Source organism: Flavobacterium sp. LK-23 (assembly GCF_058135255.1).
The window spans coordinates 1-57,671 of the sequence record NZ_JBYUVT010000023.1; the positions used below are offsets into that span (position 1 = coordinate 1).

A 57,671-nucleotide genomic window follows, 5' to 3' on the forward strand; every position below is an offset into this window, starting at 1 on the left:
CCCGAACAGAGAAGTTAAGCCCGCCTGCGCAGATGGTACTGCAGTTTTGTGGGAGAGTATGTCGTCGCCTTTCTTTTAAGAATCCTTCCCGATTTATCGGGAGGGATTTTTTGTTTTTTGGAAAATATGCAAACTGTGCGGGACTCCCATGCTTATCGGGAGCCGCTGCTTTTTCTTTAAGAATCCCTCCCGATCCCTCGGCAGGGATTTTCTGCTTTTTAAAGGGTTTGGTTTTTTGAAATGTTTAGATGAAAAAAAAATAAAATTAAAGTGGCAATGTAAACGAGTTGTATTTAAAAGTGTGATTTATGCGGTAAATAAAAGAGAATTATGGCTCTTTTGTTAAAATAATAAGGAAGAAGAAGATTTATGCTTGTAATAGAGTTATTGTCTGCTTTTGATATTAAATCTGCATTTTGGTGTACCTTTTTCTATTTTTCTTTATTATACAAATCATAAAGAGCTAATCTTTTTTGATCTTATTTAGTGACGAAGATTTTGTTAGCAAAGACTTTCTTTTTATTTTAAAATAAATTTTTTAGACAAAGTTGCGATATATTTTAGATAGAAATGTGATTTAAAATGATTGTAAATCAAATGGTTGTAATAGTTGAAAAAATTAAAAGTTTCTTAAAATCATTTGAATGTATTTTTTGAAGTAGTAAATTAGTAATGCTATAATTAAATAAATGAATTATGAAAATGAGGCTATTTATGGCCATAGCATTGTTAATCGTAACAATCTCGGCCAGCGCACAGAAGAAAATTGAAGTAACCGAATTGCCAAAACCAGCTCAGGAATTTTTAAAGAAGCATTTTAGTCATGCTTTAATAGAAAATGTGCAGAAGGATCCTGAACATGGAGAAAAAGGTTATGAAGTAAAGCTCAAAGATGGAACAGAAGTGGAATTTTGGAAAGACGGTTCGAACCGTGAAGTTGACGGTGGAGATAATCCAATTCCTACTGATTTTATTCCAGATAATATTAAAGCTTATGTAGCCAAGAATCATCCGAATGAAAAAATAACGCACATCGACTATGGGCACAAAGACCTTGATGTCGATTTGACAAACAAAATCGATCTAGAATTTACCAAAGATGGTAAAATTTTAAAAGACAAAAAGAATGATGTAAAAAAGTAATAGTTTTAAAAGAGAGATACTATTTGAAAGTTTTTTGTCAAATGTTTGTGTGAAAGAAAATATATAGTAGACATTATATTTGAAGATATTAGCTTAGGAAATGCGTAATTTATCGTAGCGTATTTTATAAGTATCCTGTCACTCTGTGGCTTATTTATTAAAATGAATAAGTTTGCTATTGCTTTTCATACCGTTTTTTTATTTAATGTCAATTTTTACGATAGGACATCTTGAACGAAAATAGTTTATATTTACATCTTTATTTTTTATTTCATGGAAGAAAATAAACATGTAACGATCTACGATATTGCCGAGAGACTTAATCTGGCAACATCTACTATTTCACGAGCTTTAAAAGATCATCACACCATAAGTGATAAGACAATTAAAAAGGTGAAAAAAACCGCTGAAGAAATGGGATTTGTTCCCAATACTTTAGCAGCAGGTTTGCGTGGAAATAAAACTAGAACCATTGGTGTTTTAATTCCCACCGTTACACAGCCCTTTTTGTCATCATTAATCAGCGGTATAGAAATTACAGCTCAAAAATCAGATTATACTGTAATCATTATGCAGTCGCATGATTCGTATGAAGAAGAAGTTAATATGGCTAAATCTTTGTACTCCAATCGTGTGAGTGGAGTAATTTGTTCGCTTGCAATGGAAACTAGAGATACAGCACATTTTCATCAGTTTTCTAACAATAATATTCCATTGGTTTTTGTTGATAGGGTTCCGAAAGATTATAATACTTTTAGAGTTGTAATTGATAATTATACAGCAGGTTACAAAGCTACCAAACATCTTATTGAGCAAGGATGTATTCGTATTGCGCATTTAACGGCTGGCTCAGAATTAGGAAATTTGTACAACGAAAGAAAAAGAGGGTACATAGAAGCCTTAAAAGATCATAATATTGAAGTAGAAGAAGAATTGATTATTAATCTAAATTCTGTTACTTATGAAGACGGAGTAAAAGCCAGTAATGCTTTATTCGATTTAAATCCAATTCCAGACGGTTTATTTGCACCTGGGGATATTTTGGCAGTAAGTGCTGTTCAAACTGCTAAAAAACGTGGAATTAAAGTCCCAGAAGAATTTAAAGTAATTGGTTTTAACAACGACCCGATTTCGCAGATTATAGATCCGAATTTATCCACTATTACGCATCCTGCCGAAAAGATGGGAAAAGCAGCAGCTGATATTATTATAAAGAATTTGAAATCATCTAAAAATGATGATGATGCCAAAGAAATTACATTCTTAAATACGGAAGTATTGGCAAGAGAATCGACGCAAAAATAAAATCAAGAGCATTTTATACATAATAAAGGTTTATCGATTAGTTTGATAAGCCATAATTTTTATGAAAACAATTACACTTCCAGACGAGATGAATTTAGAAAAATCACAACAAGTTCATGTTGTTGGTTATAGCAGTTCTAAAGACGTTTCGAAACAGCAGATTATTTTAAATAAAAATATCATCAGTTTTTTGATTGAAGGCACAAAAGAAGTCATTTTTAATAATGAAGCATTGTCTATAACGCCTTCGAAATTTATTGTAATGAGATCTGGAAATTGTTTAATGACAGAAAAAAGAATTTCTGAAACGTCTCTTTATAAAAGTGTTCTTTTGTTTTTTTCTAATGAAATGCTTCATAATTTCATTAGAAAAATGGAATCTGAAAGATCTGAAGCAATTGAACCAAAATCAGTTTATGCGTTTGATTATGATGATTTTCTGAAACGTTTTGTAGAAAGTTTAGCCGATATTTCTAATCTTTCAAAAGCAGTTCAGTCAAAATTATTAGAAGTGAAGTTTGAAGAAATTATGCTTTATTTGACTGATAAATACGGAACAGATTTTCTTTATTCCTTAATCACAAATAGCGATGATGCCGCACAAAAATTCATTCGGACTATCGAAAATAGTCATTTAAGCAAACTAACTTTAAAAGAATTGGCATTTTTATGCAATATGAGTGTTTCTACTTTTAAAAGAGAATTCGAAAAATACTATTCAGAATCACCTATAAAATGGTTTCAAAATAAAAGATTAGAACATGCCCATTATTTGCTAAGTCAAGAAAAAAGCCCTTCTGAAGTTTTTTTTGAAGCCGGCTACGAAAACCTTTCAAGCTTCAGTCAGGCATATAAAATCAAATATGGTGTAACACCCAAACATCATAAAACGATTTGAGCTTTTAGCAACAGTTTTTGAGCCTTTGCCTAAAATTATTAAACGGTTCCAAATCTAACTTTGCTTAAAATTTTAAAACAGATAAAATGAAAAAGCTAAGTTTAATTTTGGCGATGTCAGCAATTTTCTCGACATCTATTTTTGCACAAAAAACGTTTACATTAACTAGTAAGGATTTAGGAGGAGAAACTACTAAAATTCAGGAATTCAACGGATTTGGATGTTCAGGCGAAAACCAGTCTCCACAGTTATCATGGAAAAATGCTCCAGAAGGAACCAAAAGTTTTGCTATAACCATGTATGATCCTGATGCGCCTACAGGAAGTGGATTCTGGCATTGGGTTGTAGTGGATATTCCAGCAAATGTAAATGAATTGGTAACCAATGCAGGAACTAAAAATCTTGTTCCAAAAGGAGCGATCCAAAGTGTTACCGATTATGGGATTAAAGGATTTGGAGGGCCTTGTCCGCCGGTTGGTCACGGATATCATCAATATATCATCACCGTTTATGCATTAAAATCCGATAAATTGGGAACAGATGAAAACACAAATCCAGCAGTAGTAGGGTTTAACCTTTGGAGCCAGACTTTGGCAAAAGCCAGTATTATTGCTTACTACAAAAGATAATACTAAAAAAGAATAAGAAGTAGTAATGAAGAGTTTTAATTCTTGAATTTTATCACACTATAGGCAGGATAGTTTTTATAATTATCCTGCTTTTATTTGTTATGGAAATATATTTTTTTGAAAAAAAGCAACTTAAAATTTTTTTCTTAAACAACAATCTTATATTTTTACGCAACCGATTGCATTGCTTGTTTTATTTAAGATAATGTATTTTTTAGATTAAATTTTTATCAAATACTTTTAATTGCTTGTGAAATATTGATGTTGTTAAAATGAAATTATAAAGAATAAATTAAAACCATGGCTTTACTACGATTTCTTTTCCTGTTTCTCTTGATTTCCTTTTCGGCTTTGGCACAAAAGGATTATAAATTGTGGCTTCAGTATAATGCCGTTAGCAATTCTGTAATGGCTTCAGAATACAAAAGCAATCTTAGACGCATTGTTGTTTTAGGAAATTCCGAAACTATTAAAATTGCTGAGAAAGAAATTAAAACAGGATTTTCAGATATGTTGGGAAATATTCCCGAAATCAAATCAGATATAAAAGGAGAAAATAATCTAATCGTTGGTTCGCAATCAAGCATAAGTGCCGAAATCAAAAAGGAGTTGAAATCTGATTTTGAAAAAATAAATGATGAAGGTTTTATTATCAAAACGATTTCCATTAAAAACAAAAAGCAAATCATTATTACAGGAAAAAATGACATTGCCGTTTTATACGGAGTTTTTAATTTCTTGAGAATATTACAGACGAATAAATCGGTTAAAAATTTAAATATTGTCGATTCTCCTAAAATAAATATCAGAATACTGAATCATTGGGATAATCTTGACAGAACTGTAGAAAGAGGTTACGCCGGATTTTCACTTTGGAACTGGCAGAAATTGCCAGATTTTATAGATCAACGATACATTGATTACGCTAGAGCGAATGCCTCAATAGGGATTAACGGAACGGTTTTGACCAACGTAAACGCAAACGCTTTAATTCTAACTCCGCAGTATTTAGAAAAAGTTGAAGCTTTAGCCAATGTTTTTAGACCTTACGGAATAAAAGTTTATTTAACTGCAAGATTTTCGGCCCCAATCGAAATTGGAAACCTAAAAACTGCCGATCCAAAAGATCATGAAGTTATTAATTGGTGGAAAAATAAGTCGGCTGAAATCTATAAACGAATTCCAGATTTTGGCGGATTTTTAGTAAAAGCCAATTCGGAAGGTCAGCCAGGTCCACAAAATTATGGCAGAGATCACGTTGATGGAGCGAATATGTTGGCTGATGCTGTTGCGCCTTTTGGCGGAATAATTATGTGGAGAGCGTTTGTATATTCAGAACATGACGCGAATGATCGTGCTAAACAAGCTTATGCTGAATTTCAGCCTTATGATGGAAAATTCAAAGAAAATGTAATTGTTCAGGTCAAGAACGGACCAATCGATTTTCAGCCAAGAGAACCGTTTCATCCTTTGTTTGGGGCGATGCCGAAAACGCCTTTAATGATGGAGTTTCAAATCACACAAGAATATTTAGGTTTCAGCACACATTTGGTTTTTCTGCCAAAATTATTTCAGGAAGTTTTAGAATCTGATACGTATCAAAAGGGAAAAAGTTCAACTGTTGCCAAAGTTGTAGACGGAACTTTATATCAAAATAAACTAACTGGAATTGCTGGCGTTGCCAATATTGGGAACGATTTAAACTGGACAGGTCATCCTTTTGCACAGGCGAATTGGTATGGTTTCGGACGCTTGGCATGGAATCCGTATTTAGATTCAGAAACCATTTCTGATGAATGGTTAAGATGTACATTTTCCAACGATGAAAATTTTATTAAACCTGTAAAAAATATCATGATGGAATCGCGTGAAGCCGTTGTCAATTATATGACACCGCTGGGTTTGCATCATATTATGGATACTGGACATCATTACGGGCCAGGACCTTGGGTTTCGAATTTGTCAAGACCAGAATGGAATCCGACATATTATCATAAGGCAGATAAAAATGGAGTGGGTTTTGATCGATCAAAATCAGGAACAAATGCCGTCTCACAATATGTGCCAGAAGTCGGAAATCTTTTTGATAATCTAGAAACCTGTCCCGAAAAAGATCTTTTATGGTTTCATCATGTTTCGTGGGATTATAAACTGAAAAACGGTCTGACGCTTTGGAATGGTCTGGCGTTAAAATATCAGGAAGGTGTAAATCAGGTTGCTGCAATGCAGAATGTCTGGAAGAAAACTGAAAAATATATTGATAGCGAACGTTTTAATGAAGTTGAAATGTTGTTGGAAATTCAGTATAAAGAAGCAAAATGGTGGCGTGATGCGTGTTTGCTGTACTTTCAGCAGTTTTCGGGAAAAGAACTTCCTGATGGAGTTGAAAGGCCAACACAGACTTTAGAGTATTTTAAATCATTAAAATTTCCTTTTGCGCCGGGGAATGGTTAAATAAAAGGAATAATTGTAACGCGGATAAAACGGATTCGCTATCTCGAAGACACGGAAAAAAACGGATTTTTTCCAATTGAAAAAGAAAAAAATCCGTGTAAATCAGCGTTTTTTTGTGATAGCGAATCCGAGTCATCCGCGTACCAAATACCAAAAATATATTTTTAAAATTATGAGCAAAAAAACAGCAATAGTAACCGGAGGAAATTCGGGTTTAGGATTTGCAACAGCAAAGAAATTATGTGACAACGGAATTACAACCTACATTATTGGAAGAACAAAAGATAAAACAGAAGATGCCTGTAGAGAAATTGGAAAAAATGCTATTCCAGTAATTTTCGATTTAAACGATTTGAAAGGTATTCCTGCGATGATTGAAAGTATTACAAAAGAAAATGCAATTGATATTTTAGTAAATAACGCTGGAATCAATATGAAAAAAGAAATTCCAGAGGTATCCGATGAAGATTTTCTTTCGATTATCCATACCAATCTTTTAAGCGTTTTTGCTGTGAGTAGAGAGGTTGTGAAAAATATGAAAGTAAACGGAGGCGGAAGCATTATCAATATCAGTTCGATGGCATCGCAGTATGGAATTCCAAAAGTAATTGCATATTCGGCTAGTAAAGGTGCAATTGAGTCAATGACTCGTGCAATGGCAACAGAATTGGCACCTTCAGGAATTCGTGTAAATTGTATTGCTCCGGGATTTATTAAGACCAAAATGTCGTCAACAGCACTTGATAATGATCCAGAAAGAAAAAATAAAGTGTTAGGAAGAACGCCAATGGGGTATTTAGGAGAACCATCAGACATTGCAGATGCGGTTTATTATTTCGCTTTAAGCGAATCAAAATATACTACCGGTACAGTATTGCCAGTTGATGGAGGGAATAGTATTGGGTTTTAATTGTGAAGATGCCACAAAGTCTCTAAGATACAAAGTTTTTCTCTTCAAAGTATTTTAAAATAAAACTTTGCGACTTAGCGCCTTCGTGGCATAAAAAAAAGAAGTATGATAAAAATGCAGCAAACTATGCGTTGGTTCGGACCTCAGGACAACGTAAAACTAATCGACATTAAACAAGCTGGCGCAACTGGAATTGTAACCGCATTGCATCAAATTCCTGTTGGAGAAATTTGGTCTGTTCAAGATATTCACGAAAGACAGCAGATGATTAGAAATGCTGGTTTGGAATGGGCTGTGGTTGAAAGTCTTCCTGTTCATGAAGAAATCAAACGAGCTTCTGGAAATTATTTGCAATACATTGAAAATTACAAAATCAGTTTACAAAATCTGGCTGAATGTGGAATTAAAATCATTACCTACAATTTTATGCCGATTCTGGACTGGGTAAGAACCAATCATAATTTTATAAACCAAGACGGAAGCAAAGCTTTACTGTACAATCAGGATGCATTTACCTATTTTGATGTTTTTCTTTTAAAAAGACCAAATTCAGAAAACGATTATTCGGAGATTGAAAAAGAAAAAGCGTTGCATTTTGGAAATCAGCTATCTGAAGATGAAAAAGCATTGTTGTTTAAAAATGTCTTATTAGGATTGCCGGGAAGTAAAATTCATTTTACGGCAGAGCAGATTTTGTCCCTTTTAGAAAATTATGCCGAAATCGATAATCAAAAATTAAGGGAAAACCTCATTTATTTTTTATCAGAAATAACTCCAATTGCAGAGAAAAACGAACAGAAGTTAGCGATTCATCCCGACGATCCGCCATTTTCGGTTTTAGGTCTTCCAAGAATTGTTTCAACAGAAGCCGATTTAAAAGCTATTTTTAATGCAGTTCCTTCAACTGCCAATGGCTTATGTTATTGCACAGGATCATTAAGCGCTGATACAAAAAATAATCTAGAGAAAATTATAGACGATTTTGGAGATAGAATTCACTTTTTACATCTTCGAAATACCATCCGCGAAAGCGAAACTATTTTTAGGGAATCGGAACATTTAAACGGCGATGTTAAAATGGAACTGATCGTTGAGAAATTACTTTTATTAATGAACAAAACCAAAATGAGTCTGCCAATGCGCCCAGATCATGGTTTTCTTCACAAAGTTGATGAAGAAACAGAAACTTATCCTGGTTATTCCTTGACGGGGAGACTAAAAGGTTTGGCTGAGTTGAGAGGTCTGGAAATGGGAATTGGTTATAAATTGGGTTTGTAGTCAAAGTTTCTAAGTTTTTACGTTGATAGTTTCTCGCAAAGACGCAAAGTTTTTTAAGTTCTAAAAGAAGTAAAAAATCTTAGCGACTCAGCGACTTTGCGAGATTAAATAAAAAAGTTTGTGACTTTATGTTTTTTAAAATTAAAACTTCATATCTAGTTTTACTACTTTTCCTAATCGGATTAAGTACAAAATCGTATGCCATAAATCCAGAGAAATATGTTGTCAATCAGGCTTCTGCTGGAAACTTTCCTTTAGTAAGTAAAGGAAAAACAGCTTCGATTTTAGTTGATGATAAAGATTATGTGGGAGTTTTAAAAGTAGCAGCACATTTAGAAAATGATATTTTTCAAGTTTCAGATTTACATCCGAAAAGAATTAAAAAGATTGCTGAAGCAGAAGATTTTGTTGTCATTATTGGGACATTAGGAAAAAGTAAAATCATTAATCAATTAGCTAAACAAGGAAAAATTACTACCATAGAACTTCAGGGGAAATGGGAAAAATTTACAACCCAAATTGTTGAAAATCCGTTTAAAGGAATTAAAAAAGCGTTGGTAATTGCAGGTTCAGATAAACGGGGAACGATTTACGGAATCTACGATTTATCGAATCAAATTGGCATTTCGCCTTGGTATTATTGGGCAGATGTTCCCGTGAAAAAACAATCGGAACTGCATGTTTTACCTGGAACACATTCTCAAGGAGAACCAAAAGTAAAATACAGAGGAATTTTTATAAACGATGAAGCTCCTGCTTTGTCAGGTTGGGCATTTGAGAAATTTGGCGGATTCAATTCGAAATTCTACGATAAGGTTTTTGAATTAATTCTGCGAATGAAAGGCAACTATTTATGGCCAGCGATGTGGGGAAGAATGTTTTATGTTGAAGATCCTCAGAATGCTGTTTTGGCCGATGAATATGGAATTGTAATGGGAACTTCGCATCATGAGCCGTTAACAAGAGCGCATGCTGAATGGGGAAAATCTAACGGGAAATGGGATTTTAATACCAATTCAGAAGCCCTAATTAAATTTTGGAAAGACGGAATCAAGCGAATGGGAAATAAAGAAACTATTGTTACGGTGGGAATGCGTGGCGACGGTGACGAACCTATGACCGAAGGAACCGCAATTGAATTATTAGAGAATATCGTAAAAACACAAAGAAATATCATTGCAGAAGTAACCAAAAAACCTGCCGAAGCAACACCTCAAATGTGGGCGCTTTACAAAGAAGTTCAGGATTATTACGACAAAGGAATGACCGTTCCCGACGACGTAACCCTTTTATTGTGCGATGATAATTGGGGAAATATTCGAAAACTTCCTGAACTCGACGCAAAACCAAGAAAGGGCGGTTATGGCATTTATTATCATTATGATTATGTGGGCGGGCCACGAAATTACAAATGGATTAACACCAATCAAATCGAGCGAACTTGGGAACAGATGGATTTGGCGTACCAATATAGGGTCGATAAAATCTGGATTGTAAATGTTGGAGACATTAAACCAATGGAGTTTCCGATTGAGTTTTTCTTAGATATGGCGTGGAATCCTGAAAAGTTTAATGCAGGAAATTTACAAGATTATTATGTGAATTGGGCAAAAGAGAATTTTGACAATCAATTTGCAGAAGAAATTGCGACCATTTTGAAATTATACACCAAATATAATTCAAGAAGAAAACCCGAATTATTAGATGCCAAAACGTTTAGTGTTATCAATTATAATGAAGCAGACCGAATTGTGGCGGAGTATCAGAAATTGGCTGAAAAAGCCATTTCGATAAACGAAAAATTAAAACCAGAATATAAGGATGCTTTTTATCAGCTCGTTTTATTTCCTGTTTTGGCAAGTGCAAATTTAAATGAAATGTATGTTGCAACAGCTAAAAATCATTTGTATGCAGATCAAGGCAAAGCCATTGCAAATGAATATGCTGAAAAAGTAAAGGAGTTATTTGAAAAAGATGCCGAGCTTACCAATTATTATCACACTCAATTGGCAAATGGCAAATGGAATCATATGATGTCACAAACACATATAGGTTATGATAATTGGCAGCAGCCAGATAAAAATGTGATTCCGAAAACAAGAACAATCGAAATTCCCCATAATGCTAAAGCGAGAATTTCTACTAAGGATAATTCATCGAAAGTTGAGACATCAATAAATAAAAATCTAGATAATGTTTTAGGTTTTGTTGAAAATGACGGTTACATTTCAATAGAAAGTAAAAAATATTCTAAAGCAATCAATTCTGATTCAGTAAAATGGACTATAATTCCAAATCTTGGTAAAACGGATTCTGGAATAACAATAAAGCCTTCAAATATTCATCCAATTGGAATTTCAGAACAATCACCAAGATTAGAATATAATGTTCATTTTTTCAATAAAGGAAAAATAAAAGTAAAAGCGTATTTTTCACCGACAATCAATTTTAAAATAGGCGACGGATTAAAATACGGAATTGGCTTTGATGATGAAAAACCTCAAATCATGAACCTCAACGCAGATTCTTCAGAGAAAGCTTGGGCAGAATCGGTGGCCAATAATATTAAGATAATAACCTCAACGCATGAAATCGAAAAATCAGGAAATCATGTTTTGAAATTTTATGCCATTGATCCAGCTTTGGTGCTTCAGAAAATTGTAATAGAAACGGAAGCAGGAAAAGTTTTGGAGTCGTATTTGGGACCGCCAGAAAGTTTTAGGAAAGAATGATACGCAAAGTTTGTCATTCCGAGGAATGAGGAATCACACTAGATATTCCGTGAAGAATGTAGCCAATCTTTGTCGATTCCCAAGTTTGATTGCTCGTTCTTCTGAATGACAAAACTAAACGAATAAAAAACAATTAACTATTTAAACCAAAAGATATGAAATTTATTAAACCTTGTTTAGTTGCCGTCACGACTTTGCTGGCTGTTAGCTGTACATCGCAAAAAGAAACTGCTTCGTTAAAAGATGCTTACAAAGATGATTTCTATATTGGAACAGCTTTAAGCGCTGACCAAATTGAACAAAAAGACAAAAAAGTAGATTCTTTGATTAAAAAAGAATTTAATGCGATTACAGCAGAAAATATCATGAAATCCATGTACACGCATCCACAGAAAGACAAATATGATTTTACCTTGTCAGATAAATTTGTGGCGTATGGACAAAAGAATAAAATGTTTATTCATGGACATACCTTGATTTGGCATAGCCAATTGGCACCTTGGATGGAAAAAATTGCCGACAGTACCGAAATGAAGGCCTTTATGAAAGATCATATCACGACAATAGCTTCCAAATATAAGGGAAGAATCAATTCATGGGATGTGGTAAATGAAGCATTAAACGAAGATGGAACTTTACGAAAATCCGTTTTTTTGAATACGCTTGGCGAAAAATACTTAGTTGACGCTTTCAAACTCGCAGAAAAAGCAGACCCAAAAGCGGAGTTATATTATAACGATTATAATATCGAAGAACCCGAAAAAAGAGCTGGAGCAATTGCATTAATCAAAAAAATAAAAGCTGAAGGCGGAAAAGTGGATGGAGTAGGTATTCAAGGACACTGGAGATTGCAAAGTCCATCCATTGAAGAAATTGAGAAAAGTATTTTGGAATATTCGGCTTTAGGAATCAAAGTGGCTTTTACAGAATTGGATATTACCGTTTTACCAAATCCGTGGGATTTGAAAGGCGCTGATGTAAATCAGAAATTCGAAGGAAATCCTAAAATGAATCCATATCCAGAAAAATTACCCGATTCAGTTCAAACACAATTAGCAGAGCGTTACGCATCGATTTTTAAACTATTTTTAAAACATAAAGATAAAATCAGCAGAGTTACGTTTTGGGGTGTTCATGACGGGCAATCGTGGCTAAACGATTGGCCGATTAAAGGAAGAACCAATTATCCGTTACCGTTTGACAACAACTTACAACATAAACCAGCTTACGATAGTATTTTAAAGCTGAAAGAAACTAAAGAATAAATACTAAAAAGCGTAAGTTTTGAGAAAATAACCAACAATCGGTTGTGGTTTGAAAAATATCTTAAATAAAGTAAACTAAATTTGCATAATATGTTTTTTTAACTAATTTTACACAACCGATTGTTTAAATTGTAATTCGTTTTCCTGCAAGGTTTCCAAAACCTTGTTAGGCTGATTTAAGAGTTGTAAAAAAACAATTGAAACCCACAAGGTTTGACAAACTTTGCAGGAATAAAACTAACTAATCAAAAATGACCACAAACCCACGAATGACTAACATTTCACAAAAACTATCCATCAAAGAAAAAATTGGATACAGCTTAGGAGATCTTGCTGCTAACCTCGTTTTTCAAACTTTGATGACCTATTTGGCGTATTTCTATACCGACATTTACGGATTATCACCAACAGATTCTTCGATCATTATGCTGATTGTTGGATTAATTGCCGCCTTTATTTTTAATCCGATTATTGGAGTTTTGGCAGACAGAACCAGTACCAAATGGGGAAAATTTAGACCTTGGATTTTAATAACGGCAATTCCACTTGGAGTAGTGGCGCTATTAGCCTTTTCAACTCCCGATTTCTCTTATAAAGGAAAAGTAATTTATGCCGTTGTAACTTATACTTTATTATTGCTTTTTTATGCTGGAAACAATCTGCCTTATTCTGCTTTGAGCGGTGTAATTACGGGCGATATGAAAGAAAGAAACAGTATGTCGTCGTACCGTTTTGTGGCGGTGATGTTTGCTCAGTTTTTTGTTCAGGTTTTCATGCTTGGCATTATCAAAAGTGCTGGAAACGGTGATAAAGCAATTGGAATTGAAAAAGTCATGACCGCATTAGCGATTATTGGAACGATTATGCTTTTAATTACGTTTTTAACGACCAAGGAAAGAATTATTCCGAAACCAGAACAAAAATCAAGCGTAAAAGAAGATTTAAGCGATTTAATCAAAAACAGGCCTTGGGTTATTATGCTTTCGCTGACGACTTTGGTTTTTGTGACTTTGGCAATGAAAGGCGGTTCGTATGTGTATTATTTTGAGAATTATGTTGATAAAGAACAATTAGCCATTTTTATTCAGCCTATACTAGATACTTTATCGAATATCGGATTGAATCATTTTGGGAATGATCCCGTTTCAGCAGGTTTTGGTTTATTCAATGCAGGCGGAATTATTTTTATGATTGTTGGTATTACCTTGTCCAAAAATCTCGCAGACAAATATGGAAAACGAAATGTTTTCGGCGTATTTTTATTCATTTCGACTTTGTTCATTATAGCATTCTATTTTTATCCTCCAACATCAATTAGTCTGATGTTTTTCTCCCAGATTTTACACGGATTTTTCTATGGAATAACGATCCCAATTCTTTGGGCAATGATTGCCGATGTGGCCGATTATTCAGAATGGTTAAATAACCGCCGTGCAACTGCGATTATATTCTCTGCAATGATGGTTGGACTAAAAACAGGACTGAGCGTTGGAGGTGCTTTAACCACTTTATTTTTAGGTTATTTCCATTACGTTCCCAATGCGCCAGAACAGTCTCAAACAGCCATAAATGGAATAAAATTACTAGTGAGTATTTTCCCTGCAATCCCTTTTTTAATTGGAGCTGGATTGTTGTTTTTCTATAAAATCAATAAAGAAATGGAAGTGCAGATTGAAACAGAATTAAAAGAAAGAAGAGCTTAATTATTTAAACAAAATAGAAGTATGCCTGAAGATAGCATTGAACACATTAATTTTGAAGAAATTAATGACCTGGCGATTTCAAAGCCTTTAGTATCCCATATGTACACAGCCGATCCTTCGGCACATGTATTCAACGGAAAAATTTACATTTACCCATCTCATGATATTGATGCTGGAATTCCGTTTAACGATAACGGCGATCATTTCGGGATGGAAGATTATCATGTTTTTTCTATGGAAGACATTTCATCAGAAGTAGTTGATAATGGTGTTGCATTGCATGTAGATGATGTGGCTTGGGCCGAAAAGCAAATGTGGGCACCAGACGCAGCACATAAAAACGGAAAGTATTATTTGTATTTCCCTGCTAAACGTGCCAACGGAATTTTCCAGATTGGTGTTGCCATATCAGATTCGCCAGTTGGGCCTTTTGTTCCCGAAAAAGATGCCATAAAAGGAAGTTACAGTATTGATCCAGCCGTTTTTGAAGATGAAGATGGTAGGCATTATATCTATTTTGGAGGAATTTGGGGCGGACAGCTTCAAAAATATCGAAACAATCAATACGATCAGGATAATGAAGAACCTCTGGCAAAAGAAAAAGCTTTAGGGCCAATTGTAGCTTTGTTGAGAGATGATATGCTCGAATTTGCTGAAGAACCAAAAGAAATTAAAATTTTGGATGAAAATGGAAATGAGATTCTGGCAGGCGATCATGACCGTCGTTTTTTTGAAGCTTCTTGGGTTCATAAATACAACGGAAAATATTATTTCTCGTATTCTACAGGCGATACTCATTTTATCTGTTATGCTATTGGCGATAATCCTTATGGGCCGTTTACGTATCAGGGAAGAATTTTGAATCCTGTTGTGGGTTGGACATCGCATCATTCGATTTGCGAGGTAGAAGACGAGTGGTATTTGTTTTATCATGATTCGAGTTTGTCAAAAGGTGTGACGCATTTGCGTAGCATGAAAGTAACCAAAATCGATTATTTAGAAGACGGTTCGATTATTACGATTGATCCTTATGGGATAAGAAGATTAATTGATTAAGATTTTTTGTATAAAAAAATTTCATAAAAATTACAATCGGTTGTGTGAGTCGATTATGTTTCTTTTTATTGCTTAGATTACAGAGGAAATGAAGATGCATATTAAAAGTTGCAAAGAAAAGTCATGGAGGGACGAAATATTTATAGAATTTTTAGAACATCCGATTGTAAAAGCTCCAGCGGGGCGATATATTATTTGTGGTAAATGTATCGCTCCTCTGGAGCTTCTAATCTGTTAGATTTGGAATTTTCTATAAAAATTAAGCTCTTCCAGAGCTATGCAAAGAAGGATGATAAAGATTACGGAAAAAGTTCTTCTGAAACGGTTTTGCGTGAGGGATAGCAGTGGAAAGCCCACAGCCGTGAGGGACGAACAGGCGAGGACTTGCAACGGATAGCCCGACCCGCCTTTTTCGGCGGGACACGCCCAAATTATTAGAATAAAAAAGAGCTTAAAAAAAATAACATATTTCATGTGAAAAATAATTTTTTATAAAAGTTTTTTAGCTACTTTAGCATAACAGAACGGAACAGAACGGTATGCTAAAAGAAGAAGAAAAATTTGAGTTTATAATGAATCACGAAAGTGATATTCCGAAGTATCAGCAATTGGTTGACGGAATTACGAATGCAATTGCGGAGAACATTTTGCAAAAGGGAGATTTGCTTCCGTCTGTGAATGTAATCTGCAAGACCTATCAGCTTTCGAGGGATACGGTTTTTAAGGCGTATTCTATTCTGAAAGACCAAAAAGTAATTGATTCTGTGCCGAACAAAGGCTATTATGTAGCAGGAGAAACGAGGAAAGTGCTTTTGGTTTTAGATACGTTTAAGGCTTATAAAGAGGTTTTATATCATTCGGTTGTAAATAATCTCCCAGATAATGTGATTATTGATGTGCAGTTTCATCATTATAATATTGATGTTTTTAAAACGATCATTAACAACGGAATAGGCAAGTATTACAAATATGTAGTGATGAATTTTGATCACGCGGCTATTGCTCCGGCATTATCAGCGATTTCAAAAGATAAGCTGCTTTTGATTGACTGGAACATCAGAGCTGATAAAACGAGTAATTATGTTTTTCAGGATTTTGGAAAGGCGTTTTATGAATCATTGAGAGAGGCAGGTGATTTGTTTAAAAAGTATAAAAAGATACAGTTTGTGTATCCAGATTTTACCAATCACCCGTGGGAAACAGTGGAGTTTTTTAAAAAATTCTGTGCGGATTTTGGTTTTGAATATGAAGTGCTTACAGATCCAAAGAAATTCAGCATCGAAAAAGGGATTGCTTATATCAGTGTAAGCGATAGGATTTTAGGGCACTTTTTAGAGCAATGCAAAGAGAAGGATTTTGAACCAGGGAAAGATGTTGGGTTTTTATCGTACAACGAAACCCCTATGAAGAAATTTATATACAAAGGAATTTCGGTTGTTTCAACTGATTTTAAAGAAATGGGAACCAAAGCAGCGGCATTTATTACGCATGACGAAGATACTCAGTGTTATGTGCCGACAAAATTAATAATAAGAGAATCATTGTAAGTATGTATTATATCGGATATGATATTGGAAGTTCTTCTGTCAAGGCAGCCTTGGTAGAAGCAGAAACGGGCAAAAAAGTAATCGTTTTGAATGAACCGCAAAACGAAATGGAAATCCTTTCGATTCACCCAGATTGGGCTGAGCAGGATCCTGAAATTTGGTGGCAGCACATTTGCACGGCAACGAAGAGAGCTATTAAGGAGGCTAATATCGACGCATCTAAAATTCAGGGAATTGGTATTTCGTACCAAATGCATGGATTGGTGATTGTGGATGAATCTGGAAATGCCCTTAGAAATTCAATTATTTGGTGCGACAGCCGTGCGGTTGAGATTGGTAATAAGGCTTTCGCCGAAATTGGAGAAGAAAAATGCATGTCGCATTTATTGAATTCGCCAGGAAATTTTACGGCTTCAAAACTGAAATGGGTTAAAGAAAATGAACCTGAAGTTTACAATAAAATCTCTAAGTACATGCTTCCGGGAGATTACATCGCTTTGAAACTGACAGGTGAAGTAACAACAACTAAAAACGGTTTGTCTGAAGGAATGCTTTGGGATTATAAAGAAAATAAAGTAGCCGATTGGCTTTTGGATTACTACGGAATCGAACAATCATTAACGCCAAAAATCGTTGAAAACTTTACGAATCAAGGTGTTGTTACTGAAAAAGCTTCTGCTGAATCAGGTCTTCCAGCTGGAATTCAGATTGTGTATAGAGCAGGAGATCAGCCAAATAATGCTTTGTCATTAAATGTGCTTCGTCCGGGAGAAGTTGCTGCAACAGGTGGTACATCAGGCGTTTTCTATGCTGTGACAGAAACAAATTCAGGAAAAAGTACTCGTGTAAACAACTTCGTTCATGTAAATTATGCTGAATCAAATCCGAGAGTTGGAAAATTGCTGAATATAAACGGAGCAGGAATCCAATACCGATGGATGCGAAACAATATCGGAAATGAATCCTATGAAGAAATGAATGAAAAAGCATCTCAGATAAATGTAGGTTCGCAAGGATTGGTTGTTATTCCGTTTGGAAATGGAGCTGAGAGAATGTTCAATAATAAAAATATTGGATCTCATATTTTAAACTTGAATTTTAATATTCATACCAATGCACATTTATTCAGAGCATCTTTGGAAGCAATTGCGTTTTCTTTTGTGTATGGAATGGAATGCTTGAAAGATGATAATGCAACTATTAATGTAATTAGAGCTGGAAATGATAATTTATTCCGTTCCGAAATTTTCTCTAATACAGTTGCAACATTAATTGGACATGAAATAGAAATTTACAATACAACCGGAGCAGTAGGAGCGGCGAGAGCAGTAGGCTTAACAGATGGGGACTTTGAAAAATTTGGTTCGGGAATTACAACAAACGACCACGTAATGACCTTTTTGCCTCTAAAAAATAAAGAGGAATACGAAACGGCTTATAAAAAATGGAAACAAGAATTAGAATTAATATTAACAAATAAATAAAAAAATCAAATGATAGTTTTAGGAGATAAAGAATACTACAAAGGTATTGGCCAAATTAAATTTGAAGGAAAGGAATCTGATAATCCGTTGGCATTTAAATATTACAATCCAGACCAAGTTGTAGCTGGAAAAACAATGCGCGAGCACTTTAAATTTGCTATCGCATATTGGCATACATTCTGTGGACAAGGTAGCGATCCATTCGGACCTGGAACACAGCAATTTGCTTGGGATGCTTCATCAGATCCGTATCAGGCTGCAAAAGATAAAGCTGATGCTGCTTTCGAATTTATCAGCAAAATGGGATTCGATTATTTCTGTTTCCACGATTACGATTTAATTGCTGAAGGAGCAACTTTCGCAGAATCAGAAAAACGTTTGGCTTTTATTACAGATTATTTAAAACAGAAAAAAGAAGATTCTGGAATTAAATTGCTTTGGGGAACTTCAAACTGTTTCTCGAACCCAAGATTCATGAACGGAGCCGCTACAAATCCTGACTTTAATGTTGTGGCAAGAGCTGGTGGTCAAGTAAAATTGGCTTTGGATGCAACAATCGCTTTAGGAGGAGAAAACTACGTGTTCTGGGGTGGTAGAGAAGGTTATATGTCTTTACTAAATACAGATATGGGAAGAGAATTAGACCACATGGCGCAATTCTTAGCAATGTCTAGAGACTACGCAAGATCTCAAGGTTTTAAAGGAACTTTCTTTATCGAGCCAAAACCAATGGAGCCATCTAAACACCAATACGATTTTGACTCGGCTACAGCAATCGGATTCTTGAAAAATTATGGTTTAGACAAAGATTTCAAAATCAATATCGAGGTAAATCACGCTACATTGGCACAGCACACTTTCCAACACGAATTGGAAGTTGCGGCAAAAGCGGGAATGTTAGGAAGCATTGATGCGAACAGAGGAGATTACCAAAACGGATGGGATACAGACCAGTTCCCAAACAACATTCAAGAGACAACAGAAGCGATGTTGGTTTTCTTAAAAGCTGGTGGATTACAAGGTGGTGGAGTTAACTTTGATGCTAAAATTAGAAGAAATTCTACAGACTTAGAAGATGTTTTCTTAGCTCACATTGGCGGTGCTGATACTTTTGCAAGAGCGTTATTGACTGCTGACAAAATTATTACTTCTTCTCCTTACGAAAAATTAAGAACAGAAAGGTACAGTTCTTTCGATTCTGGAAAAGGAAAAGATTTTGCTGACGGAAAATTAAACCTTAAAGATCTTTATACTATCGCTCACGAAAATGGAGAATTAAATCTTCAAAGCGGTAAACAAGAATTGTTTGAAAATATCATTAACCAATACATTTAATTGGTAAACTTCTACAGCAAACCTAACAGGTTTTAAAAACCTGTTAGGTTTCTTATAAAACTTAGTGAGACAAAAATCTAAGAAAAGTTAAATTTTTAAATGTGATAGCCATAAAGCGTTAAAAATATTTAAAAATGTTTTTTAGATCAAAACTTCGAAAATGTGCATTAAGATTATGGCTTTTTTTACATTAAGATTTAAGAAAAATAGATTGAAGGTTTAGTTACTATTTTTTGAAAATTGAAACGAATAAAAGGTCAGTTTGATAAAATAATAGTGAGTATTTTTTATTGAAGGTTTTTTGAAGAGCAAAATCAATCGAAATGCACATTTTTCACTTACTACAATATGCTGAGAACTTTGTCAAAGTTTTAAAACTTTGACAAAGTTTTTTTTACTAGAAATCAGACTACAATTAACCACAAACCAAAAAACTTATGAAATTTTTTATTGACACCGCCAATCTTCAAGACATTGAAGAGGCGCAGGCTTTAGGCGTTTTAGATGGTGTAACCACCAATCCGTCTTTAATGGCAAAAGAAGGCATTACAGGAAAAGAAAATATCCTGAAACATTATCTTAATATTTGTAATATCGTTGATGGCGATGTTTCGGCTGAGGTAATCTCGACCGAATTTCAAGGAATGATAAAAGAAGGAGAAGAATTAGCTGCTTTACATCCTCAGATTGTAGTGAAACTGCCCATGATTGGTGATGGTATAAAAGCGTGTAAATACTTTTCTTCAAAAGGAATTCGCACCAATGTTACTTTAGTATTTTCGGCGGGTCAGGCTTTACTTGCCGCTAAAGCAGGAGCAACTTATGTTTCGCCATTTTTAGGAAGATTAGATGATGTTTCTACTGATGGAATGCATTTAATTGCTGAAATTAGAGAAATCTATGATAACTATAATTATCAAACTCAAATTTTGTCGGCTTCTGTGCGACATACCATGCATATTATCAATTGTGCCAAAATTGGATCAGATGTAATGACTGGACCGCTTTCTGCGATAAAAGGTCTTCTGAAACATCCTTTAACCGATATCGGATTAAAGCAATTTGTAGAAGACGCGAAAAAGATGAATTTATAACCTTTTTCATTTCCTTTTTTATAGTTTAAAAACTCTCTTCCAGTTATTTGGAAGGGAGTTTTTTTATGAAATAAAAGCAACCGATTGTTAATCCTTTTGGTTTTGTAAGAATTATAATATTTTAACAATATGGTCTTGGTTTTCAGTTTATAACATTTATTATGTGAGCTTTTATAAGGGATGGCGAAAGATTTAATTTATGATGAATTTTTAGACAGTTACTACAACGTTTTAGTTTTTTTTGAAAAAATCTCATTTTTTAACATTTTATATTTTTTTTAAGATTTTGGATCAAATGATTTATTATCTCTAACGTTTTCGTGATATTAAATACTGTTTTTGATGATTGTTTAATATTTTGTAATTATTAATAAAGATAATTCTTTTTTTTAGCTTTATTTTTTTGAAATTAGGAATAAAAATTAACACAACCGATTGCGTGTTGTTGTTTTTTGCATATATTTGTTTTGACTATAAGCTATTTATTTGTTTGAAATGTTAAAATGAAAACGAGTAAAAAAGTCATCTAAAAAGAAAACTAACTAAACCATACTATTAACTCATTAAACCAATTATTTATGACTAACTTTTTAATTACTAAAAGCAGATCTAAATACTTTAAGAATTGGGGGTTCTTAATCCTGATGCTGGTATTTTCTGCTGCAGTAAATGCACAAATTACTGTTACAGGTACTGTATCTGATGGTGTAGGACCAATACCAGGTGTCAACATTATTGTAAAAGGAGCCAAAACAAGTACCGTATCTAATTTTGACGGGACTTACACCCTTCAAGCTATTCCCAATAATAGTATTTTGGTCTTTAGCTTTATTGGATACAAACCGTATGAAGTTGCAGTGAATAATAAAACTAAAATTGATGCTGTACTAGAAGAGAATTTAAACGACTTAAAAGAAGTTGTTGTTATTGGATACGGAACGGCAAAAAGAGCAGATTTAACAGGAGCAATTTCTTCTATATCTAGTTCTGCGGTAACACAATCTGTTTCTACAACTATCGATCAGGTACTGCAAGGCCGAGCGGCTGGGGTGCAGATACAGCAAAATAGCGGTACGCCTGGAGGAAGTTCTTCGGTACGTATTCGTGGTATAAGCTCTATTACAGGTTCTAATGAACCGATTTATGTAATTGATGGTGTTATTATAGATGGTAATTCAGGTTCTTTAAATACAAATCCGCTTTCAGGAATTAACCCTAATGATATTGCTTCTATAGATATTTTGAAAGATGCTTCTGCAACTGCTATTTATGGTTCTAGAGCGGCAAACGGGGTAATTATGGTGACTACTAAAACAGGTAGAAAAGGAGATTTGACTTTAAATTTTGACAGTTATGTAGGGTGGCAGCAAATGCCTAAAGAATTGCAGGTGCTTAATTTAAGAGAATATGGAACGCTGAAAAACACGAGATCAGATTTAGGAATCGTTCAAAGAGATCCTTATTTTATTCGTCCTGATTTATTAGGAGAAGGAACAAACTGGCAAGATGAATTATTTCAAACAGGTTTAATTCAGAGCTACAATTTATCTGCGTCAGGCGGATCTGATACTACTACTTATGCATTAGGAATGTCTTATTTTGATCAGGAAGGAACGATCATCGGTTCTTCTTTTGATCGTATGACCATTCGTGCAGTTGTGGACTCGCAAGTAAAGAAATGGATGAAAGTTGGAGTGAATTTAAATGCTTACAAAACCAATCAGGTCACTACAGTAAATGATGATTCGGTAATCTTAACCGCTTTAAAACAAACTCCAAACGTAGCCGCTAGAAATGCTGACGGAACTTTTGACGGGCCAGACACAACTGAATTCGTTCAAACCAATCCGTTAGGAATTGCAATGCTGAAAGATAATCATGGTAAAGACTACGGAATTAGAGGAAATGTGTATGCCGAAATTGGTTTTACAAAAGATTTAAAATTGAGAACCCAATATTCTATAGATTATGGTTTTGGAAACCGATATACTTTTAATCCATCTTATACTTTTGGAGCATTATCAAATGAAGTTAGAGAAGGATCAAGAACAAAATCTACGAGCGAAAACTGGATGTGGACTAATACTTTGACTTATAATAAAGCATTCGGAAAACATAATGTTAATGCACTGGTAGCTCAAGAATTTCAAGAGCAAAACTGGGAAAATCTTTATGGGTACCGTTCAGGTTATTTAACCAATGGAGCTACAGATTTAAACGCTGGAGACCCAACAACGGCTAGAAACTCAAATGCAAGTTCTACAAAATCGCTTAGTTCTTATTTTGCAAGAGCAACGTATACATTTGATGATCGATACATTCTAACAGGAACAATCAGAAGAGACGGATCTTCGCAATTTGCTGAAGGCAATAAATGGGATTGGTTTCCATCTGCTTCATTAGCGTGGAAAGTTTCAAACGAATCATTTTTAAAAGAAAATCAGACTATTAGCAATTTAAAATTACGTGCAGGATGGGGAGTTACAGGTAATTCAAGTGTACCAAATAATGCGTATACGTCTGTTTATGGCACTTCGGCAACCAATTGGGGAAGCGGGCAAATTGCAACTAATACTGCAAATCCAGACCTTAAATGGGAAAAATCAAACCAGACTAATATTGGTTTAGATATCGGACTTCTAGACAATAGAATTGAAATTACAACAGATGTTTATTATAAAAGAACAGATGATTTATTACTAAGATTATCACTTCCAGCTTATGTAGGAACAACGGGTCAAGGAGCTACAACACCGCCTTTTGCTAATATCGGATCTCTTGAAAACAAAGGTTTCGAGTTTACGATAAACACCATAAACATGCAGAGAAAAGATTTTCTTTGGAAGTCAAATTTCAATATCTCAATGAACAGATTTAAAGTATTGAAATTGAATTCAGAATCTGGAGTTTACGATCAGACTTTGCAGCAAGGTTCAGACGTAACAGTGGTTACTCGTACTGCAGTTGGGCAGCCATTAGGACAATTTTATGGCTATAAAGTAATCGGACGATTTGAAAAAGCAACAGATTTCTATTATAAAGATGCTACAGGAACAGTAAAACCAACAGCATTGCCGGAAGGAATGGTAATTGGTGAAAATGGCGTTTGGATTGGAGATTATATGTTTGAAGATGTGAATAAAGATGGAGTAATCAACGAAAAAGATGCAGGTTATATTGGAGATCCTAATCCAGATTTCACTTTCGGTTTCAATAATAGTTTCTCATTCAAAGGATTTGATGTGAGCATTTTATTTACAGGTTCTTACGGAAATGATGTTTTAAATTACCAAAGAAGATGGCTTGAAAACCCACGCGAGAATACCAATTTATTGAAGTCTGCTTTAGGATACGCGCAATTAGAACTAATCGATCCGAACGGACCAAACGATTATCGTAATGTGCAGATTGTGGGCGGAGATCCTTACATGCCTAGAATTGCAGCGTCATCAGCAGCTTCGGCTTCAAATTATCGTTTAAGCAACAGATTTGTTGAAGACGGGTCTTATGTAAGACTTAAGAATATTTCCATTGGGTATAATCTTCCTAAAGATTTGTATTCTAAATATGGAATTTCAAACATCAAAGTATATTCAAACATGCAGAATGTTTTAACCTTTACCAAATATAAAGGATACGATCCTGAAGTAGGAGCTATGTACCAAAACCAACTTCTAAATGGTATCGATAACGGACGTTATCCTTCACCTATGGTAACTACGCTTGGATTAACTGTTAATTTCTAAAAAACGCACAATGAAAACAAAGAAAATATTTTACACGGCTTTAATTATTGCATTGCCATTTGTTTGGACGAGTTGCAGCGACATTTTGGACGTTGAACCGAATGATGTAATTACAAAAGAGAACTTTTATAAAACGGAATCTGATTTTCAGGCCGCAACAGGTCCATTATACAATAAAGTATGGTTTGATTTTAATGATAAATTCTATTACGGATTAGGAGACGGACGTGCCGCAAACATGTATGCGCCTTTCTCAGATTATGTGTATCCGTTTACCGATTTAACAGAAACGGGACTAACAGGGCCTTTGGTTTCGGCTTGGGCATCTTTGTATAATGTAATACAGCAGTCTAATAATGTGATTATCGGAATTTCTGGAAGCGCAATGAGCGAGACTATTAAAAACAAATATATTGCTGAAGCTCGTTTTATGAGAGGAACAGCCTATTGGTATCTAGCTTCGTTATGGGGAGATGTAATTATTTCTACAGATCCGAGAGAATTGGTAAAAAATCCAATTGTAAACAAAAATCCTATGAAAGATGTTTACGAATTCTCAATGCGTGATTTAGAATTTGCGGCAAAATACCTTCCGGAAACTGCAGGGCAGGCAGGGCGTTTAACAAAATACAGCGCTTACGGAATGCTGTCTCGTGTTTACTTATCATTTTCAGGAGTTAGCGACAACCCAAACAGCGGAACCCGTAATCAAGAATACCTTGATTTGGCCAAAAAAGCGGCAGAAAAAGTAATGAGTTCTGGGCCTTACAGCCTAATGACCAATTATGAAGATCTGTTCATGATTGACAATAACAACAATACGGAATCTATGTTTGCATTGCAATGGGTTCCTAATGGAGATTATGGAGTAAACAATACGCAGCAGGCCTATTTTGCATTAGGTTCTGATATTACAGGAGACGATGCCGCTTGGGGATATTGGACAAGAGCTTCTTATAATGTTTTACAAGAATATGAATCAAAAGATCTTCGCCGTAGAGCAACTTTTATGGGAGATGGTGATCATTATGCAGAAATCAATAAAGCAAACGGAGGTTATACAGTAGATCACAGTGCTGATTTCTTAACCATTAAAAAAGGAGTTGTAGGTTCTACCAAAGACAATTCTAAAATTACGCGTATGAATTCTGCTTTAAATACCTACATGTTACGTCTGGCAGAGGTTTATTTAAATTACGCAGAAGCCGCTTTAGGAAACAATGCTTCAACTGCAGATGCAACAGCCATTTCGGTTGTAAACAGACTTCGTACACGTGCAGGTTTAGATCCTAAAACAACATTGACTTATGCAGATCTTGCACACGAAAGAAGAGTAGAATTATGTATGGAAGGACAATATTGGTACGATCTAGTTCGCAGAGCTTACTACAAACAGCAGGAGGTAATCAACTATGTGACTGCGCAAAATAGAGGAACAATAACTCCAATTTTGTATGACACAGCAACTAACACCGTTACAATTGATGCTTCAAAAGCGACAAGTCCGAGAGCAATTGGTGTAATCGATGCAACAATTTTCACACTTCCTTATCCAGAATCTGAATTGGTTCAGAATCCGTTATTGAGAGAAAATCCTGTTCCGTATCAGTTTACAGAAGAGAAAATAAAAGACTTATTCTAGTTTCAGAAATAAAAAACTAAAAGACATAAATATGAAATATATTTTAAATAAAAAGTATTGGGCACCTATTGCACTATTAAGCATGATGGTTTTCGGTATGCTATTTACTTCTTGCGACAACAACGATTCTGAAGGACGCGCAATGACCATTACAAAAGTGTTTTTAGAAGATGTAAATTCGACCGTACCAGATAGAGAAGTTAGTTTTGCCCGTTTAGGACAGTTATTGCGTATCGAAGGTTCTGGATTTGAAGGACTGAAAAAAGTTTATATTAACGGATATTCGACCTATTTCAATGTGGTTTTTGTTTCTAACAATTCAATGTTGGTAAGCATTTCTGCAGATACACCCATTACAGATGCAGATCCATCGGTAAGAAATACAATTCGTTTTGTAAATGATGCAAACGAAGTGACATTTCCTTTTCAAATCCGTTCAGGAAAACCGGCTATTTTAAGTATGTCGAATACAATGCCAAATCCCGGAGAGACAATTATTGTTTCAGGAACAGGTTTGACAGAAGTGAGTAAAGTAGTTTTCCCAGGGAATGTTGAAGTTACAACAGGAATCACTTCAGATGAAGAAGGAGAGTCATTTACAGTTGTAGTTCCAAGCGGAATCTCAGATTTAGGAGGTTCAATTTATGCAGAAACATCAAACGGAGGCGTTTACTCTCCAGCGTATTTTAATTTCAAAAAAGGTTTACTGCTTAATTTTGACGGACAAGGATCGCATGGATATTGGGGAAGTTCAACAAGCATGATCCAACCAGCAGATTTAGAGTCGGCAGCTTTAGGAACCGGAAATACATCTCAAGGAAAATACGCACCTCATCGTCCAGCTCGTATTGCTTCTTTTGATGCAGCAAAAAATCGTTGTTCAGAAGTTTGGACAGCAGGAAATGGAGTAGACAATTGGAGAGCGCAATTAACGCCATACATTCCAGCAAGTACGCCATTGGATAAAGTAGGATTTCAATTTGATATCTATGTGCCAGATGTTTGGAGAGATTCGGGTTTCTTAAAAATTTGTATGATCAATAATTTTAATGGTGGAGAATGGGCAGGAGCTTGTTACAATTATGTTCCTTGGATTAAAGATGGTAAATCAATTGGAGTAAATACAACAGGATGGATTACCGTTACCATTCCATTAAACAAATTCTACGCTTGGTCTAAAGAAGCATTTACTTTTGAAACTGTTCTAGCTTTTCGCGAAGCGGCAACGTATCAAAACTTTGGAATTTACTTCGAAAATTCTGATGTAAAACTATCTAATGTAACAGGAAGCGCAAGCGAAGTAGAATTTCCTTCAAAAGCAACTTCTGTAAAAGTCTACACAGACAATTGGAGAATTGTACCATTAGATACGCCAGTATACAATGATTTTAACTAACCCAACAGCCACAAAATGAAATCTAAATATATCATACCAATAATTGCTTCATCACTAATGATTTTGTCATCATGCGATGATAATTTGATGGAGTGGGGAAAAGACCCAGAGCACGGAGAAGTAACAGGAGCCGAACTTCCGTTGGCTTTAGTAGAAAAAATAAGCCGTTATGAACCTTTAAAAAACTATTCTGATTTTCCTTTAGGAAACGGAATCGGAATAAGTTTGTACATGAGCGATGCCAATTATAGAAAAATCGTAAACGAAAATTTTGATGAAGTAACGCCAGGTTACGAAATGAAGCATGGAGCAATGGTAAACTCCAAAGGAGAAATTAATTTTACCAACGTAGATGCCTTTATTGAAGCAACAAAAAGCGCAGGATTAAAAGTTTTTGGACACACCCTAATTTGGCATTCCAACCAGAATGCAAGTTATTTAAACAGTATTATTGCCCCAACAGTAATTCCAGGTTCAAGCGGAACAAACGTATTAGATTTAGCACCTATTAAAGACGGAAGTTTCACTGGTTGGGCTAGAAATAATCCAGGAAAAGGTATTACAACAGTTGCTAATGCTGGATTAACAAGTGCATCTGCGGCAATTCAGCTAGCTTCTAGCGCAAGTTCTTCGGCGGCTTATAGTCTTCAGCTGACCTCTCCGAATGTACCAATTGTTGGCGGGCATAATTACGAAATCTCATTTTATATCAAATCTGATGTAACAGGAAAAGGACGTATTTCATTCAATGCTTCATTAGCAAATCAATATCCATACAAAGATTGGTTTAGCACAGGCGGAACATGGACAGAAGCTTTTGCAACCACTTCTTCTTGGCAACAAGTTAAAATTAAATTAGCGCCAGGCGATTTTAAAGCAGGAAGCACAACTTTTCAGTTTAATTTAGATTTAGGATATCTTCCAAATGTAACGTATCTGATTGATGCTAATACGCTAGCAGTTGTCGATTTGGATGCTGCGACAGGGCCAGTTAATTTAGTTTCTAACGGAACATTTAATTCTGGAATAACAGGATGGAGCAAAGCCAATGGAGCAGCTGATGCATTAAGCGCAGCAGGAGCTTCAAATGCTTACGAAGGAAGTGGAGCTATGAAAGTAGTCAATGCTACATCTGACGCTGGAAACCAGTGGAAAACTCAGATTCAAACCACTTTTACTTCTCCATTAGTAGCAGGAAAAAACTATACCATTTCGTATATGATTCGTTCTGAAGCTGCTGGATCTGTAAGATGTTCGACAACTCCATCGGGTGTAGCAAGTTACCAAGGCGATCAGGCCACTACTACAACTTGGAAACAAATCGAGTGGAAAATCGCAGCAAAAGGCGGTGAAACAGGTTTTGGTTTCGATTTAGGAGGGGCGGCAGGAACCTATTATATCGATAATGTTTTGGTGACCGATGGTACAGCAACTGGTGGAGGCGCGACAGCTCCAGTTACAATTGAGAAAACAGATGCAGAGAAAACTAAAATTATTAGCGATGCTATGACAGATTGGATTTCTAAAATGATGACACATTATAAAACAAGCGTTTTCTCTTGGGATGTGGTAAACGAACCAATGAAAGAAGATGGAACTCTAAGAAACGGGACAGAAGGCGATACGGCTTCAGATTATTTCTCATGGATTAAATATCTTGGAAAAGATTATGCTGTAACGGCTTTCAAACTAGCACGTCAATATGGAAATGAAACAGATAAACTTTTCATCAACGATTATAACTTAGAATCGAGACTGGATAAATGTGACGGATTAATCGAGTACGTAAAATATATTGAAGAGAAAGGTGCTAAAGTTGACGGAATCGGAACACAGATGCACATTGGTTTAACTACAGAGAAAGATAAAATTGTCCAGATGTTTCAAAAACTGGCAGCTACAGGAAAATTGATTAAAATTTCTGAATTAGACATCAGATTAGGAACCGCAACACCAACAGTTGCACAGCAAGCTTCTCAGGCAGAAATGTATCAATTTGTTATTGATTCATACAAAAAATATATTCCTGCGGCTCAGCAATACGGAATTACAATTTGGGGAGTATCAGATAATTCTAAAGAACATGAATACTGGCTTCCAAATGAATCTCCGAATCTTTGGGATGCAAATTACGTTCGTAAACACGCTTACAAAGGCGCAGCAGATGGTCTTGCAGGAAAAGATGTGAGTTTAGGTTTCTCAGGAGAATTACAAAAACCTTAAGTATTTAATTAGTAATAATATCCATAGTGCAAGTCTGTAAAAGGGTCTGCACTATGGATTGTTTATTTTTCCTAACTTTTATCGCTCAAGATTTTATCGGAGCAAAAAAACAAATCAAATGGCTTTGAATCTTAAAACAAACCAAATAAACATTTTTACAAAAGGCAAATTGTTTCTCATTGCATTCTTGACGATACAGTTTGGGTTTAGTCAAAACATACCTCATCTTCAAAAGACAGGAAACAAAACACAATTAGTTGTCAACCAAAAAACATTCTTAATACGAGGCGGAGAATTAGGAAATTCCTCTGCAACCAGTACGGAAAGTATGGAGCCTATCTGGTCTAAATTGACCGATATGAACCTCAACACGGTTTTAACCCCGATTTATTGGGAATTGATAGAACCGCAAGAAGGCAAATTTGATTTTCAGTTAGTAGATGATTTGATTCTTCGTGCGCGAAAAGAAAACTTAAAACTCGTTTTTCTCTGGTTTGGATCTTGGAAAAACAGTATGTCGAGTCACGCGCCAGAATGGGTAAAACTCAACCAGAAAAAATACCCGAGAGTTAAAGACGATACAAATAAAAGTCACGAAATTTTAACGCCTTTCAGCGAAAATAATCTTCAGGCCGATTTGAATGCTTTCAAAAAACTAATGGCGCATATCAAAGATTTCGACCAAAAAGACCAAACCGTAATTATGGTTCAGGTTGAAAACGAAATCGGAATGCTGCCAACCGCTCGTGATTATCATGCTTTAGCGAATGCTGCATTTCAGAAGCCAGTTCCAGAGGAATTGATCCAATATTTAGAAAAAAACAAACAAAAATTAGTTCCTGAATTTTTAGAAATCTGGAAGAAAAACGGATTCAAAACAAAAGGAAACTGGGAAGAAGTTTTTGGAAAAGGATTACATACAGACGAAATTTTTATGGCTTGGTATTTTTCTAAATTCACCAATATTGTTGCTAAGGCAGGAAAAGACGCTTATCCAATTCCGATGTTTGTCAATGCAGCGTTAAATGCTCCAGAAAAAAAGCCAGGACAATATCCAAGTGCAGGACCGTTGCCTCATATTATGGACGTTTGGAAAGCCGCAGGAAATTCGATTGATTTTTTAGCGCCCGATTTTTATAATCCGTCATTTAAACAATGGAACGATTTGTTTACACGTCAGGGCGATCCGTTATTTATTCCAGAACACCGTTTTGATGAAACTGCACCTTTTAAGGGTTTATACGCTATAGGACATTATGAAGCAATTGGTTTTTCGCCATTTTCTATAGAATCTGTTGTCGATGCCAAAAAAGAACCTTTAGGAAAAATATACGATTTAGTGCAACAGTTAACTCCAACAATTGAAGCCAATAAAGGACAAGGGAAAATTGATGGTGTTTTGTTAGACAAAGAAAACAATACGCAAATCATAAAAATGGGCGATTACGAATTCACTTTCAAACACGATTATACCTTAAACTGGTCAGACGGAGCAAAAGCAGAAATTTGGCCAATGTCAAGTGCGATTATTATAGAAATCGCCAAAGATGAATTTTATATTTCAGGATCAGGAATTGTGGTTACTTTTAAACCATTAACGGAAAATGTAAACGCAGGAATTCTAAAAACCGATCAAGGCCGATTTGAAAATGAAAAATGGAAAACCATCAGACATTTCAACGGAGATCAAACCCATCAAGGGAGGCATTTGAGAATTTCAGTTGGCGATTACGAAATCCAAAAAATAAAATTATATACTTATGAGTAGGTTTTTTTCGCCACGAATTCACGAATTTTTTATTAAAATCTTTGTGTGTAGAGTGATTCAATTACACAAATTAATTTGTGTAATTGAAGATAATTAAAACACAAAGAAAAGAATTAGAGAAATTCGTGAATTGCTTCGCCTATTCGCTATCGCTCGGGTCGTGGCTAAAAAAAATAAAACAGATTATAATGAAAAAAATAATACTTGCATTTCTAATAACTCTTAGCATCAATGCTCAAATAAAACTTCCGAGATTAATTAGTGACGGAATGATTTTACAGCGTGATACAAAAGTCAGTATTTGGGGCTGGGCATCGCCAAATGAAAAAATCGAACTTGATTTTAAAGGAAAAAAATACGACACAACAACAGCTCAAGACGGAAAATGGTCGATTCAGCTTCCAACTCAAAAAGCAGGCGGACCTTATGAAATGACTTTAAAAGCATCCAATACAATTGTATTAAAAAACATTCTATTTGGAGATGTGTGGTTGTGTTCAGGACAATCCAACATGGAACTTCCAATGGATCGACTGAAAGACAAATACAAAGAAGAAATTGCAAAATCTGCCAATCCGAATATTCGACAATTTTTAGTTCCCGATGAATATTATTTTGCGAAAGAAAGAAATGATTTTTCATCTGGTTCTTGGGTTGAAGCAAATCCTCTAAATGTTTTGCAGTTTACAGGAGTTGGATATTTCTTCGCTTTAGAAATATACGAGAAGCATAAAATTCCAATTGGATTAATCAACAGTGCTTTGGGCGGTTCTCCTGCAGAATCGTGGATTAGCGAAGAAAGCATTAAAAAATTCCCCGAATATGAGCAGGAATATCTAAAATTCAAAGACGGAAAACTCGAAAAACAAATCGATGAAAACGATAGAAAAGTTAGTTCAAATTGGTATAAATTACTCAATGAAACCGATCTTGGATTGAAAGATAAATGGAGAAATTCGATCGAAACTTCAGATTGGAAGGAAATGAACATTCCAGGTTATTGGGCCGATGGTGAACTCGGGAAAATAAATGGTTCGGTTTGGTTTAAAAGGGAATTTGTTCTGGAAAAAGTAAAGGAAAATCAAGCAAAATTAATTTTAGGACGAATTGTTGATGCCGACTCCGTTTTTGTAAACGGACATTTCGTTGGAACAACTTCGTACCAATATCCGCCAAGAATTTATTCTTTTAATACTGATGTTTTAAAAGAAGGAAAAAATGAAATCACGGTTCGCATCATCAACAATTCTGGAAAAGGAGGTTTTGTAATCGATAAACCTTACGAGTTAATTGTAGGAGATAAAACTATTGATTTAAAAGGAACTTGGAAATACAAATTAGGTTCAAAAATGGAACCGTTACCAGGGCAAACTTTTGTGCGTTGGAAACCTGTCGGACTTTACAATGCTATGATTGCACCACTAAAAGATTATCCAATAAAAGGGGTTTTATGGTATCAGGGCGAAGCCAATACTAAAAATCCATCGGAATATGAACCTTTAATGGAAACCTTAATTTCTAATTGGCGTGCGCAATGGAAACAGGAAAAATTGCCATTTTTATTGGTACAGCTGCCTAATTTTATGGAACCCAAAACAGAACCAACAGAAAGTAATTGGGCAGCTTTAAGACAGCAGCAACTAAATACGCTGAAAGTTCCAAATACAGGTTTGGCGATCACAATAGATTTGGGCGAATGGAATGATATTCATCCTTTAGACAAATATGATGTTGGAAAAAGATTAGCGTTGCAAGCAAGAAAATTGGTTTACAGAGAAAAAAACTTAACTGTTTCTGGTCCGATTTTTCAATCGATGAAACAAAATGGCAATAAACTGATTTTAAGCTTTTCAGATATGGGTACAGGATTGCAAAGCAAAAACGGAAATGAGTTAAAAGAATTTGCCATTGCAGGAACAGATGGAAAGTTTGTTTGGGCAAAGGCAATTATTGAAGGTGACAAAATCGTAGTTTGGAATGATACCGTTTTAAATCCTGTAAAAGTGCGTTATGCTTGGGCAGATAATCCAGTTGAAGCCAATTTATACAATAAAGAAAATTTGCCTGCTTCGCCTTTTGAAGCAGAGTTGAAGTAGAATTATAGAGTTGTTTTTAAATCTCGCAAAGTCGCGAAGTCGCAAAGTTTTTTTCTTTTTAAGTAATTTTGCGACTTCGCGTCTTTGCGAGAAATTCTTTAAACCTAATAAAAACTTTACTTCAAATTCTCTACGAGCATTTTCAAAAAAGCCTTAACTGCTTTTTTCTCATATACTTCTTTCAAAGAAATCAGCATTGCAGTTCGGGTCATATTTTCTCCTTTTATTGGTATGGCGTACAAATCTTTTTCGTCTTCAATTGTAGTTTTCGTTAAGATCGTGTGCCATTTTCCCGTTTTAATTAATTCAAGCAATGTTGGAATATCATTTATTTCGATCGTAACATTCGGATGTAAATTGTTTTTTTCAAAGGCCTTGCTAATAAATTGAGTGGTGCTAAAACCACCAGCAGGCATGGCAAGAGGCAACGTACTAATTTCTTCTAGAGAAATGGTCTTTTTATTTTTTAAAGAAGTTTCAGAAGACGTAACCAAAGCCATTGGCGAAGTAAACAATTCTAGATACTTAAAATGTGCTTCAGAAGCAATTTCCTCAAAAGTTAGAATAACATCGAGCTGAAAATGATTTAGTTTTTGAATGAGTTCCTGCGAAGTTCCAAAGATAATTTCGAATTGAATTTTAGGATATTCGGAACTAAACAAAATCAAAGCTTTTGTAACGACATGTCGTAAAGCGTAGGTAACGCCAATGGCAATTTTTCCAGTTTCGAGTTTATTTAAATCTTTTAATAATTGAAGTCCGTCAGAAGCTTTATTGACCGATTGCTGCGCGTAAACCGAAAATAATTCTCCAGCTTCTGTCAATGTAATTCTTTTTCCAATTCGGTTAAAAAGCGGAACTTGAAGCTCGTCTTCCAATTGTTTAATTTGTTGCGATAAAGTACTCTGACTAATATAAAGCGCAGAAGCCGCTTCGGTAAAATTCAGCAATTCTTTTGCTTTGAGAAAATATTTAAGCTGACGAAGTTCCATTTCTAAATCGGTTTTATCGATTGATTATATCGAAAAATAAGGTTTTACAAATATAGAAATTCTTAAGAACTTTGCTTTGTTATACCATTACAAACAAAAGCAACATGAAAATTATAGCATTACAAGAAGGAAATTATATTGTCAATTCTCAAAAAGAGTTTCAGCTTTTAACAGAGCATACAATCGATTCTGGTTTAAAAATGGCGATTCAGCCTTTTGTTGTTATTACAGATCATGATGTTATTTTAATAGATTTCGGTTTAGGATTTGTCAATAATGGCGTTCCATTTATTTACGAAATGCTGAGAAAAAATGATATCGAACCTCAACAGATTACTAAAATTCTGGTTTCACATCTGCATAAAGATCATATCGAAGGAATCGGTTATTTTGAAAATAACCAATTTGTTCAAAATTTCCCAGATGCGAAGATTTACATTCAAGAACGAGAAATAGATTTTGCTTTAGAACAATTGCAAAATCCGTCGTACGTTCCTGAACTATTAAATGAGCTGAAAGAATTGCCAAATGTTGAATTATTAAATGAAGACAACGGACAAATTTCAGACGAAATTTATTTTGAAGTTACAGCAGGACATACCAAATTTCAACAAGTATTTTGGATTAAAGCCGATAACGAAATTGTTTTTTATGGAGCAGATGATTTGCCTCAAAAAAGATATTTAAAATTTCCTGTTGCCTACAAAACGGATTTCGACGGAAAACGTGCCATGGAATCTCGTAAGAAATGGGAACAGCAGGCAAAAGACGAAAACTGGAAAGTGCTTTTATACCATGATATGAAGACACCTGTTTTAGATTTTGCTGAAGAAAGAAGTGAGATGAAAGATGCTGTATAGAAGAAAGAATAGAGAAACAAGAATATAGAATATAGAAGTAAGACGAAAGATATTGAGAGATTATAGATGAAAAACATAGAAACAATTCCGGCTTTAATTATTTACGGATCATTGGCTCCAGGAGAATCCAATCATTCGGTTATGGATCCGATTAAGGGAGAATGGAAAAAAGCAATTATAAAAGGAAAACTTGAAGAAGGGGGTTGGGGCTCTTCTTTAGGGTATAATGGTTTTATTCCCATTAATAATGAAGAAGCCGAAACGATAAAGGCGTATGTTTTATTTTCAGAAGATTTGACTTCGCATTGGGATTATCTCGATGAATTTGAAGGTGATGGCTATACGCGAATTCAAACCGAATATGAGCTGGAAAATGGAGAAAAAGGAAGCGGATACATTTATGCTTTGAAAAGTAAGTAAAATAGATAATTACTTATTTATTGAATTTTTTTAAGTCGTCTTCAATAAGCTTAATTTTATCAACATTATTTACGCTTGAAATCAAAGAAGTAAAGTGATCGCCTCTTTCCGGATCACTTATTCTAATTTCTGCTAATAGATAATCGTTAATCCTTTTTTTATTGAACATTGACGAAAACAATTTACTTCTATACTCCTGTGGTAAAAGTTTTTCTTCTCTATTAATCCTCATCTTAATTACTGCCGTATCACAGTAATAATAAAGAACAACATTGTGTTGATTTAAATAATTATGTATTATGTCAACAAAAATGTTTAAAGTTTTAATTGAATTATACTCAATTTCATTATTCATCAATGTGATTGAAACATCAATTATTGGAATGCCGTAATCTATTCCGTTTGCAGAAAATTTGACAAAACTTACAAGATATTGATAACCTTCTTCAGTAATAAAAGGAATTTCCTTATCTAACTCCAAGATTTGTATATATTATTTAGACTTAGGGAAATAAATGTCTTTTTTAGCAATTAATTTTGCTTTGTTTTCTTCTTTTGAAGTACGAAGATTTCTAAAAAACTCTAATGTTTCTTTAGATGGTTTTGTAATATGTAACGGTTGTGTTTTCATAATAATGCAAAGGTAATTATTATTTTGAAAACTACAAATTTTGAGTAGTGTTGTAAGTCTTTGTTTATTAGTGTTTTAATTATTTTTAAGAAAGATTTTTATTACAATATAGCTTGATTAGGTTTAGTTTGCATTTTTTTTCTTGAAAACATAAGAAACAAAACACTCTTTACTTTTTCTTCCAAAGAAGTTCGTAAAATCGAGAACGCTTTGGTAATCTGCGCTTCAACGGTTTTGATAGAAACATCCAAATGTTCGGCTATTTCAATATTGGTTAAACCTTCTTTTTTACTTAAAATAAAAACCTCTTTGCATTTTGGCGGTAAATTCTGAATCTCTTTGTTTACCGCATTCAAAACCCTTTGAAAAGATTCAGAATCTTCTTCTTGAACAATTCCGTTTAAGGCATCATAATACGATTTTTCTAGAGAAAATAAAGACTGGTTTTTTCGGTACAAATCGATAAACTCATTATAAACCAGTTTGTAAAGAAAGCTTTTGAGCGAATGATCTACTTTTAGTCTTGTACGCTGTTCCCAAACTTTAATAAAAACATTTTGCACGATATCTTCGGCACTATAAACATTCTTTACCAAGCTGTTGGCATACACACAAAGTTTATGATGATAGGTGTCGATAAGGTACGTGTATGCACTTTCATCTCCATTTTGTAGAGACTCAATTAGAATGGTATTATCGCTGTAATCATCAATCTTCATAAAAACAAATATATAAATTAATAGGTTTTGAGGTTAAAAAGTAAACTGAATTTGCTCAAATCGACCTTTTTTTAGCCTTTCTATTTGAAAATTATTACAAATAAAAAAGGAAGAAAAATGCAAATATAAATCTTTTAGTTTGTAATATCTATCAAATTAGTCGAGTTTTATTGAGAGAAAACACTTGTGAAAAATAAAAAAATCAGTAAAATGAAAAAAACTTTATCAAATTGTTAGGGTTTTGTTTTTTGGCTTCGTAATAATATTAAAAACGACTAAAATGACAGTAAAAAAGTCAGAGAGACTAATTGTTAAATTTATCACAAATCAGGCTTCTCAAGAAGAGATTGAGCAGCTTACCGAGTGGTTAAAAGAAGAAGAGAATCAAATTGTATTTAAGGATTTTGTGCAAACCAACTATGCAATTGATACTGCTTTGAACACTTTTGATTCGACCGAAGTTAGAAAACAGCTTTCGGAACGAATCAATGAGGAAAAGAATGTTTTTTATAAACGAAGATTTTCATCTTATTATAAATATGCTGCGGTTTTAATTGTGGCTTTGGGAGGTTTTTATTTCTATAAAAATTCTAGTGCAGAACAAGTTAAACAAAATGTTATAGTGCCTAGAGTTGATGAGATTGTTTTACAATTAGGTAACGGTGCATCTGAAACTATTGATATTTCTGCAGAAAAAAATGTTACGGACAAAGACGGAAATATTATTGGAAAACAAGAGAAAAACAGATTGGTTTATAATAAAGCTTTTGCTGAAGGAGAATTGGTTTACAACACATTGAAAATTCCGTACGGTAAAAAATTTGAGGTGCAGCTATCAGACGGAACTTTAGTGCATTTGAATTCTGGAACGTCATTTAAATATCCAGTTCAGTTTGTCAAAAAACAAAATAGAGAAGTGTATTTAACGGGTGAAGCTTATTTCGAAGTTAGCAAAGATAAAAGCCATCCGTTTACGGTAAACGCGCAACAAGTGAATGTTGAGGTTTTAGGAACTAAGTTCAATGTCGATTCGTATACTAATAATAGCAGTACAGATGTTGTATTGGTCGAGGGTAAAGTTTCGCTTTATAAAGATCAGAAAACAAACCAGAATCAGGTTTATTTAACACCAGGTTTTAAAGGTTCGGCTCAACAGGGACAGAACGAAATTAAAATAGAACAGGTCAATACGGATTATTATACCGATTGGGTAAAAGGAAGTCTGGTTTTTAAAAATGCTTCTTTTGATGATATTATCAAAAAACTAGAACGCCAATACAATGTGACTTTCATTAACAGAAATAAAACACTTGGAAAAGAAATTTTCAACGCCCGTTTTGATAATGAACCCATTGAAGTGGTCTTGAAATATTTTAGCGACAGTTATGCGATTGATTACAATATTGACCGAGACAAAATAACGATTAAGTAAAGACGAAGAAGTAGTAAAGAATATAGAAGAAAGAATATAGAAGAAAGAATATAGAAGAAAGAAGAAAGAGGAAGAAACAAGATTGAGAAATCTAAAATCAACAATCAGAAATCTAAAATCACCAAGCCTATGTAACAGAAATCCAAAAAGAAAAGGATCGTTATAAAAAAACCGGAAAATGCGCCAACATTTCCCGGTAGAGTATATGCGGTCAGTTAATTAACCAACCAACATTAAAAAAAACATTTAAAAGTATGAAAAAACTCTTGAACAGAATCAGGTTTGATAAGCCTTTTTTGAAATTTGATTTGAAAATGAAATTGACCACATTATTTCTGCTAACTGCCTTAACAGTAATGCACGCCGGAACCACTTATTCTCAAAAAAACAAGATTTCTTTTAATGCCAGCAATATGACTGTTGCAAAAGTGATTGAAAGACTTGAATACACTACAGATTACAGATTTGTTTATAATGTAAGATCTGTAGATTTGAACCGAGTAATAGATGTAAATGCATATGAAGCTTCAATAGAAGTTATTTTAAATAAAATCTTTACTAATACGAGTACCGATTTTAAAGTATCAGGAAACCACATTATTCTGATGCCTAGAAAAGTCTCTACAGAAAAAACGGAAGAGAAAAAACCTGTAGCAGATTTTATTGTAAAAGGTAAAGTTACAGATGAAAAAGGAATGCCTTTGGTAGGTGCGGCGATTTCTGATAACGGTTCAGGAAGAGGTGTAGAAACCGATTTTAATGGTGAATATCAGATTATTGCAGTAAGCAGTGAAACGACTTTGGCTTTTGCTTATTTAGGATATGTTAGGCAAGAAATAAAAGTTGAAGGAAGAAGTGTTATTAACGTTGTTTTGAAAGAAGATATTTTTGAACTTGAAGGACTGGTTTTGAAGACTGGTTATCAGGATATATCGGCAGAAAAGGCAACAGGATCTTTCTCAAGTTTAAAAGCAAAAGAGTTTCAAGAACAACGTTTAAGCAGTTTAGATAAAATTTTAGAAGGACGTGTTGTTGGATATCAGGATGGAAGAATTCGTGGAACAACTTCAATGAGAGGGGTAACGGCACCGTTATATGTTATTGACGGTTTTCCTGTCGAAAATACAAGATTAACTCCTTATGCATCTATAGAAGAAAATCTTCCTAGTTTGAACTTAGAAGATATTGAGACGATTACAGTTTTAAAAGATGCCGCAGCTTCTTCTATTTATGGTGCTCGCGCTGCAAATGGAGTTGTCGTAATTACCACAAAAAAAGCAAAAGAAGGAAAAACAAATATTTCGTTTTCAAGTAATTTAACTGTAACGCCTTACCGAAATTATACGGGCAATCTTACTAGCTCTGCAGATATTATTGGTTTAGAAAGAGGATGGGCAGAGGGAAATCCTAACTTGAAAACCGCTAATTCAGCTACTTATGCGCAGTCTTTATTGAATAATGCAGTTTTTCAAAGTTTAGGAATGCAGACTATTTTAAATGGGTATGCAGGAAATATTTCTCAAACAGATATGAATAATCGTTTGAATCAACTCGGTTCTCAAGGTTATAAATACTACGATGATGTAGCAAAATATGCCAAACGCGATCAGTATTTTATGCAACACAATCTTAGTTTAGGTAAAGCTAGCCAAAACAATACTTTTAATGCGTCTATAACTTACAAAGACAATCAGTTAGAAGATATGTATTCTGAAAACCAAACGGTTGGAATTAATTTGAAAAACTCAACACAAATTAACAACTGGCTTTCTTTAGATTTAGGAACGTATTTAAACTACGGAATAGGAGATACTCAATATTATAATCCTCTTAATCCAACTACAATACCAGCCAATCCAGGTTATAAATGGCAACCTTATAATCAGTTGGTTAATGCTGATGGAAGCAATTTTGTTTCGACTGCTGCTTCTCGCTACAATAATTTCACACTTAATTCTATGCAGACTTATGGTCTTTACAACATGGATATTACGCCAATGGATGAATTAGGAAGAAACTTAATTGAAAACAAAAACTTCTTAAACAGAACATTTGCTAAGTTCAATGTAAAATTCAGCCATGCGTTTACTTATAATGCGATGTTCCAATATGAATTTGCTTCAGATCGCGCAAGCCAATTATTTGATAGAGAATCATATTATGTGAGAAACAAAGTAAATGGTTTGGTGACAATTGTGAATAACAAAGCGGTTTACAACTTGCCTTATGGAGATATTATCAAAGAAACCAATCAGTTTTCTAATGCTTATAATTTCCGTCAGCAATTAAATTTCAATCAGACTTTCGCAGAAAAGCATGATTTCTCTGCGATTGCAGGTATGGAAATCCGTCATTCTAAACAAGAATATAATGATAACACTCGTTATGGTTACGATTCACAAGCTTTAACATTTACAGCAATAAATCAAGCCGATTTATTAAAAGTATATGGATCTGTTTTTGGCGGTTATATGTCACAAAACGACTTTGGATTAGAAAAAGAATTGCAAAACCGTTACGTTTCGGTTTACTCAACTGGAGGTTATACGTATGACAAAAGATATACATTATCAGGAAGTATTCGTTGGGATCGTTCTAACCTTTGGGGAACAGACAGTAAATACCAAAACAAGCCAATTTGGTCTGTAGGTGCGGGCTGGAATATCAACAATGAATCATTTTTTGATGTTGCGTGGGTTGATGCTCTTAAACTTCGCGGTTCTTATGGTATTGCCGGAAACATTGCCAAAGATTCTGCGCCTTATTTAACAGCTTATTATTATGCTAATGCGAATGTTGGAGGAACTTATGGAAGTGTGGGGCAACGTCCAAATCCTGAATTGTCTTGGGAAAAAACAACAACAACCAATATTGGTTTTGATTTCTCTTTGTTTAAAAGTAGATTAAGCGGAACGTTAGATTTATACAACAAAAAAGGTCAAGATTTGTTAGCTACTAGCCAAGGAATTCCAACAGAAGGATTCGGATATTCTTCTTACACACTTAATAATGGAGAAATGACTAACAGAGGTGTCGAAGCTACTTTAAGAGGAACGATTGTAAAAACGCCTTCTTTCTCTTGGGATGCGGCCATTTTGTATGCCTATAATAAAAATACTGTAGATTATGTAAATGTAAAAGCTCCTGTTTACTATTTACAGTTAGATTATCCACAGGCTTATCCTAGAGTTGGAACAAGTTTTAACAGCATTTATGGTTACCAATGGGCTGGTTTAAGCAATACAGGAATTCCGCAAGTTTATGATGCTTCAGGAACTGCAGTAAAATACAATCCAGGTCAGATAGATGCAATCAAAGATTATGGTTCGACAGTTCCGACACACAGCGGTTCTTTCCATACCTCAGCAAATTACAAAAACTTCTCACTTTCGGCTCTTTTCATTTATGAGTTAGGACATAAAGTAAGAAATACATTCTTACCAATGTTGAGTAACAATTACAATGGTGCACTTGGAGGTTATGTAACAGATATTACAGTGGTAAACAACAATATTGCAAATCGTTGGATGCAACCAGGTGATGAGGCTTTTACTAATGTTCCGAGAGCGGTTTATGAATATGAAGCAGATTTTAATTCAGAATCTCGTACGATTTATTCTTATGCAGATATTAATATTTTGGATGCATCAAATTTAAGATTAAGCAACATTTCTCTAGCGTATCAAATGCCAAAAGACCTAATTAAAAGAGTAAAACTAGACGGAGTACGATTCAATTTGAACGCAGAAAACGTATACACTTTTGCCAAAAGCAGAGATGCCAAATACATGTTAGGCGGTTTCATATCTCCAAGCTTTGTTATGGGTGTAAATGTTAATTTCTAATTTATAAAGACTAGACGATGAAAAATATATATAAAAAAGTAGCGTGCTTATTGGCTTTAGGATTGACTTTAGCATCTTGCGATGATTACTTGAACGATGTGCCAAAAGGAGCAAAATCGCCTGAAACATTAGCAGATTATGAAGCTTTTTTGCGTGACGAATACAATACAAGATTAGATATCTTGGGAGCTACACATTTGCTAAATGATCAATTTGTAACGGCTGCTACGCTTACAAGTAATAGGTTGTATAATGCCAATTATATGTGGGACGAAAATGCAGATCGTATTGCATTGAAAGTCTCAGATGAATCTACCTATTACACCACTTATAGCGGAATTTCGGCTTTTAATTTAATTATTGAAAATGCACTTTCGGCCACTAAAGCGACTGAGCAAGAACAGAGAACAGTTTGGGCACAAGCAAAAATAATGCGTGCTATGAACTTTTTTTATGTGACTAATTTTTATGCAGATACTTATGTAGCTTCTACAGCGGCAACAAAATTATCAGTTCCGTTAATTACAAGTGCCAATATTAATGCGCCAAGTAAACAAGTAACCATTCAGGAAATGTATGATTTTATTCTAAATGACATTAAAGAAGCATTGCCTTATTTGCCAAAGGTTGCTCAAACCGCTTTGCATCCTAATTTAGGAGCAGGTTACGCTTTTTATTCAAGAGTTTATTTACAGATGAATAATTATACAGAGGCTTTAAAATATGCTGATTTGGCATTAGCAGAAAATAATAAACTCTTTGACTGGGTAGCTTTCTATGAAGCAAATAAAGCCATTATAGATGTGCCAAATTCATACACAACAGCAGTTTCGCCAATGGGATATAATAATGTTGAAAACTATATTTTTAGACATGGTTCAAGCCGTTCATTAGGGAGAGAGCCAAGCATACCAGTAGAAAGAGCAGCGCGTTTTGAAACGGGAGATGCACGATTAAAATCTCGTTGGAAGGTAAGAACCGTTGGAGCAGATACGTATTACTATTCGATATTGTCAGGAATGTACAATTTTGGTGGACTTACAACTGTTGAGGTTTATTTAATTAAGGCGGAATGTCTGGCACGTGATAATAAAATTACTGAAGCATTGGCTATTTTAAATACGGTTCGTAAAACTCGTATTCTTCCAGCATCTTATCAGGATATTTCAACTACAGATAAAGCAACTGCTTTGAACGCTATTTACAAAACAAAAAGTAATGAATTGCTGCAAACGCTTACTCCTTATGCAGATGCACGCCGTTTAAATGCAGAAGGAATTTACAAAGTTAGTTTTACTAAAGTCGTAAATGGAATTACGTACACATTAAAATCTGATTCTCATTTATGGACATCACCTTTCCCACAAGGAGCAACGCAAAATCCAGGAAACGGAACCATTACACAAAATGTAGATAAATAATAATATAAAAGCTTCCCGATTAGATTTTCCCGAAAGGGAAGCTTTTTCTAAAAATATCAATCAAAAATGAAAGAAATTCAAAATAAAATAGTAGCATTCTATCTGTGCCTGTTTATGGTTTCCATCAACATTCAAGCACAAAAGAAAAAAGCAACCTCAACACCAGTTTCTTCTTATACAATTGAAGGAACAATAACAGGTTTAGCAGACGGAACTGAGGTAAAATTGATTCCCGGAGCTACACATTCTTCTGAACTGCCAGTTGCTGAAACAACTTTAAAAGACGGGAAATTTACTTTTGCAGGAAAATTAAATGAACCGCGTTTTTTCTATGTTGTCTTTGGTAAAAACAAAGGAAATATTTCTGTAATGGTCGAAAATTCAAAAATAAAAATTACAGCAGCTGGTTCGGTTTCAGATCAAGAAGGAGAGAGAATTTCTTTTAAAGATGTAGTGGTTACAGGTTCTAAATCAAATGATTATTATAAAAAAGAAACTGCGTTTAGAGAGGAACTCGAAAAAGACTATGCAGCTTATCATACCAAAGATTCAGACGAATTAAGTAAATTAATCGGTGCCGCAAGACGTGATAAAAACACAAAAGCGGTAGACTCACTTCAAAATCTTCCAGTTTGGAAAAAATTTGAAGATGATGAAAAAGCATTTTTTACGAAAGTAGAAAAAACAACATTAGAGGTTATCTCAAAACATAAAAACACTTGGTGGGGACCATTTTTCATGATGACCAACTTTAGTTATTTCACACCAGAGCAAAAACCTTTGTACGATCAGTTTTCTGAAGCAGCAAAGAAAAGCTACTACGGACAGATTTTAGATAAAGATTTGAATCCGAAATCTTTAATAGGAACAAGCATTGCCAATTTCAGTTTAAAAGATAAAGATGGAAAACCATCTAGCGCAAAAGATATTGTAGCTGGAAAAAAATACATTTTGGTCGATTTTTGGGCTTCATGGTGTGGTCCATGCCGAAAAGAAATTCCGAACTTAAAAACAGCTTACGCTGAATATGGACCTAAAGGATTTGAAATTTTAAGTGTTTCAATTGATAAAGACGAAAAAGCTTGGCAGAAAGCACTTGGACAAGAAAATATGCAGTGGCACAATCTTTTAGACGATGATAAAGTAAGTAAAGCATTTAATGTAAAAGCAATTCCGGCAACTTATTTAGTAGACAGTAAAGGGGTAATTATCGGTGACAATTTAAGAGGTGCAGAATTGGAAGCGAAATTAAAAGAGCTTTTGAAATCTTAAATTTTTAGTCGCAGTATTCAATCTCAGTTTCAGCGAAAACAGTAAACTGTGACTGAAACCCCAAAAAAACATCGCAATCTAACAAATAAAAAATATAACATGAAAAGCACAGTATTAAAATCTAGCCTATTCGCATTAGCAATTGCGACTGCATTTACTTCTTGTGAAAAGAAAGAAGGATTTAAAATTAATGGAAAAATTGCAGGATTAGATAAAGGAATGGTTTATCTGGAATATGCAGACGAAAAAGGAGATAAAAAAATAATCGATTCTGCTGAGGTAAAAGAAGGTGTATTTACTTTTACAGGAAAAACAGTAGAACCGTTATTTCATACCATTAAAATTAAAGGGCAAGAGTACGGCGCGTATTTTCTTTTAGATAATGAAGATATTACGATTGAAGCAAAAAAAGATTCGGTTTTTAAGGCTAAAGTAACTGGAGCTACACAAAACGGATTCTACAAATCGTACTACGATAACGAATTCAAAAAAATACAAGCAATTGCAGGTCCTATTTACAAATTATCTGATTCGCTAACCCAAGGAGGAAAAGTAAAATTAACTCCAGAACAGCAAACTATGATGGATAAAAAATGGAAAGATCTTGGCGCTTTCGCGGATGATTTGACAGATAAATTCATTAGAAAAAACAAAGACAATTTAGGAGGAGCATTAGTAATTGAAGACCGAATTGTGTCTTATGGAACTCCAGAAAAAGTAAAAGAATATTATGCCGTTTTATCTCCAGAAGTTCAGAAATCATTCTACGGAAAAAAATTAAAAGCTTCAATTGATCTTAACGAAAAAACAGCTATTGGTGTTGCGGCACCAGAATTTTCTCAAACCGATATCAACGGAAAAGTGGTAAAATTATCAGATTACAAAGGCAAATATGTTTTGGTAGATTTCTGGGCAAGCTGGTGCGGTCCATGCCGAAAAGAAAATCCAAATGTAGTTGTGGCCTACAAAACGTATCATGATAAAGGGTTTGATGTTTTGGGAGTTTCATTGGACGATAAAAAGAAACTTTGGGAAAAAGCAATTGAGAAAGACGGCCTAACTTGGACGCATGTTTCTGATTTAAAAGGATGGCAAAATGAAGCGGCTGTTCTATACGGTGTAAAAATGGTTCCAACCAACTACTTAATTGGACCTGACGGAAAAATCGTTGCTAAAAATCTTAGAGAAGCAGAACTTCAATCTAAATTGAAAGAAATTTTTAGTAAATCATAAAGTTAGTTTTCAGTCGCAGTTTACAGTCTCAGTGAAAACTGTAAACTGCGACTGAAAACTGAACACTCCAAAAATAATATCAACAAAAAAATGAAAAAATACATCTTTCTGGGCTATTGCTCATTAGCTTTCTGCGCCCTAATTTCAGCGCAGAACAAATCGGTTAACTTCAAGAAAATAAAAGAATTAGGTGGAATCGAAGAATATTTATACCAGCCAAACGGAATGAATGTTTTGCTTTTGCAGGACAATGCTTCTCCAGTTGCAACGGTACAAATTGTATATCGCGTAGGATCTAAACATGAGGTTTTAGGAAACACAGGATCGACTCACCTTTTAGAACATTTAATGTTTAAAGGAACTCCATCTTTCAATAAGAAAAATGGAAACACAATTACTGATCTTCTGCAAAATACAGGAGCACAGTTAAATGCTACAACTTGGTACGATCGTACGAATTATTTTGAGACGCTGCCAAGTGATAAAATCGAATTAGCGCTTCAAATCGAAGCCGACAGAATGCGTAATTCTTTATTGTTGAAAGAAGATAAAGAAGCAGAAATGACGGTTGTGCGCAACGAATTTGAGCGTGGAGAAAACAATCCGAATAGTTTATTAGATAAAGAAATTTGGGCAGCGGCTTATATTGCACATCCGTATCATCATTCGACAATTGGATGGAAATCGGATATTGAAAACGCTCCAATTGAAGTATTGAGAAATTTCTATAATACGTATTATTGGCCAGATAATGCAACTTTAACCATTATTGGGGATTTCAAAAAAGAGAATGTTTTTGAATTGATCGAAAAGTATTTCGGTAAAATTACAAAAGCACCAAACGCAATGCCGCAGCCATATACACAAGAACCTCAGCAATATGGAGCACGCAAAATTACAGTTAAAAAACCTGGAGAATTAGGCGTTGTGAACAAAGCGTATAAAATTCCGGGAGCTTTACACGAAGATCTTCCAGCCCTGAATATTTTAGCTCAGATTATTGGCGTTGGGCCGACTGCTATTTTAAACAAAACATTTGTTGATACTCGTTTAGGAATTTATTCTTACGCAAGTGCAACAAACTTTAAAGAAGTCGGACTTTTTACAATTGGCGTTGGTTTTCCGACAACTTCAAAACACGAAGATATCGATGCTAAAATCGGTGAAGTTGTGGCTAAAATTCAGAAGGAAGGCGTAACTCAGGACGAAGTAAATAGAGTTGTAGCAAAAATCAGCGCACAAACTATTTTAGCACGTGATGGTTCTGGAGTAATTGCATCAGCATTAAACGAAGCAATCGCTTCTGGCGACTGGACAGATTATATTACAGGAGTTGATAGGTTGAAAAAAGTAACTCCAGCAGATGTTTTGCGTGTGGCTCAAAAATATTTAGTTGATGACCAAAGTACAACAGGATATTTTATTCCGAAACAAGCTGGTAATCAAAATAATGATACGGCAAAAGCCAGTAATTATATGGCAGAAAATGGTCCGTTTTATTACAGACATTCAGAAGAAGGACATATTCACCAAGAAGCTTCATCTGTTCCAACTTCAACAAAAAACACAACAGAAGAATTAGTTTCTGCAGAAACTTTAATCGAAAAATCAGCTTCAGCTTTTAAAAGAGAAAAAGTATCTGGAATTGATGTGGTTTCGGTAAAAACATCAGCAAAAGATTTCGTTACGGTTGCGGCTAGCATTTCGTTAGGGAATTATGCCAGTGAAACGAAAAATGATGTAATTCCAGCATTAACAGCCTCAATGTTATCAAAAGGAACAACTTTGAATGACAAGTTTAAATTTTCTGAAAAACTTCAAAAACTAGGAGTTTCATTAAATGTAAATGCTTCAAGTTTCAAAATTAATATCGGATTTAAATGTTTGAAAAAAGACTTAGATCAGGTAATTGCTTTATTGGCAGAAGAATTAAGAAATCCGTTGTTTGATGCTAAAGAATTCGAAAATTTAAAACAGCAATTTATTGGAAATACGCAGCAGGATTTGAATGATCCAGGCGAAAGAGGAAGCATTGCTTTATCTCAGGCAATTTATCCAAAAGGAAATCCAAATTACAGTTTGAACGTAGAAGACAATATTGCGAATATCAAAAATGCAACTTTGGATGAAGTGAAAGCTTTTCACAAAAAATATTTTGGTACGGCATCTATGCGTTTGGTAATTGTGGGTGACACCGATGGAGCGAATCTAAATGCTTCTCTAAAAAAATCATTTAAAAATTGGAATGGGGGAGTTACTGAAAAATTAAAATTTGAAGAAGCTGCAAAATCTCCATCAAAAACAGAAGTGGTTACAATTCCTGAAAAACCAAGTGCAGAATTATTCGTCGGGCAGTTTACGGGTTTAAAAAGAGCCGATGCCGATTATATTCCGTTTTTTATTGGTAACTATACTTTAGGGGCTGGTTTTGCTGGACGTTTAATGCAGACTGTTCGTGATAATGACGGTTTAACCTATAACATTTCTTCTGGTTTAGGCGGAAATATCGAAACAGGAGGTTACTGGTTTGTAAACGCTTCTTTCAATCCAAATTTATTCCAAAAAGGTCTTGATGCGACAATGGTTCAGGTTGATAAATGGGTAAAAAACGGAATCACAGTAGAAGAATTAGAAAATAAGAAAACCAACTTAATCGGAAGTTTTAAAGTAGGAATGTCAACCACAAACGGAATGGCGAGAACTATTTTAAGTTTTATCGAAAGAGGTTTAGATCCAAATTACATCGATCAGTATCCAAAAGATATTGATAAAGCAACTTTACAACAAGTAAATGATGCGATTAAAAAATATATTCAGTTGGATAAAATGATTATCATTAAATCGGGTTCTCTTGATAAAGACGGGAATCCGTTGAAGTAGTTTTTTTAGTGTTCAGTTTCAGTTTACAGTCTCAGTTTACGGTGTAGATAGTTCAACTTTGTCAAAGTTTTAAACTTTGACAAAGTTATACTGCGACAAAGTTATACTGCGACAAAATCTAAAATCTAAAATTTTAATAGTTCGTCTTTCATTATTTCATTTTAGAATCTGAATTAGTAAGCCATTTTCTGTGAAAGACCAAAAGAGCTGTTTGCCAACAGCTCTTTTTTTTCAAAAATCTAATCAAAAAACAATGAGAAATACCATAATTATATTCCTGTTATTGCTCTCAGTTTCCATGTTCGGACAAATGTACAATCCGGTAAAATGGACGACAACTGTAGAAAAAATTTCAGATAAAGAATTTCTTTTAAAAGCACAGGCGAAAATACAATCGGGCTGGCATTTATACGGACAATATATTGAAGAAGGCGGACCTTCGCCAACGGCTTTTACCTTTAAAAATCAGCCGAAAAAAATCGAATTAATCGGAAAAACAACTGAGGATAAAGGACATGAAACAGTCGATAAAATCTTCGATATGAAAATTAAATATTTTGAAGATAAAGCGCTTTTCACTCAAAAAATTAAATTCATTTCAGATGATGTTTCGAATATTTCTGCCGAAGTCGATTTTATGGTTTGCGATGACAGTAACTGTTTGCCGCCGTCTACAGAAGAATTAACGTTTAAAATGCCGAGTGAAAAGAAATTGGCTTCAGCCGAAGAAAATTCAATCGTGAAAAAAGATTCTGTAATTGAAGAAGAAAAATCGGTTTCTCAGACAGAAGAAAAAAAATCAAAAGAAGAAATTACCAGTTCACCAAAGAAAACGGAATCGAGAGGATTGCTGACTATTTTTATTTTAGCTTTTTTATCTGGATTTGCAGCTTTGCTAACGCCTTGTGTTTTTCCAATGATTCCGATGACGGTGAGTTATTTTACGAAACAAAGTAAAACGAAAGCAGCCGGAATTAGAAACGCCATGATTTACGGAATTTCAATCGTAATTATTTATGTTTTGTTGGGATCAATTGTAACTGCAGTTTTTGGTGCCGATTCGCTAAATGCACTTTCGACAAACGTTTGGTTTAATTTAATATTTTTTATTTTATTGGTCGTTTTTGCCTGTTCATTTTTGGGTGCTTTCGAAATTGTATTGCCAAGCTCATTAGCCAACAAAGTAGATTCGCAAGCCGATAGAGGAGGACTGATAGGGATTTTCTTCATGGCTTTGGCTTTGGCCATTGTTTCATTTTCGTGTACGGGACCAATCGTAGGCACTTTATTGGTTGAAGCGGCTTCAAAAGGCGGAATCGCCCCAATTGTGGGAATGTTAGGATTTTCGATTGCCATTGCATTGCCGTTTTCATTATTTGCTGCTTTTCCAGGCTGGTTAAATGCATTGCCAAAATCGGGCGGATGGCTGAATACCGTAAAAGTGGTTTTAGGATTTCTGGAATTGGCTTTGGCTTTTAAATTTTTATCAAATGCCGATTTGGTTCTGCAATTGCATTGGCTAGAAAGAGAAGTTTTCTTAGCGATTTGGATTGCCGTTTTCGGGATGCTGGCTTTTTATTTGTTTGGAAAAATTACGTTGTCGCATGATTCTCCTTTGAACCATATATCTGTTGGACGATTAGGCTTCGGATTAATCGTTTTAAGTTTCACGATTTATCTCATTCCTGGACTTTGGGGAGCCCCCTTGAAATTAATTAGCGGATTCCCGCCTCCAATGCAATACAGCGAATCTCCAAACGGACTTGGAGTTTCGGGCAATTCCGAGTTAAAAATTACAGGTTCGTTGCCAGAAGGAGCAGAGCATGGACCGCAAAATATCATCACTTTTCATGATTATGATAAAGGAATGGAATATGCTAAAAAAGTCGGAAAACCGGTTTTACTAGATTTTACAGGATATGCCTGCGTAAACTGCCGAAAAATGGAAGAATTGGTTTGGTCAGATCCTAAAGTTCTTGGAGTTCTGAACAATGATGTGGTTTTGATTTCGCTTTATGTAGACGATAAAAAAGAGCTTCCAGAAAACGAACAATATGTTTCTGAAACAACAGGAAAAAAGATTAAAACCATTGGTAATAAATGGAGCGATTTACAGATTAAAACCTACAAAGCAAATGCACAGCCGTTTTATGTCATTGTAGATCATAGTAGCGCGAATTTGACAGAGCCGTCAGCTTATAATCCGAATATTGAGGAGTATTTCAATTGGCTTCAAATCGGAATTAAGAACTTTAAGAAGTAAATAAAAAAACCTCCAAAATCAATTCGAATTTGGAGGTTTTTGTTTTAGTTAACTTTAGTTACGGAGTATTGAACCCAACCACTTTCGGCTTTTTCATAAATTAATCCTCCTCCTGATATTCCGGTGCAATGAACTCTAAAACCAATTCCTGCATTTGGATAACTTGTATTTAAGTAACTTAGTGATAATGGTACAGTATTGGGATTATTAGTCGCAATATCACTAGTTAAAGCAATTGTACCATTTTTGTCAGGAAGCTGATAATTTCGATCTGCAGTTAAGGTATTGGTTCTAATTTTAGCTGAAGCAGAATAAGAAGCTTGAATATAGATAGCAGCTTCAGAGGGAATTAATTGTATTTGTTTGTCTTCATATGAAGCACCTACGTAATCGTTACTTAATGAAGCACCAAACTGTTTTCCATTTTTTATTCCAGAAATTATTACACCTGTAGGATAAAAACTTAATGTTGAGTTGTAACCAGCAAAACCCTCACGAAATTCTATCTTGTTTCCATATTGATCGGTGTATTTTGTTCCATTTTCAACAATTTTTTGTAGATTTATTTGGTCTTCTGTAGCCAATTTATAATCACCTGCCGAATTTTTTGAAGGAATAAGTATGTTTACATTAGAAGATGAGTGAGCTGTATCAAACTTCAAGGTATTATATCCAAAGCCGGTTTGTTTATTTCTTAGAGAAAAAACACCATTATCGATAGAAAATGTAGTTACATCGCTGCCTTTCGCACCAGATAAAACTACTTTTGATGTGTCATTCTTTGCATACAAAAGAATATCTGTTTCACAAGTTCCATCTTCTAAGAAAGCTTCACCATTATTTTTTAAAATATCTTCTAAACCTTGACTTCCTATGCCGGATACTGAAATATTTCCTGTTTTGTCTGCACCTATGCCATTGACTGTCAAAGGAAGGAAATGGTCTCCGTTATTTTGAGGAAGAGTGACCTTTGTGTCAAAAGATTCAGTTAAAGAATTGTCCTGAGCATGGTTAAAAGAAAACGTATTTGCATGACCTGTTCCGTCAGCTCCAGCTCTATTTCTAAAAGATAAGCTGTTAACTCTCAAAATGTTTGAAAAATCATTATTCATTCCGTCAATAATGCTTATTTCGTGTGGTGATATAGAAGAAGTTGCTACTAAATCTGGCGCATGCGTCTGATCCTGTGTCTGGATTAGCATAGGGCCAATTGCTGATGCTCCTATCTGACCAGCTCCGCCTTCTGGAGAGTATCGCCAGACAGTGGCCTTATCAGTAGCTGTAAATCCTGCACCTAAAATTTGGTCAAACGTAGGTGTTGATCCTCCAGTGGAAATTTCTACATTACCATTTGCATCAGCCTTCGCACCATTAACTGAGGTAACCAGGGTTCTAGGCTCTATGTCTAAATCTGATAAAGGAAAATAGTAAGTATCTGAATTTACCTCTAAAGGATTCTGCATAAGTTGTGCTCCTGCACCACCATCTTTTCCCAAAATTAAAACGCTATACTTCTTATTATCTGAATCAATCGTTGTGACTAGACTGGCTATACTTTGCCATGATTCCCATTCTGAAACCCAGTGTGATAGATTAATCCCATTTTGATAAATAGTAGTCTCTTCATTATTTACGTTACCTGCCCCTTTAAATTTTACAGATATAGCCGAAGGTTCAATAATTGCTTCGTTATTGTATTCAGGAAATCCTCCTGTTTTTATAATTATCTTAGGCGGAGAGTCACTTTCTGGTGTTGATTCTAGTTCAAACCCAAGATCAGACTTGTTTCCGTTAGTTAGGATAGTTTGTAAATCCTTAGAATCTCCTGGTGTCTCAAACTCGCTTCTTGACACAAATTTTATTGTCTTATCAGTGCCTCGTACAAGTACATCGTCTTCATTACTGCCTTCATTTACGGTTTCTAACTTTAGCGGTTTATTAATTATTTGATTTTTAGGTTTTGCGACTTGTTTAGACTCTTTTTCGAGAGTTTTATTACTATTGTTTTTTGTCATTTTGATTGTTTTTTAAATTGATATAATTTAAGTTGATTGGCATTTGGCAATTAAGAATAATGTGTTTGCAGGAGTTATTTTTCCATATGATATTTAGGATCTATAGTAATGAGGAATTTTTTAAATAACTGGATTAATCTGCTTCTTATGGATTTAAGAATTAGTGTCATGGCATCGAAATTTTCAACTTCTTTTTTGGTTTTTATCGCAATTATATTGCTGATGATTGAAATTCCATCACTAACAATTAGTAAATCCATGACAATGGTGACAAACCATTTAAAGTTATAGTTAAGTCCTTTGCTCATTAATGCTAAAGCGGTTGGGATTAGTAAAACGGCTAATTTGGATACAAATCCTAAAGCTAATTTTTTAAAGCTAAAGGAATTGTTTAATACTATGGTTTTAATTATGCCCAGAAAAGTATCCATCACCATTAAGTAAAAAAGTATTTTAACAATTTCTACATCCATTTCTAAGTACATAAAAATTCCATAAAGGAATAATTTTAGTTCATTTGAATATTCTGAGATTTTAGGCATCATAGTTTTTTGTTTTTTGGTCTTTTATTAAAGAATTTTAAGTAGGATCAAAATCAATGCTTTCATTGATAATGCATTGTTTTTCTCGTTTTTTCATAAGTTGTTGATTGTGGTTTTTCTAACGATGCCAAAGTGATTTGTAGAGCAAGGCATTATTAAACTGTCATTTGTTAAGCTAAATTTTCTCAGATATTTAAAAGTCTGATTTATCTTAAACCGGGATATATAAAACAAAGAAGGGAAAATCCTAAAGAACAAATCGATGCAAGTAAAAGTTGGGTCCATTTTGTAGAATATTTTGTAGAATAATCATTTGGGGTTCAAAACCCCAAATGATTTCCATTTTTGTTATTAAGATTATGGATTTGTTGGCGGATCTAATGGTTTATTGTTATGAGCGACAATTCCTGAAATAACATAATTATCTACAGTTTCTACATCTAAAAGCGCTACTTCTAAAGGTTCTTCTTTGAAAATGATTGATTCGATAACTTTTGTTTTTCCGGTTTTATCTATTAATAACATGCTTTGCACGATATCTTTTATACATACCCATTTCAGGTTTTCACCATCTTCAGTAACTAGTAAAGGATGTTGGCCAGTAGCCTTTATCGTAGCATCTTCTGTCTTAATTTCATAATAATCTGGTTGGATGCTTGTTATTTTGTTAACTACTGTTACTTCTGCTCTAGAAGCTTCACTTAATAATCCATTCCACAACATATAATCTCCCTCAGATTCATCAATTTCGTTAGGAAAAGTCAATCCTTGCAGTTTGTCTCCAACTATAACATTTTTCAATTTTTTAGATTGGCCTGATGCCATTGTTACTAAAGATTCAACATCGAAACAAGAAGTAGTTTCTGTTGTTTCTGAAGCGTAATCAGACATATCTGATCGATTGTTAGCAGCATCTTTGGCGATTATATAATAAGTATATGTGGTATTGTATAATAAACCAGTGTCACTATAATAATTATTAGTAACTGAAGTAGGGAGTTTGTTAAAAGTTCCATTATTTACTCTCCTCCATATTTCATAATAAATAGTAGATCCACCATTATTAGTAGAGCTATCCCACTGAACCATTATTTCATTTCTGTCCTGTAAATAACATGTTACGTTTTGAGGTATAGTTGGTGCAACTATTACTGATGTAGTGATGCTTACTGTATTGCTTTGCGCTGATGTATTTCCTGCATCATCTTTTGCTACGACATAAAAGGTATATTGTGTCCCAGGATTTAATCCATAAATAGTTCGAGTAAAGACATTACCTACTGAAATTGGCGAATTAGCATTTCCGTATACGATATAATCAGTAACGCCATATTCATCACTTGATGCTGTCCAGTTTAAAGTTACCTCTGTAGAACCTATAGTGGACACACTTAGAGTTGGTGGTGTTGGCGGTGTTTTATCACTTGGACGCCCTGTGTATTCAATAAACTGAACGACTCTATATGGACTCATAAGAGGAAAAGCTTTTCCTATACCAGCTTCTTTTGTAGTAAATGTAGTTCCTGTGGTACTATTTTTTACAAAGTCACTACCACCATCAGCATTAGCTCCACCTGTTCCAAGGCCTAATCCGTGGCTATGTTTAGGCATTTCATCAACATTCAGATTTTTTGCGACATGGCCACCTTCATCTCCTAGTGTTTCAAAAGGCCATATTAAATCACCATTTTCGTTATAGTAAAAAGTTAAATTTTGATAATAATTTTTTTGACCAATTTGAACAGTTCGTATTTCTGGAGATGGATTAAATAAACCAACAGGCATTTTTCCTGAAAGAGGCACATATTCTTCCCAGCCTTCAGGAAATGGCGCTGGTTTTCCCCAAATTGCCACCATTCCGATTGGCACTGCGGTAGATTTTTGATCTTCAAGTTTAGTGATTCTATCAAGCAATGAACTTAATAAGTTATTACTTTTAATAACTTGATTAGCTGTATCTAGTACTAATAAGGAATTCTCAGTACTATCAGGAGCCTTGTAATTTTCTGTGATTGCTTTTAAATTATCTAAATATAGTTTTCCGCCAATAGAAGTATTTTGCCAGTCTGACTCATAATTTAAATTCAGAGTAGTGGAAGCCGATGTATTATCATCTACTAAAGCTCTTCCTAAATAATCTCCAGAATAAAATCTTCCTCTTCCATCACTTGAACCAAACCTGAAATCCCTTGCTCTCACATTTGCTTGCGAGTTTTGTTTGGTGTCTAATTTTGATAAGTGATAAAGGCCCAAATTCAAATCTCCTTCCATCGCTTTTGAACCATTGATTGGAAGATAAGATTGATTGATAAGATTGATGTCTGATTTAATGTTATTTACATCTCCTTCAATTGCATCAATATTAGATTGAATAGATTTTAAAATTTCATCAATTGTTTTAATATCAGTAATCGTTTCAAAATTTCCTAAATCATAATATCTGATGGTTTGCACTTCGCCATTTTCAGAAACAATAATAGTATCATCATATTTGTTGGAACTATATTCTGCCTCATAATCATAATAAGCTGTTTGAGATTCTCCAGTTCCATAGACTAAACTTGTTTCGGTACAGATACTTTTTAAGTAACTCATTTGAGTGCCAATTGCAATAGGATATAAGATTCCGACCGTATTTTCTGGTTTTACAGGATCTTGCTGGTGAATAACTGCCCAACCTTTTGCTTGGTCTGTTGCATGAGCAATTATGCAATTCTGACCGGGATTAATACTTAAATGTCTTTTTAAAGCATCATACAGCTCTGATCTATAAGCTGCTTGAAGTCTTTCTAAAGTTTCCTGCTCAAGCGGAAATCCACCAGGATTACTAAAATTTATTTGTTTCATTTTTATTAATTTAAGTGTATATTGTTTTGGTGCTATTAATTTAAACTTGACGAATAAGCGTAGCTTTCATAACTTTTACCAGCTAGTTTATAGAAGTTTAAGAGGTTATGATATTCAATGTTTGCAATTTTGATTGCTGCCGATGACGATTGAGGACTATTTCCGTTGGACTGAATAATGATATCTCCATTTAGTATTAAACTTTCGGGGATAAAGACTCTGAAGTTGGCGTAAGCGATTGTTGTGTAATCTTTTCGTTGAGCTAGATAAACTGGTTTTTTATATCCGTTTTTGTATTCATCATGTGTGTATACTTCCAGTTGAGGAATCAATAATTCGCCTTTTTTTATACCACCGCCTGGCAAATTGAAATCAGGTTCGTAATATTCTTTATGGAGATATACATATTGCAAAGTAGGTTTTACAGATTCATCAATATAGATTAGCCCGTTTAATCGCTTCTGTTCTGTGCTTAAGTTAGGATCGTAATTTGTATAGGGATTGAAAGCATCATTCAAAACCTTTTCTAAATAAATTATTTGTCCTGTATGCTGCATTTTATAAAGCGTTTCTTCGTAAATCGAACGAATAGGAG

At 34.5% G+C, this 57,671-nt stretch carries 38 protein-coding genes and 1 rRNA gene (1 of these 39 running past the window's edge); 31 read left to right on the top strand and 8 right to left on the bottom strand.

Annotated elements, in window-relative coordinates; genetic code table 11:
* The 22 genes from rrf to AC3Y25_RS21970 all read left to right on the top strand — a co-directional run.
* Positions 1 to 73 (top strand): 5S ribosomal RNA (gene rrf / locus AC3Y25_RS21865); the annotation flags it as partial.
* Between the two features lie 623 nt (positions 74 to 696).
* The gene (locus AC3Y25_RS21870; protein ID WP_489904216.1) at positions 697 to 1,143 is read left to right on the top strand and encodes a PepSY-like domain-containing protein; all 447 of its coding nucleotides are present in this window, start codon (positions 697 to 699) and stop codon (positions 1,141 to 1,143) included.
* A gap of 273 nt (positions 1,144 to 1,416) precedes the next feature.
* Positions 1,417 to 2,448: a LacI family DNA-binding transcriptional regulator gene (locus AC3Y25_RS21875; RefSeq protein ID WP_427872458.1), complete on the top strand. Its 1,032-nt coding sequence runs from the start codon at positions 1,417 to 1,419 to the stop codon at positions 2,446 to 2,448.
* A 61-nt stretch (positions 2,449 to 2,509) separates the two neighbouring features.
* Positions 2,510 to 3,346: a helix-turn-helix domain-containing protein gene (locus tag AC3Y25_RS21880; protein ID WP_427872459.1), complete on the top strand. Its 837-nt coding sequence runs from the start codon at positions 2,510 to 2,512 to the stop codon at positions 3,344 to 3,346.
* Between the two features lie 86 nt (positions 3,347 to 3,432).
* On the top strand, positions 3,433 to 3,975 hold the full coding sequence (locus AC3Y25_RS21885) for a YbhB/YbcL family Raf kinase inhibitor-like protein (protein WP_489904217.1): 543 nt from the start codon (positions 3,433 to 3,435) through the stop codon (positions 3,973 to 3,975).
* Between the two features lie 300 nt (positions 3,976 to 4,275).
* Positions 4,276 to 6,429 (top strand): alpha-glucuronidase family glycosyl hydrolase, encoded by a 2,154-nt coding sequence (locus AC3Y25_RS21890; RefSeq protein ID WP_489904218.1) that lies wholly within the window; start codon positions 4,276 to 4,278, stop codon positions 6,427 to 6,429.
* Positions 6,430 to 6,601: 172 nt separating this feature from the next.
* A complete protein-coding gene (locus AC3Y25_RS21895; protein ID WP_489904219.1) occupies positions 6,602 to 7,339 on the top strand; it encodes an SDR family NAD(P)-dependent oxidoreductase in 738 nt (245 codons plus the stop codon).
* A gap of 114 nt (positions 7,340 to 7,453) precedes the next feature.
* Positions 7,454 to 8,617, top strand: coding sequence for a mannonate dehydratase (uxuA, locus tag AC3Y25_RS21900; RefSeq protein ID WP_489904261.1), 1,164 nt, complete (start codon positions 7,454 to 7,456; stop codon positions 8,615 to 8,617).
* A 128-nt stretch (positions 8,618 to 8,745) separates the two neighbouring features.
* A complete protein-coding gene (locus tag AC3Y25_RS21905) occupies positions 8,746 to 11,349 on the top strand; it encodes a glycosyl hydrolase 115 family protein (protein ID WP_489904220.1) in 2,604 nt (867 codons plus the stop codon).
* Between the two features lie 155 nt (positions 11,350 to 11,504).
* Positions 11,505 to 12,614 carry an endo-1,4-beta-xylanase gene (locus tag AC3Y25_RS21910; RefSeq protein ID WP_489904221.1) on the top strand — a complete coding sequence of 370 codons (1,110 nt, stop codon included), beginning with the start codon at positions 11,505 to 11,507 and terminating at the stop codon, positions 12,612 to 12,614.
* Between the two features lie 269 nt (positions 12,615 to 12,883).
* Complete coding sequence (locus AC3Y25_RS21915; protein WP_489904262.1) at positions 12,884 to 14,317, top strand: MFS transporter; 1,434 nt, start codon at positions 12,884 to 12,886, stop codon at positions 14,315 to 14,317.
* A gap of 21 nt (positions 14,318 to 14,338) precedes the next feature.
* The gene (locus tag AC3Y25_RS21920) at positions 14,339 to 15,373 is read left to right on the top strand and encodes a glycoside hydrolase family 43 protein (RefSeq protein WP_489904222.1); all 1,035 of its coding nucleotides are present in this window, start codon (positions 14,339 to 14,341) and stop codon (positions 15,371 to 15,373) included.
* A 539-nt stretch (positions 15,374 to 15,912) separates the two neighbouring features.
* Positions 15,913 to 16,920, top strand: a complete 1,008-nt coding sequence (locus AC3Y25_RS21925) for a GntR family transcriptional regulator (protein WP_427872464.1) — start codon at positions 15,913 to 15,915, stop codon at positions 16,918 to 16,920.
* 2 nt (positions 16,921 to 16,922) lie between these two features.
* A complete protein-coding gene (locus AC3Y25_RS21930) occupies positions 16,923 to 18,404 on the top strand; it encodes a xylulokinase (protein ID WP_489904223.1) in 1,482 nt (493 codons plus the stop codon).
* A 9-nt stretch (positions 18,405 to 18,413) separates the two neighbouring features.
* Positions 18,414 to 19,739, top strand: a complete 1,326-nt coding sequence (gene xylA, locus AC3Y25_RS21935; RefSeq protein WP_489904224.1) for a xylose isomerase — start codon at positions 18,414 to 18,416, stop codon at positions 19,737 to 19,739.
* A gap of 437 nt (positions 19,740 to 20,176) precedes the next feature.
* On the top strand, positions 20,177 to 20,833 hold the full coding sequence (gene fsa, locus AC3Y25_RS21940; protein WP_489904225.1) for a fructose-6-phosphate aldolase: 657 nt from the start codon (positions 20,177 to 20,179) through the stop codon (positions 20,831 to 20,833).
* Between the two features lie 578 nt (positions 20,834 to 21,411).
* Positions 21,412 to 24,579: a SusC/RagA family TonB-linked outer membrane protein gene (locus AC3Y25_RS21945; RefSeq protein WP_489904226.1), complete on the top strand. Its 3,168-nt coding sequence runs from the start codon at positions 21,412 to 21,414 to the stop codon at positions 24,577 to 24,579.
* Between the two features lie 10 nt (positions 24,580 to 24,589).
* Entirely contained in the window at positions 24,590 to 26,221 is a 1,632-nt protein-coding gene (locus AC3Y25_RS21950) for a RagB/SusD family nutrient uptake outer membrane protein (RefSeq protein ID WP_489904227.1), read from the top strand.
* A 31-nt stretch (positions 26,222 to 26,252) separates the two neighbouring features.
* Positions 26,253 to 27,617 (top strand): glycan-binding surface protein, encoded by a 1,365-nt coding sequence (locus tag AC3Y25_RS21955; RefSeq protein WP_489904228.1) that lies wholly within the window; start codon positions 26,253 to 26,255, stop codon positions 27,615 to 27,617.
* Between the two features lie 15 nt (positions 27,618 to 27,632).
* A complete protein-coding gene (locus AC3Y25_RS21960; RefSeq protein ID WP_489904229.1) occupies positions 27,633 to 29,840 on the top strand; it encodes an endo-1,4-beta-xylanase in 2,208 nt (735 codons plus the stop codon).
* Positions 29,841 to 29,958: 118 nt separating this feature from the next.
* The gene (locus tag AC3Y25_RS21965) at positions 29,959 to 31,608 is read left to right on the top strand and encodes a GH35 family beta-galactosidase (protein WP_489904230.1); all 1,650 of its coding nucleotides are present in this window, start codon (positions 29,959 to 29,961) and stop codon (positions 31,606 to 31,608) included.
* A gap of 188 nt (positions 31,609 to 31,796) precedes the next feature.
* Positions 31,797 to 33,704 (top strand): sialate O-acetylesterase, encoded by a 1,908-nt coding sequence (locus AC3Y25_RS21970; protein WP_489904231.1) that lies wholly within the window; start codon positions 31,797 to 31,799, stop codon positions 33,702 to 33,704.
* 116 nt (positions 33,705 to 33,820) lie between these two features.
* Here the strand turns inward: AC3Y25_RS21970 and AC3Y25_RS21975 are convergent, their stop codons facing one another.
* On the bottom strand, positions 33,821 to 34,696 hold the full coding sequence (locus AC3Y25_RS21975; RefSeq protein ID WP_095931306.1) for a LysR substrate-binding domain-containing protein: 876 nt from the start codon (positions 34,694 to 34,696) through the stop codon (positions 33,821 to 33,823).
* Positions 34,697 to 34,800: 104 nt separating this feature from the next.
* Between AC3Y25_RS21975 and AC3Y25_RS21980 the strand changes: the two genes are divergently transcribed.
* Positions 34,801 to 35,556, top strand: coding sequence for an MBL fold metallo-hydrolase (locus AC3Y25_RS21980; RefSeq protein ID WP_489904232.1), 756 nt, complete (start codon positions 34,801 to 34,803; stop codon positions 35,554 to 35,556).
* 66 nt (positions 35,557 to 35,622) lie between these two features.
* On the top strand, positions 35,623 to 35,976 hold the full coding sequence (locus AC3Y25_RS21985) for a gamma-glutamylcyclotransferase family protein (RefSeq protein WP_489904233.1): 354 nt from the start codon (positions 35,623 to 35,625) through the stop codon (positions 35,974 to 35,976).
* A gap of 13 nt (positions 35,977 to 35,989) precedes the next feature.
* On the opposite strand, the gene AC3Y25_RS21990 is transcribed toward AC3Y25_RS21985, so the two are convergent.
* From AC3Y25_RS21990 to AC3Y25_RS22000, 3 genes are all read right to left on the bottom strand, one after another.
* Positions 35,990 to 36,457, bottom strand: a complete 468-nt coding sequence (locus AC3Y25_RS21990; RefSeq protein ID WP_489904234.1) for a hypothetical protein — start codon at positions 36,455 to 36,457, stop codon at positions 35,990 to 35,992.
* A gap of 12 nt (positions 36,458 to 36,469) precedes the next feature.
* Positions 36,470 to 36,607 (bottom strand): hypothetical protein, encoded by a 138-nt coding sequence (locus AC3Y25_RS21995; RefSeq protein ID WP_379797128.1) that lies wholly within the window; start codon positions 36,605 to 36,607, stop codon positions 36,470 to 36,472.
* Positions 36,608 to 36,708: 101 nt separating this feature from the next.
* Positions 36,709 to 37,326 (bottom strand): RNA polymerase sigma factor, encoded by a 618-nt coding sequence (locus AC3Y25_RS22000; RefSeq protein ID WP_427872479.1) that lies wholly within the window; start codon positions 37,324 to 37,326, stop codon positions 36,709 to 36,711.
* Positions 37,327 to 37,606: 280 nt separating this feature from the next.
* Here AC3Y25_RS22000 and AC3Y25_RS22005 point away from each other — a divergent pair, with 280 nt between their 5' ends.
* The 7 genes from AC3Y25_RS22005 to AC3Y25_RS22035 all read left to right on the top strand — a co-directional run bounded on the left by AC3Y25_RS22005 (position 37,607) and on the right by AC3Y25_RS22035 (position 51,672).
* Positions 37,607 to 38,758 carry a FecR family protein gene (locus tag AC3Y25_RS22005; protein ID WP_489904235.1) on the top strand — a complete coding sequence of 384 codons (1,152 nt, stop codon included), beginning with the start codon at positions 37,607 to 37,609 and terminating at the stop codon, positions 38,756 to 38,758.
* A 254-nt stretch (positions 38,759 to 39,012) separates the two neighbouring features.
* Complete coding sequence (locus AC3Y25_RS22010) at positions 39,013 to 42,603, top strand: SusC/RagA family TonB-linked outer membrane protein (protein ID WP_489904236.1); 3,591 nt, start codon at positions 39,013 to 39,015, stop codon at positions 42,601 to 42,603.
* A gap of 17 nt (positions 42,604 to 42,620) precedes the next feature.
* Entirely contained in the window at positions 42,621 to 44,024 is a 1,404-nt protein-coding gene (locus tag AC3Y25_RS22015; protein ID WP_489904237.1) for a RagB/SusD family nutrient uptake outer membrane protein, read from the top strand.
* A 66-nt stretch (positions 44,025 to 44,090) separates the two neighbouring features.
* Positions 44,091 to 45,296 (top strand): redoxin domain-containing protein, encoded by a 1,206-nt coding sequence (locus tag AC3Y25_RS22020; RefSeq protein WP_489904238.1) that lies wholly within the window; start codon positions 44,091 to 44,093, stop codon positions 45,294 to 45,296.
* Between the two features lie 99 nt (positions 45,297 to 45,395).
* Positions 45,396 to 46,529, top strand: a complete 1,134-nt coding sequence (locus AC3Y25_RS22025) for a redoxin domain-containing protein (protein ID WP_489904239.1) — start codon at positions 45,396 to 45,398, stop codon at positions 46,527 to 46,529.
* A gap of 90 nt (positions 46,530 to 46,619) precedes the next feature.
* Positions 46,620 to 49,409: a M16 family metallopeptidase gene (locus tag AC3Y25_RS22030; protein ID WP_489904240.1), complete on the top strand. Its 2,790-nt coding sequence runs from the start codon at positions 46,620 to 46,622 to the stop codon at positions 49,407 to 49,409.
* A gap of 253 nt (positions 49,410 to 49,662) precedes the next feature.
* Positions 49,663 to 51,672, top strand: a complete 2,010-nt coding sequence (locus AC3Y25_RS22035; protein ID WP_489904241.1) for a protein-disulfide reductase DsbD family protein — start codon at positions 49,663 to 49,665, stop codon at positions 51,670 to 51,672.
* Between the two features lie 44 nt (positions 51,673 to 51,716).
* Here the strand turns inward: AC3Y25_RS22035 and AC3Y25_RS22040 are convergent, their stop codons facing one another.
* The 4 genes from AC3Y25_RS22040 to AC3Y25_RS22055 all read right to left on the bottom strand — a co-directional run.
* Positions 51,717 to 53,687: a hypothetical protein gene (locus AC3Y25_RS22040; RefSeq protein WP_489904242.1), complete on the bottom strand. Its 1,971-nt coding sequence runs from the start codon at positions 53,685 to 53,687 to the stop codon at positions 51,717 to 51,719.
* Positions 53,688 to 53,761: 74 nt separating this feature from the next.
* Positions 53,762 to 54,232, bottom strand: a complete 471-nt coding sequence (locus AC3Y25_RS22045) for a phage holin family protein (RefSeq protein WP_489904243.1) — start codon at positions 54,230 to 54,232, stop codon at positions 53,762 to 53,764.
* A gap of 354 nt (positions 54,233 to 54,586) precedes the next feature.
* Positions 54,587 to 57,076 (bottom strand): fibronectin type III domain-containing protein, encoded by a 2,490-nt coding sequence (locus tag AC3Y25_RS22050; RefSeq protein WP_489904244.1) that lies wholly within the window; start codon positions 57,074 to 57,076, stop codon positions 54,587 to 54,589.
* 35 nt (positions 57,077 to 57,111) lie between these two features.
* A protein-coding gene (locus tag AC3Y25_RS22055; RefSeq protein ID WP_489904245.1) for a hypothetical protein crosses the window boundary here: on the bottom strand, positions 57,112 to 57,671 show its 3' portion. It continues 103 nt past the right edge of the window; 560 of the gene's 663 nt are visible here — the last part of the coding sequence; its start codon lies beyond the right edge, outside the window; it ends in the stop codon at positions 57,112 to 57,114.

Bases quoted from the DNA above. Each gene is read 5' to 3' on its own strand.
- AC3Y25_RS21905 (WP_489904220.1), top strand. From the start codon at position 8,746: ATGTTTTTTAAAATTAAAACTTCATATCTAGTTTTACTACTTTTCCTA.
- AC3Y25_RS22040 (WP_489904242.1), bottom strand. From the start codon at position 53,687: ATGACAAAAAACAATAGTAATAAAACTCTCGAAAAAGAGTCTAAACAA.
- AC3Y25_RS22015 (WP_489904237.1), top strand. From the start codon at position 42,621: ATGAAAAATATATATAAAAAAGTAGCGTGCTTATTGGCTTTAGGATTG.
- AC3Y25_RS22020 (WP_489904238.1), top strand. From the start codon at position 44,091: ATGAAAGAAATTCAAAATAAAATAGTAGCATTCTATCTGTGCCTGTTT.
- xylA (WP_489904224.1), top strand. From the start codon at position 18,414: ATGATAGTTTTAGGAGATAAAGAATACTACAAAGGTATTGGCCAAATT.
- AC3Y25_RS21880 (WP_427872459.1), top strand. From the start codon at position 2,510: ATGAAAACAATTACACTTCCAGACGAGATGAATTTAGAAAAATCACAA.
- AC3Y25_RS22035 (WP_489904241.1), top strand. From the start codon at position 49,663: ATGAGAAATACCATAATTATATTCCTGTTATTGCTCTCAGTTTCCATG.
- AC3Y25_RS22050 (WP_489904244.1), bottom strand. From the start codon at position 57,076: ATGAAACAAATAAATTTTAGTAATCCTGGTGGATTTCCGCTTGAGCAG.
- AC3Y25_RS21890 (WP_489904218.1), top strand. From the start codon at position 4,276: ATGGCTTTACTACGATTTCTTTTCCTGTTTCTCTTGATTTCCTTTTCG.
- AC3Y25_RS21985 (WP_489904233.1), top strand. From the start codon at position 35,623: ATGAAAAACATAGAAACAATTCCGGCTTTAATTATTTACGGATCATTG.
- AC3Y25_RS22005 (WP_489904235.1), top strand. From the start codon at position 37,607: ATGACAGTAAAAAAGTCAGAGAGACTAATTGTTAAATTTATCACAAAT.
- AC3Y25_RS21885 (WP_489904217.1), top strand. From the start codon at position 3,433: ATGAAAAAGCTAAGTTTAATTTTGGCGATGTCAGCAATTTTCTCGACA.
- AC3Y25_RS21930 (WP_489904223.1), top strand. From the start codon at position 16,923: ATGTATTATATCGGATATGATATTGGAAGTTCTTCTGTCAAGGCAGCC.
- AC3Y25_RS21960 (WP_489904229.1), top strand. From the start codon at position 27,633: ATGAAATCTAAATATATCATACCAATAATTGCTTCATCACTAATGATT.
- AC3Y25_RS21920 (WP_489904222.1), top strand. From the start codon at position 14,339: ATGCCTGAAGATAGCATTGAACACATTAATTTTGAAGAAATTAATGAC.
- AC3Y25_RS21945 (WP_489904226.1), top strand. From the start codon at position 21,412: ATGACTAACTTTTTAATTACTAAAAGCAGATCTAAATACTTTAAGAAT.
- AC3Y25_RS21995 (WP_379797128.1), bottom strand. From the start codon at position 36,607: ATGAAAACACAACCGTTACATATTACAAAACCATCTAAAGAAACATTA.
- uxuA (WP_489904261.1), top strand. From the start codon at position 7,454: ATGCAGCAAACTATGCGTTGGTTCGGACCTCAGGACAACGTAAAACTA.
- AC3Y25_RS22045 (WP_489904243.1), bottom strand. From the start codon at position 54,232: ATGATGCCTAAAATCTCAGAATATTCAAATGAACTAAAATTATTCCTT.
- AC3Y25_RS21925 (WP_427872464.1), top strand. From the start codon at position 15,913: ATGCTAAAAGAAGAAGAAAAATTTGAGTTTATAATGAATCACGAAAGT.
- AC3Y25_RS22025 (WP_489904239.1), top strand. From the start codon at position 45,396: ATGAAAAGCACAGTATTAAAATCTAGCCTATTCGCATTAGCAATTGCG.
- AC3Y25_RS21970 (WP_489904231.1), top strand. From the start codon at position 31,797: ATGAAAAAAATAATACTTGCATTTCTAATAACTCTTAGCATCAATGCT.
- AC3Y25_RS21975 (WP_095931306.1), bottom strand. From the start codon at position 34,696: ATGGAACTTCGTCAGCTTAAATATTTTCTCAAAGCAAAAGAATTGCTG.
- AC3Y25_RS22030 (WP_489904240.1), top strand. From the start codon at position 46,620: ATGAAAAAATACATCTTTCTGGGCTATTGCTCATTAGCTTTCTGCGCC.
- AC3Y25_RS21965 (WP_489904230.1), top strand. From the start codon at position 29,959: ATGGCTTTGAATCTTAAAACAAACCAAATAAACATTTTTACAAAAGGC.
- AC3Y25_RS21910 (WP_489904221.1), top strand. From the start codon at position 11,505: ATGAAATTTATTAAACCTTGTTTAGTTGCCGTCACGACTTTGCTGGCT.
- AC3Y25_RS21955 (WP_489904228.1), top strand. From the start codon at position 26,253: ATGAAATATATTTTAAATAAAAAGTATTGGGCACCTATTGCACTATTA.
- AC3Y25_RS22000 (WP_427872479.1), bottom strand. From the start codon at position 37,326: ATGAAGATTGATGATTACAGCGATAATACCATTCTAATTGAGTCTCTA.
- AC3Y25_RS21915 (WP_489904262.1), top strand. From the start codon at position 12,884: ATGACTAACATTTCACAAAAACTATCCATCAAAGAAAAAATTGGATAC.
- fsa (WP_489904225.1), top strand. From the start codon at position 20,177: ATGAAATTTTTTATTGACACCGCCAATCTTCAAGACATTGAAGAGGCG.
- AC3Y25_RS21870 (WP_489904216.1), top strand. From the start codon at position 697: ATGAAAATGAGGCTATTTATGGCCATAGCATTGTTAATCGTAACAATC.
- AC3Y25_RS21875 (WP_427872458.1), top strand. From the start codon at position 1,417: ATGGAAGAAAATAAACATGTAACGATCTACGATATTGCCGAGAGACTT.
- AC3Y25_RS21895 (WP_489904219.1), top strand. From the start codon at position 6,602: ATGAGCAAAAAAACAGCAATAGTAACCGGAGGAAATTCGGGTTTAGGA.
- AC3Y25_RS21980 (WP_489904232.1), top strand. From the start codon at position 34,801: ATGAAAATTATAGCATTACAAGAAGGAAATTATATTGTCAATTCTCAA.
- AC3Y25_RS21950 (WP_489904227.1), top strand. From the start codon at position 24,590: ATGAAAACAAAGAAAATATTTTACACGGCTTTAATTATTGCATTGCCA.
- AC3Y25_RS22010 (WP_489904236.1), top strand. From the start codon at position 39,013: ATGAAAAAACTCTTGAACAGAATCAGGTTTGATAAGCCTTTTTTGAAA.